The organism is Bacillus sp. SYZHCR11, from assembly GCF_057196865.1.
The window spans coordinates 1,140,297-1,196,419 of record NZ_JBXUND010000001.1 but is presented as its reverse complement, the minus strand read 5'-3'; the positions used below and the strand labels follow the sequence as shown (position 1 = coordinate 1,196,419).

Annotated in this window: 63 protein-coding genes, 1 riboswitch and 1 other annotated feature (1 of these 65 only partly in view); of the genes, 48 read left to right on the top strand and 15 right to left on the bottom strand. The window is 46.6% G+C overall.

From position 1 onward, the window contains the following. The 7 genes from argJ to AC2CGA_RS05385 all read left to right on the top strand — a co-directional run. On the top strand, positions 1-444 hold the end of the coding sequence (gene argJ, locus AC2CGA_RS05415; RefSeq protein ID WP_139885205.1) for a bifunctional ornithine acetyltransferase/N-acetylglutamate synthase. Its footprint begins 774 nt before the window's first position; 444 of the gene's 1,218 nt are visible here — the last part of the coding sequence; the start codon falls outside the window, past its left edge; the stop codon is at positions 442-444. A gap of 14 nt (positions 445-458) precedes the next feature. Then, on the top strand, positions 459-1,235 hold the full coding sequence (gene argB, locus AC2CGA_RS05410; protein WP_139885206.1) for an acetylglutamate kinase: 777 nt from the start codon (positions 459-461) through the stop codon (positions 1,233-1,235). Then, positions 1,232-2,389: an acetylornithine transaminase gene (argD, locus tag AC2CGA_RS05405; RefSeq protein WP_139885207.1), complete on the top strand. Its 1,158-nt coding sequence runs from the start codon at positions 1,232-1,234 to the stop codon at positions 2,387-2,389. The genes argB and argD overlap by 4 nt, the downstream gene beginning before the upstream one ends. A 68-nt stretch (positions 2,390-2,457) precedes the next feature. Then, on the top strand, positions 2,458-3,516 hold the full coding sequence (locus AC2CGA_RS05400; RefSeq protein ID WP_139885208.1) for a carbamoyl phosphate synthase small subunit: 1,059 nt from the start codon (positions 2,458-2,460) through the stop codon (positions 3,514-3,516). Further along, positions 3,509-6,604, top strand: a complete 3,096-nt coding sequence (gene carB / locus AC2CGA_RS05395; RefSeq protein ID WP_171463467.1) for a carbamoyl-phosphate synthase (glutamine-hydrolyzing) large subunit — start codon at positions 3,509-3,511, stop codon at positions 6,602-6,604. Before AC2CGA_RS05400 ends, carB begins: the two co-directional genes overlap by 8 nt. Beyond that, complete coding sequence (argF, locus tag AC2CGA_RS05390; RefSeq protein WP_015388451.1) at positions 6,592-7,563, top strand: ornithine carbamoyltransferase; 972 nt, start codon at positions 6,592-6,594, stop codon at positions 7,561-7,563. The genes carB and argF overlap by 13 nt, the downstream gene beginning before the upstream one ends. Positions 7,564-7,638: 75 nt before the next feature. Further along, positions 7,639-7,818, top strand: coding sequence for a YjzC family protein (locus tag AC2CGA_RS05385; RefSeq protein WP_003155070.1), 180 nt, complete (start codon positions 7,639-7,641; stop codon positions 7,816-7,818). A gap of 36 nt (positions 7,819-7,854) precedes the next feature. Here the strand turns inward: AC2CGA_RS05385 and AC2CGA_RS05380 are convergent, their stop codons facing one another. Beyond that, positions 7,855-8,040: a YjzD family protein gene (locus AC2CGA_RS05380; protein ID WP_003155069.1), complete on the bottom strand. Its 186-nt coding sequence runs from the start codon at positions 8,038-8,040 to the stop codon at positions 7,855-7,857. Positions 8,041-8,300: 260 nt separating this feature from the next. Here AC2CGA_RS05380 and AC2CGA_RS05375 point away from each other — a divergent pair, with 260 nt between their 5' ends. From AC2CGA_RS05375 to AC2CGA_RS05360, 4 genes are all read left to right on the top strand, one after another. Beyond that, positions 8,301-9,035 (top strand): lipase family protein, encoded by a 735-nt coding sequence (locus AC2CGA_RS05375; protein ID WP_003155067.1) that lies wholly within the window; start codon positions 8,301-8,303, stop codon positions 9,033-9,035. An 82-nt stretch (positions 9,036-9,117) separates the two neighbouring features. After that, positions 9,118-9,684 (top strand): Rossmann-fold NAD(P)-binding domain-containing protein, encoded by a 567-nt coding sequence (locus AC2CGA_RS05370; RefSeq protein WP_003155065.1) that lies wholly within the window; start codon positions 9,118-9,120, stop codon positions 9,682-9,684. A gap of 89 nt (positions 9,685-9,773) precedes the next feature. Further along, the gene (locus AC2CGA_RS05365) at positions 9,774-10,727 is read left to right on the top strand and encodes a BMP family ABC transporter substrate-binding protein (protein ID WP_003155063.1); all 954 of its coding nucleotides are present in this window, start codon (positions 9,774-9,776) and stop codon (positions 10,725-10,727) included. Positions 10,728-10,739: 12 nt separating this feature from the next. After that, entirely contained in the window at positions 10,740-10,931 is a 192-nt protein-coding gene (locus AC2CGA_RS05360) for a ComZ family protein (protein WP_003155061.1), read from the top strand. A gap of 29 nt (positions 10,932-10,960) precedes the next feature. Here AC2CGA_RS05360 and AC2CGA_RS05355 read toward each other — a convergent pair whose 3' ends face one another. Beyond that, positions 10,961-11,179, bottom strand: coding sequence for a hypothetical protein (locus AC2CGA_RS05355; RefSeq protein ID WP_003155059.1), 219 nt, complete (start codon positions 11,177-11,179; stop codon positions 10,961-10,963). A 167-nt stretch (positions 11,180-11,346) separates the two neighbouring features. On the opposite strand from AC2CGA_RS05355, the gene AC2CGA_RS05350 reads away from it, so the two are divergent. The 9 genes from AC2CGA_RS05350 (at position 11,347) to AC2CGA_RS05310 (ending at position 21,119) form a co-directional block, all read left to right on the top strand. Further along, positions 11,347-12,285, top strand: coding sequence for a beta-ketoacyl-ACP synthase III (locus AC2CGA_RS05350; protein ID WP_003155057.1), 939 nt, complete (start codon positions 11,347-11,349; stop codon positions 12,283-12,285). Positions 12,286-12,307: 22 nt separating this feature from the next. Beyond that, positions 12,308-13,546, top strand: coding sequence for a beta-ketoacyl-ACP synthase II (gene fabF / locus AC2CGA_RS05345; protein WP_003155056.1), 1,239 nt, complete (start codon positions 12,308-12,310; stop codon positions 13,544-13,546). A gap of 83 nt (positions 13,547-13,629) precedes the next feature. Beyond that, complete coding sequence (locus AC2CGA_RS05340; RefSeq protein WP_012117278.1) at positions 13,630-14,415, top strand: DUF2268 domain-containing putative Zn-dependent protease; 786 nt, start codon at positions 13,630-13,632, stop codon at positions 14,413-14,415. Between the two features lie 173 nt (positions 14,416-14,588). Beyond that, entirely contained in the window at positions 14,589-15,575 is a 987-nt protein-coding gene (locus AC2CGA_RS05335; RefSeq protein ID WP_048367994.1) for an ABC transporter ATP-binding protein, read from the top strand. Next, complete coding sequence (locus AC2CGA_RS05330) at positions 15,572-16,561, top strand: ABC transporter ATP-binding protein (RefSeq protein WP_003155053.1); 990 nt, start codon at positions 15,572-15,574, stop codon at positions 16,559-16,561. Before AC2CGA_RS05335 ends, AC2CGA_RS05330 begins: the two co-directional genes overlap by 4 nt. A 77-nt stretch (positions 16,562-16,638) precedes the next feature. Next, positions 16,639-18,267 carry a peptide-binding protein gene (locus tag AC2CGA_RS05325; protein WP_003155052.1) on the top strand — a complete coding sequence of 543 codons (1,629 nt, stop codon included), beginning with the start codon at positions 16,639-16,641 and terminating at the stop codon, positions 18,265-18,267. A 66-nt stretch (positions 18,268-18,333) separates the two neighbouring features. After that, positions 18,334-19,284 carry an ABC transporter permease gene (locus tag AC2CGA_RS05320; RefSeq protein ID WP_003155051.1) on the top strand — a complete coding sequence of 317 codons (951 nt, stop codon included), beginning with the start codon at positions 18,334-18,336 and terminating at the stop codon, positions 19,282-19,284. A 21-nt stretch (positions 19,285-19,305) separates the two neighbouring features. Further along, positions 19,306-20,220: an oligopeptide ABC transporter permease gene (gene opp4C / locus AC2CGA_RS05315; protein WP_003155049.1), complete on the top strand. Its 915-nt coding sequence runs from the start codon at positions 19,306-19,308 to the stop codon at positions 20,218-20,220. A 146-nt stretch (positions 20,221-20,366) separates the two neighbouring features. Beyond that, entirely contained in the window at positions 20,367-21,119 is a 753-nt protein-coding gene (locus tag AC2CGA_RS05310; protein WP_014304784.1) for a YjbA family protein, read from the top strand. Positions 21,120-21,153: 34 nt separating this feature from the next. Here AC2CGA_RS05310 and trpS read toward each other — a convergent pair whose 3' ends face one another. Beyond that, the gene (gene trpS / locus AC2CGA_RS05305) at positions 21,154-22,146 is read right to left on the bottom strand and encodes a tryptophan--tRNA ligase (protein WP_014304785.1); all 993 of its coding nucleotides are present in this window, start codon (positions 22,144-22,146) and stop codon (positions 21,154-21,156) included. 55 nt (positions 22,147-22,201) lie between these two features. Continuing rightward, positions 22,202-22,413 (bottom strand) — a binding site (T-box leader). A gap of 476 nt (positions 22,414-22,889) precedes the next feature. Between trpS and AC2CGA_RS05300 the strand changes: the two genes are divergently transcribed. The 8 genes from AC2CGA_RS05300 to spx all read left to right on the top strand — a co-directional run bounded on the left by AC2CGA_RS05300 (position 22,890) and on the right by spx (position 31,050). Further along, complete coding sequence (locus AC2CGA_RS05300) at positions 22,890-24,524, top strand: peptide ABC transporter substrate-binding protein (RefSeq protein WP_012117282.1); 1,635 nt, start codon at positions 22,890-22,892, stop codon at positions 24,522-24,524. A 106-nt stretch (positions 24,525-24,630) separates the two neighbouring features. After that, positions 24,631-25,566: an ABC transporter permease gene (locus AC2CGA_RS05295; RefSeq protein ID WP_003155043.1), complete on the top strand. Its 936-nt coding sequence runs from the start codon at positions 24,631-24,633 to the stop codon at positions 25,564-25,566. 3 nt (positions 25,567-25,569) lie between these two features. Continuing rightward, positions 25,570-26,487 carry an oligopeptide ABC transporter permease OppC gene (gene oppC / locus AC2CGA_RS05290; RefSeq protein ID WP_003155041.1) on the top strand — a complete coding sequence of 306 codons (918 nt, stop codon included), beginning with the start codon at positions 25,570-25,572 and terminating at the stop codon, positions 26,485-26,487. A gap of 12 nt (positions 26,488-26,499) precedes the next feature. Further along, a complete protein-coding gene (locus AC2CGA_RS05285) occupies positions 26,500-27,576 on the top strand; it encodes an ABC transporter ATP-binding protein (RefSeq protein ID WP_003155039.1) in 1,077 nt (358 codons plus the stop codon). Then, positions 27,569-28,486: an oligopeptide ABC transporter ATP-binding protein OppF gene (oppF, locus tag AC2CGA_RS05280; RefSeq protein ID WP_003155037.1), complete on the top strand. Its 918-nt coding sequence runs from the start codon at positions 27,569-27,571 to the stop codon at positions 28,484-28,486. The genes AC2CGA_RS05285 and oppF overlap by 8 nt, the downstream gene beginning before the upstream one ends. A 106-nt stretch (positions 28,487-28,592) precedes the next feature. Continuing rightward, a complete protein-coding gene (locus tag AC2CGA_RS05275) occupies positions 28,593-29,780 on the top strand; it encodes a putative glycoside hydrolase (RefSeq protein ID WP_003155036.1) in 1,188 nt (395 codons plus the stop codon). Between the two features lie 117 nt (positions 29,781-29,897). Further along, a complete protein-coding gene (locus tag AC2CGA_RS05270) occupies positions 29,898-30,476 on the top strand; it encodes a GNAT family N-acetyltransferase (protein ID WP_003155035.1) in 579 nt (192 codons plus the stop codon). Positions 30,477-30,654: 178 nt separating this feature from the next. After that, positions 30,655-31,050: a transcriptional regulator Spx gene (gene spx, locus AC2CGA_RS05265; protein ID WP_003155034.1), complete on the top strand. Its 396-nt coding sequence runs from the start codon at positions 30,655-30,657 to the stop codon at positions 31,048-31,050. A gap of 57 nt (positions 31,051-31,107) precedes the next feature. On the opposite strand, the gene AC2CGA_RS05260 is transcribed toward spx, so the two are convergent. Next, positions 31,108-31,764 carry a TerC family protein gene (locus tag AC2CGA_RS05260; RefSeq protein WP_003155033.1) on the bottom strand — a complete coding sequence of 219 codons (657 nt, stop codon included), beginning with the start codon at positions 31,762-31,764 and terminating at the stop codon, positions 31,108-31,110. A gap of 275 nt (positions 31,765-32,039) precedes the next feature. On the opposite strand from AC2CGA_RS05260, the gene mecA reads away from it, so the two are divergent. The 3 genes from mecA to pepF all read left to right on the top strand — a co-directional run bounded on the left by mecA (position 32,040) and on the right by pepF (position 36,064). Further along, positions 32,040-32,696 (top strand): adaptor protein MecA, encoded by a 657-nt coding sequence (mecA, locus tag AC2CGA_RS05255; RefSeq protein WP_003155032.1) that lies wholly within the window; start codon positions 32,040-32,042, stop codon positions 32,694-32,696. 150 nt (positions 32,697-32,846) lie between these two features. Further along, entirely contained in the window at positions 32,847-34,007 is a 1,161-nt protein-coding gene (locus tag AC2CGA_RS05250; protein ID WP_060386867.1) for a competence protein CoiA family protein, read from the top strand. 227 nt (positions 34,008-34,234) lie between these two features. Beyond that, positions 34,235-36,064 carry an oligoendopeptidase F gene (gene pepF / locus AC2CGA_RS05245; RefSeq protein ID WP_003155028.1) on the top strand — a complete coding sequence of 610 codons (1,830 nt, stop codon included), beginning with the start codon at positions 34,235-34,237 and terminating at the stop codon, positions 36,062-36,064. 37 nt (positions 36,065-36,101) lie between these two features. Here the strand turns inward: pepF and AC2CGA_RS05240 are convergent, their stop codons facing one another. The 5 genes from AC2CGA_RS05240 to AC2CGA_RS05220 all read right to left on the bottom strand — a co-directional run bounded on the left by AC2CGA_RS05240 (position 36,102) and on the right by AC2CGA_RS05220 (position 39,347). Continuing rightward, entirely contained in the window at positions 36,102-36,269 is a 168-nt protein-coding gene (locus tag AC2CGA_RS05240) for a hypothetical protein (protein WP_003155026.1), read from the bottom strand. Positions 36,270-36,554: 285 nt separating this feature from the next. Beyond that, positions 36,555-37,457: a protease adaptor protein SpxH gene (gene spxH, locus AC2CGA_RS05235; protein ID WP_003155024.1), complete on the bottom strand. Its 903-nt coding sequence runs from the start codon at positions 37,455-37,457 to the stop codon at positions 36,555-36,557. Beyond that, on the bottom strand, positions 37,454-37,852 hold the full coding sequence (locus AC2CGA_RS05230; RefSeq protein ID WP_003155023.1) for a globin domain-containing protein: 399 nt from the start codon (positions 37,850-37,852) through the stop codon (positions 37,454-37,456). The genes spxH and AC2CGA_RS05230 overlap by 4 nt, the downstream gene beginning before the upstream one ends. Positions 37,853-38,080: 228 nt before the next feature. Beyond that, positions 38,081-38,767: a lytic transglycosylase domain-containing protein gene (locus tag AC2CGA_RS05225; protein ID WP_003155022.1), complete on the bottom strand. Its 687-nt coding sequence runs from the start codon at positions 38,765-38,767 to the stop codon at positions 38,081-38,083. A gap of 4 nt (positions 38,768-38,771) precedes the next feature. After that, positions 38,772-39,347 carry a CYTH domain-containing protein gene (locus AC2CGA_RS05220; RefSeq protein WP_015388447.1) on the bottom strand — a complete coding sequence of 192 codons (576 nt, stop codon included), beginning with the start codon at positions 39,345-39,347 and terminating at the stop codon, positions 38,772-38,774. Between the two features lie 124 nt (positions 39,348-39,471). On the opposite strand from AC2CGA_RS05220, the gene AC2CGA_RS05215 reads away from it, so the two are divergent. From AC2CGA_RS05215 to AC2CGA_RS05200, 4 genes are read left to right on the top strand one after another with little or no spacing between them, the layout of a single operon-like run. Then, entirely contained in the window at positions 39,472-39,837 is a 366-nt protein-coding gene (locus AC2CGA_RS05215) for a UPF0738 family protein (RefSeq protein ID WP_003155020.1), read from the top strand. 27 nt (positions 39,838-39,864) lie between these two features. Further along, entirely contained in the window at positions 39,865-40,500 is a 636-nt protein-coding gene (gene yjbM / locus AC2CGA_RS05210; protein ID WP_003155019.1) for a GTP diphosphokinase, read from the top strand. Between the two features lie 21 nt (positions 40,501-40,521). Further along, the gene (locus tag AC2CGA_RS05205) at positions 40,522-41,322 is read left to right on the top strand and encodes an NAD kinase (RefSeq protein WP_003155018.1); all 801 of its coding nucleotides are present in this window, start codon (positions 40,522-40,524) and stop codon (positions 41,320-41,322) included. Between the two features lie 14 nt (positions 41,323-41,336). Continuing rightward, entirely contained in the window at positions 41,337-42,230 is an 894-nt protein-coding gene (locus tag AC2CGA_RS05200) for an RluA family pseudouridine synthase (RefSeq protein ID WP_349686133.1), read from the top strand. A gap of 33 nt (positions 42,231-42,263) precedes the next feature. On the opposite strand, the gene prpE is transcribed toward AC2CGA_RS05200, so the two are convergent. After that, a complete protein-coding gene (gene prpE / locus AC2CGA_RS05195; RefSeq protein ID WP_349686134.1) occupies positions 42,264-43,013 on the bottom strand; it encodes a bis(5'-nucleosyl)-tetraphosphatase PrpE in 750 nt (249 codons plus the stop codon). 227 nt (positions 43,014-43,240) lie between these two features. Between prpE and AC2CGA_RS05190 the strand changes: the two genes are divergently transcribed. From AC2CGA_RS05190 to AC2CGA_RS05145, 10 genes are all read left to right on the top strand, one after another. Further along, complete coding sequence (locus AC2CGA_RS05190; protein ID WP_046559491.1) at positions 43,241-45,085, top strand: monovalent cation:proton antiporter family protein; 1,845 nt, start codon at positions 43,241-43,243, stop codon at positions 45,083-45,085. Positions 45,086-45,138: 53 nt separating this feature from the next. After that, a riboswitch (TPP riboswitch) is annotated at positions 45,139-45,247 on the top strand. Between the two features lie 87 nt (positions 45,248-45,334). Next, positions 45,335-46,042 carry a thiaminase II gene (gene tenA, locus AC2CGA_RS05185; RefSeq protein WP_003155011.1) on the top strand — a complete coding sequence of 236 codons (708 nt, stop codon included), beginning with the start codon at positions 45,335-45,337 and terminating at the stop codon, positions 46,040-46,042. Next, on the top strand, positions 46,020-46,637 hold the full coding sequence (gene tenI / locus AC2CGA_RS05180) for a thiazole tautomerase TenI (protein WP_003155010.1): 618 nt from the start codon (positions 46,020-46,022) through the stop codon (positions 46,635-46,637). Before tenA ends, tenI begins: the two co-directional genes overlap by 23 nt. Then, a complete protein-coding gene (thiO, locus tag AC2CGA_RS05175; protein WP_139885210.1) occupies positions 46,621-47,730 on the top strand; it encodes a glycine oxidase ThiO in 1,110 nt (369 codons plus the stop codon). The genes tenI and thiO overlap by 17 nt, the downstream gene beginning before the upstream one ends. Beyond that, the gene (gene thiS, locus AC2CGA_RS05170; RefSeq protein ID WP_003155008.1) at positions 47,727-47,930 is read left to right on the top strand and encodes a sulfur carrier protein ThiS; all 204 of its coding nucleotides are present in this window, start codon (positions 47,727-47,729) and stop codon (positions 47,928-47,930) included. Before thiO ends, thiS begins: the two co-directional genes overlap by 4 nt. Then, positions 47,927-48,697: a thiazole synthase gene (gene thiG, locus AC2CGA_RS05165; RefSeq protein WP_088005363.1), complete on the top strand. Its 771-nt coding sequence runs from the start codon at positions 47,927-47,929 to the stop codon at positions 48,695-48,697. The genes thiS and thiG overlap by 4 nt, the downstream gene beginning before the upstream one ends. Then, positions 48,694-49,704, top strand: coding sequence for a thiazole biosynthesis adenylyltransferase ThiF (thiF, locus tag AC2CGA_RS05160; RefSeq protein WP_139885211.1), 1,011 nt, complete (start codon positions 48,694-48,696; stop codon positions 49,702-49,704). The genes thiG and thiF overlap by 4 nt, the downstream gene beginning before the upstream one ends. 22 nt (positions 49,705-49,726) lie before the next feature. After that, positions 49,727-50,539 (top strand): bifunctional hydroxymethylpyrimidine kinase/phosphomethylpyrimidine kinase, encoded by an 813-nt coding sequence (thiD, locus tag AC2CGA_RS05155; RefSeq protein ID WP_003155003.1) that lies wholly within the window; start codon positions 49,727-49,729, stop codon positions 50,537-50,539. Between the two features lie 130 nt (positions 50,540-50,669). Further along, positions 50,670-51,446 (top strand): enoyl-ACP reductase FabI, encoded by a 777-nt coding sequence (gene fabI / locus AC2CGA_RS05150; protein WP_139885212.1) that lies wholly within the window; start codon positions 50,670-50,672, stop codon positions 51,444-51,446. Between the two features lie 97 nt (positions 51,447-51,543). Beyond that, positions 51,544-52,152 (top strand): CotO family spore coat protein, encoded by a 609-nt coding sequence (locus tag AC2CGA_RS05145; RefSeq protein ID WP_070081637.1) that lies wholly within the window; start codon positions 51,544-51,546, stop codon positions 52,150-52,152. Positions 52,153-52,210: 58 nt separating this feature from the next. Here the strand turns inward: AC2CGA_RS05145 and cotZ are convergent, their stop codons facing one another. The 5 genes from cotZ to AC2CGA_RS05120 all read right to left on the bottom strand — a co-directional run bounded on the left by cotZ (position 52,211) and on the right by AC2CGA_RS05120 (position 54,764). Further along, positions 52,211-52,654 (bottom strand): spore coat protein CotZ, encoded by a 444-nt coding sequence (cotZ, locus tag AC2CGA_RS05140; protein WP_003154997.1) that lies wholly within the window; start codon positions 52,652-52,654, stop codon positions 52,211-52,213. A 145-nt stretch (positions 52,655-52,799) separates the two neighbouring features. Then, the gene (locus tag AC2CGA_RS05135) at positions 52,800-53,282 is read right to left on the bottom strand and encodes a CotY/CotZ family spore coat protein (protein WP_003154995.1); all 483 of its coding nucleotides are present in this window, start codon (positions 53,280-53,282) and stop codon (positions 52,800-52,802) included. A 150-nt stretch (positions 53,283-53,432) separates the two neighbouring features. Beyond that, entirely contained in the window at positions 53,433-53,933 is a 501-nt protein-coding gene (locus AC2CGA_RS05130) for a spore coat protein (RefSeq protein WP_003154994.1), read from the bottom strand. Between the two features lie 92 nt (positions 53,934-54,025). Beyond that, positions 54,026-54,340: a hypothetical protein gene (locus AC2CGA_RS05125; protein WP_003154993.1), complete on the bottom strand. Its 315-nt coding sequence runs from the start codon at positions 54,338-54,340 to the stop codon at positions 54,026-54,028. 37 nt (positions 54,341-54,377) lie between these two features. Next, positions 54,378-54,764 carry a spore coat protein gene (locus AC2CGA_RS05120; RefSeq protein WP_003154992.1) on the bottom strand — a complete coding sequence of 129 codons (387 nt, stop codon included), beginning with the start codon at positions 54,762-54,764 and terminating at the stop codon, positions 54,378-54,380. A 170-nt stretch (positions 54,765-54,934) separates the two neighbouring features. Here AC2CGA_RS05120 and AC2CGA_RS05115 point away from each other — a divergent pair, with 170 nt between their 5' ends. The 3 genes from AC2CGA_RS05115 to AC2CGA_RS05105 all read left to right on the top strand — a co-directional run bounded on the left by AC2CGA_RS05115 (position 54,935) and on the right by AC2CGA_RS05105 (position 56,037). After that, positions 54,935-55,291 carry a DUF1360 domain-containing protein gene (locus AC2CGA_RS05115; RefSeq protein WP_015388440.1) on the top strand — a complete coding sequence of 119 codons (357 nt, stop codon included), beginning with the start codon at positions 54,935-54,937 and terminating at the stop codon, positions 55,289-55,291. A 288-nt stretch (positions 55,292-55,579) separates the two neighbouring features. Further along, positions 55,580-55,777 carry a hypothetical protein gene (locus AC2CGA_RS05110; protein WP_003154990.1) on the top strand — a complete coding sequence of 66 codons (198 nt, stop codon included), beginning with the start codon at positions 55,580-55,582 and terminating at the stop codon, positions 55,775-55,777. A gap of 92 nt (positions 55,778-55,869) precedes the next feature. Beyond that, a complete protein-coding gene (locus AC2CGA_RS05105) occupies positions 55,870-56,037 on the top strand; it encodes a YjcZ family sporulation protein (protein WP_003154988.1) in 168 nt (55 codons plus the stop codon). Positions 56,038-56,123: the final 86 nt, after the last annotated feature.

Below are 56,123 nucleotides of genomic sequence, written 5' to 3'. Positions count from 1 at the left end.
AAAAAGGGGTTAAAGCTTGTATGCGAAGACCTTGCCAAAGATATTGCCAGAGACGGTGAAGGAGCGACGAAATTAATTGAAGCCAGAGTCGAAGGCGCGAAAAATAACCTTGAGGCGAATATTATCGCTAAAAAAATCGTCGGCTCAAGCCTTGTGAAGACCGCTGTTTACGGCACAGACGCCAACTGGGGGCGCATCATCGGCGCCATCGGGCACAGTGCGGCAAGCGTAACGGCCGAACAAGTGGAAGTTTTCCTCGGCGGTCAGTGTCTGTTTAAACACAACGAACCTCAGCCGTTTTCGGAAACTGATGCCAAGGAGTACTTATCAGGTGATGAAATTACGATTGCAGTCCGCCTGCAGGAAGGCTCCGGCAGCGGCCGGGCATGGGGCTGTGACTTAACCTATGATTATATCAAAATCAATGCGAGCTATCGCACATAGCAAAGGGGAGCGGCATGAAGAAAACCATCGTTTTTAAGTGCGGCGGCAGTGTAATCCGCGAGTTATCCGCCGATTTTTTTCAAAGTGTAAAAGAGCTTATGCAATCGGGCTGGAACCTTGCCGTCGTGCATGGAGGCGGCCCGGACATTTCAAGAATGCTGAAAACATTGCAGATTGAAACGGAATTTGTCGATGGACAGCGGAAAACGACCAAACCGGTGCTGGAAACAGCGGAAATGGTCTTGTCAGGGACGATCAATAAATTTTTCGTAACCGAACTCGCGAAAAACGGGCTGAAAGCCGCGGGAATATCAGGAAAGGACGGCGGTCTCCTTCAAGCATCTTACCTTAACCAAGACAAATATGGAGAAGTTGGCGAAATACAAAAAACCGATCCGTCAATCATCCACGCATTAATGAAAGAAGGCATCATTCCCGTTATTGCTCCGCTTTCCATGACAAGTGATTTCGAAACGCTGAACGTCAATGCAGACGCCGCAGCATCGGCCGTCGCTTCAGTCTTACACGCCGATAAACTTTTATTTGTCACGGATGTCGAAGGAATTATGGACGGAGAGAACAGGCTGGATACTTTGTCGCCGCAAGAAATTCAGGCTCTCATCGATGACGGCGTGATTTCAGGGGGGATGATTCCGAAGGTAAACTCGGCATTATCGGCACTGAGTGAAGATGTCGCGGAAGTGATGATCGTAAACGGAAAAGGAGCGTTTTTCACCAATCAAGCCTTCCGAGGAACAAAAATCGTCAAAGAAAAGGAGAGCGTGTCATGAGCAGCCTATTTCAAACCTACAGCCGCTGGCCTATCGATATTAAAAAAGCGAAAGGGACAATCGCAGAGGATGGAAACGGAAAAACGTATCTCGATTTTATTCAGGGCATCGCCGTTTCCAATCTCGGCCATTGTCATGATGCGGTGACAGAAGCGGTGAAAGAACAGCTTGGCAGCGTATGGCACGTTTCCAATCTGTTTGAAAATGATCTTCAGGAAAAAGCCGCGGCAAAGCTTGCCGGACATAGCGCGGGGGATCTCGTTTTCTTCTGCAACAGCGGAGCCGAAGCGAATGAAGGCGCCATTAAGCTTGCCCGTAAAGCAACGGGAAAGACAAAAATCGTAACATTTCATCAATCCTTTCACGGACGGACCTATGCGGGGATGGCCGCCACCGGACAAGACAAAATCAAGACCGGTTTCGGACCGATGCTCCAAGGCTTTCACTATCTTCCGTTCAATGATCCGTCGGCATTCAGCACGCTTTCAAAAGAGGATGATATCGCCGCCGTCATGCTTGAGACGGTGCAGGGAGAAGGGGGAGTCAATCCCGCCGATCCGGAATTCATCGAAGCCTTACAGACATTTTGCAAAGACAAACAGGCGCTGCTTATCGCAGACGAGATTCAAACCGGAATCGGCCGGACGGGCAAGGCATTCGGCTATGAGCACTTCGGCATCTCTCCGGACATCATCACTGCTGCGAAAGGGCTTGGAAACGGTTTTCCCGTCGGAGCCGTGATCGGCAAAAAGAAGCTTGCCGACGCCTTTACGCCGGGTACGCATGGTACGACTTTCGGCGGTAATAAGCTCGCCATGGCAGCTGTGAAAGCAACCTTGGACATTGTGTTTCAGCCGGACTTTCTCCAGGCGGCGGCAGACAAAGGCTCTTTTTTAAAAGCGCAGCTGAACCGTGAACTGACAGGGCCTTTTGTAAAAGAAATCCGCGGAAAAGGGTTATTAATCGGCATTGAATGCGCAGGTCCCGTGTCCGGCATCATCAGAGATCTGCAGGAACGCGGGCTTCTCGTGCTTCCGGCCGGACCGAATGTCATCAGGCTGCTTCCGCCGCTTACGGTTTCTGAAGAAGAAATGCTGTCGGCCGTCAGTATGCTGAAAGCAGCGATCGAAGCGCATTCGGCAGTGAAACGGTAATTTTTTTCGATATAAAAGTATAAAAATTCATATTTTTAATTAATTATTCATCAAGAGGTGGGCTTTAGATGAAAGGCTATTTAGTATTGGAAGACGGAACATCATTCGGCGGTGAACTTGAAAAAGAGGCCCGCTGTGTTGGCGAAGCTGTTTTTTTCACCGGAATGACGGGCTATCAGGAAGTGCTTACAGACCCGTCATATAAGGGGCAGATCATCGTCTTTACGTATCCGCTGATCGGAAACTACGGAATTAATGAAAAAGACCTTGAAAGTAAAATTCCTCAAGTCAAGGCTGTTGCCGTCTATGAAGCGTGTGAACATTTTTCTCACCATGAAGCAGTCTCAAGCTTGAGAGAGTATTTAAATAAATGGAACATCCCGCTCTTAACCGAAGTGGACACACGGGCCGTCGTCAAAGCCATCCGTTCCGGCGGCACGATGAACGCTGCCGTGTCAACAGCAGGAGAAATTCCCGCAACATCCGGAACACAAAACCCGGCGGAGCTGGCGCAGTCTGAAGACATCACTTCAATGGGGAACGGAGACCGGCATATTGCGCTGATTGATTTCGGATATAAAAAATCAATCGCCTCGTCACTTGTAAAGCGCGGCTGTAAAGTAACGGTCATTCCGTATCAGCAGATGGACGCCGTTTATGACATTCAGCCTGACGGAATCGTGCTCTCAAACGGCCCGGGCGACCCGAAAGCGATTGCGCCGTACATGAACCGGATTACATCTTTACTCAGTGATTTCCCTGCACTCGGCATTTGCCTCGGGCATCAGCTGATTGCCCTGGCTTTCGGAGGAAATACGTATAAGCTGCCGTTCGGCCACAGGGGTGCCAACCATCCCGTCATTGACCGGAAAACGAAACGGGTGTTTATGACAAGCCAGAACCACAGCTATGTCGTCGATGAAGCGTCAATTGACGAAAACGAGCTGTCCATCAGATTTCACCATGTCAATGATACATCAGTGGAAGGGCTCATTCATAAACGCCTTCCCGTATTAAGCGTCCAGTTCCACCCTGAAGCTCATCCCGGTCCGGCTGAGAGCGAGTGGATATTTGATGAATTTCTAGAAAAAGTGATACCAGCAAGGAGAGAAATCGCTCATGCCTAAAGATACAACCATTTCCAGCATATTAGTCATCGGCTCCGGCCCCATCATCATCGGCCAGGCGGCTGAATTTGATTATTCAGGAACGCAGGGCTGCATGGCTCTGAAAGAAGAAGGATACCGCGTTATTCTAGTCAATAACAACCCGGCAACGATTATGACGGATGAGGCGTTTGCCGATGAAATATATTTTGAACCGCTCACAACCGACAGCATTGAGGCCATTATTGAAAAAGAAAAGCCCGACGGTCTGCTTGCCAATTTGGGCGGCCAGACGGCATTGAATTTAGCCGTTAAACTTGAAGAAGCAGGCGTGCTGAAGAAGCATCACGTCAAGCTCTTAGGAACATCGGTGGAAACCATTCAAAAAGGCGAAGACCGGGAGCAGTTCCGCGCCCTGATGAAAGAGCTCGACCAGCCCGTTCCGGAAAGCGAAATCGTCGACAACGAAGAAGACGCCCTCCGCTTCGCTGAGTCTATCGGATTTCCGGTTATTCTGAGACCGGCGTACACGTTAGGCGGAAAGGGAGGCGGAATCGCGAAAACGAAAGAAGCGTTTCAGACGCTTATTAAACAGGCGCTGTTAGCAAGTCCGATCAGCCAATGCCTCGTCGAGAAAAGCATCGCCGGATTTAAAGAAATCGAATATGAGGTCATGCGCGACAGCAATCATACATGCATCACCGTCTGCAATATGGAAAACATCGATCCCGTCGGCGTGCATACAGGAGACTCTATCGTCGTCGCACCGTCCCAGACGTTAACGGATGAAGAATATCAGATGCTGCGTTCAGCAAGCCTGGCGATTATTTCGGCGCTGGATGTGGTCGGCGGCTGCAACATTCAATTTGCGCTGGATCCGTTCAGCAAACAGTACTATGTCATTGAAGTAAACCCGCGTGTCAGCCGTTCATCGGCCCTCGCGTCAAAAGCGACCGGCTACCCGATTGCCAAAATGGCGGCGAAACTTGCCGTCGGCTATACGCTCGACGAACTGAAAAATCCGCTGACGGGCTCTACTTATGCAAGCTTTGAACCGGCGCTTGATTATGTCATCGTCAAATTCCCGCGCTGGCCGTTTGATAAATTTAAACATGCCGACCGCACGCTCGGAACGAAGATGAAAGCGACGGGAGAGGTCATGGCGATCGAAAGAAATATGGAAGCGGCCATTCAAAAAGCGGCGGCCTCCCTTGAGCTGAAAACGATCGGCACCCGCCTGCCTGAACTCGGCGGCTGTACGATCAATCAGCTGTGGGAATTAGCGGTAACGCCGGATGACCGGAGATTTTTCGTCGTCATGGAACTGTTAAGCCGCGGTGAAACGATAGAAGATATCCATGCCAAAACGAAAATTGACCCGTTTTTTCTCCATGTATTCCGAAATATCATCACATTAGAAAACAGGCTGATGGAAGAAGGGGATCATCTGTCTGTCCCGCTTTTAAAGCAGGCGAAGGTAAAAGGCTTCACGGATGTCATGATCGCATCTCTCACGGGAAAAACGGAAGAAGACATCCGTGCTCTCAGAAAGAAATCAGGCATCGTCCCGTCGTTTAAAATCGTAGATACATGCGCCGCTGAATTTGATGCCAAGACGAATTATTTCTACTCCACCTACCTTGGGGAAAGCGACGGAGATGTCAGCCGAAAAGAGAAAAAACGCGCTCTCATCATCGGCTCAGGCCCGATCCGCATCGGTCAGGGAGTGGAATTTGATTACAGCGCCGTCCACGGCGTTCTGACCCTGCAAAAGCTGGGATATGAAACGATTATGATCAATAACAATCCGGAAACAGTAAGCACGGATTATGAAATCGCCGACCGGCTTTATTTTGAACCGCTGACGACAGAACATATTTTAAACGTGGCGGAACATGAAAACATTGATTTTGCCATCGTCCAGTTTGGGGGACAGACCGCGATCAATGCCGCTGAACCGCTTGAAAAAGCGGGCATTCCGCTGCTCGGAACATCCTTTGAAACCCTTGATGCCCTGGAGGATCGGGATCTGTTTTATCAGCTGCTTGACGATCTTGACCTCAAACATGCCAAAGGCGAAACGGCTTATTCAAAAGAAGAAGCAACGGAAAAAGCAAGCCGAATCGGCTACCCCGTGCTGATCCGTCCGTCTTATGTCATCGGGGGGATGGGCATGATCATCGTTCATTCAGAAGCGCAAATGTCAGAGCTGCTGGAAAAAGAAGCGGGCATGCCGTACCCGATTTTGATCGATCAGTACATTACAGGAAAAGAATTGGAGATCGATCTGATTTCCGACGGACATGAAGTATTCGTGCCGACTTACACAGAGCACATTGAACGGGCCGGCGTCCATTCGGGCGACAGTTTTGCGATTCTTCCGGGTCCGTCTGTCACACCTGATATGCAGCGGAATATAAAAGAGGCCGCCGAAAAAATCGCGGTGAAACTGGCTTTTAAAGGCATTATGAACATTCAGTTTGTCATTGATGACAAAGGGGATATTCTCGTTCTTGAAGTGAATCCCCGGGCAAGCCGCACGGTTCCTGTCGTGTCTAAGGTGATGGGGGTGCCGATGATCCCGCTTGCCGCCAGATTGCTGGCCGGCGCTTCCCTTAAAGACATCAAGCCCGAGGTTCAAAATCAGCACGGAACGGCAGTGAAATTCCCGGTTTTTTCTTCTCACGCCATTCAGGATGTGGACGTAAAGCCCGGGCCGGAAATGAAGTCGACCGGAGAAGGCATGTGTGTCGCGTTTGACGCAGAAAGCGCACTGAAAAAAATCTACGCGCACGTCTGGGAGAAAAAAGGCAGCATCTATCTGGAAGGCTGTGATGCGGAATTGGAACGTCAGGCTCAAGAGGCGGGATTTACCGTATGCAAAGATGCGTTCCCGGCATGGGCAGAGCGAAAGGATAAAGCGGTCCATATTAATTTCAATCACTCTGAAGAAGCGCGTAAACAACGGATCGAAGCCATGACGCACGGTGTGACGGTCTTTACTGAACCGGAAACCGTAAAGGCATTTTTAGCAAGCGGCTCCGGCAAACCTCAGCCTGTATCGCTCAAAGATCTTTATCAAAAGGAAGTGGCATCATGCACACAATAAAAGCGGAACACACATTAACCCATTTGTACGGCAAAGATTTTCTTTCATTAAAAGATGTCAGCCCGTCAGACATCAATGCGCTTCTGACAGAAGCTTCATTATTAAAACAACATCCGATACAGCCGATTTTCCAAGGGAAAACATTGGCGATGATTTTTGAAAAATCTTCAACCCGCACACGTGTGTCTTTTGAAGCGGGAATGGCCCAGCTCGGGGGAACGGGACTATTTCTTTCAAGCAGCGACCTGCAGCTTGGGCGGGGGGAGACGGTCGCGGATACGGCCAAGGTGCTGTCCGGCTTCGTTGATGCCATTATGATCCGCACCTTTGAGCATGAAAAAGTCGAAGAGCTTGCCGAGCATGCTGATATTCCCGTCATAAACGGGCTGACCGACCGGTATCACCCGTGTCAGGCACTCGCGGATCTGTTAACAATACAAGAAATAAAAGGAAAATTAAAAGGGGTAAAAGTCGCCTATATCGGTGACGGAAATAATGTCGCGCATTCACTTATGATCGGCTGCGCAAAAATGGGCTGTGACATTGCGGTTGCTTCGCCGAAAGGCTATGAAGCAGAGGAAGAGGCGGTGAATGCCGCGAAAGAAGCGGCGGCTGTTTCCGGAGCGAAAATCACCCTTACCGAAAATCCGCAGGAAGCGGTGCGGGATGCAGACGTGATTTACTCCGACGTCTTCACGAGCATGGGGCAGGAGGAAGAGACGCAGCAGCGGCTGAATGTGTTTGCTCCGTATCAAGTCAACGCCTCACTCGTCAGTCTCGCCAAACCCGACTATACATTTTTGCATTGCCTGCCGGCGCATCGGGAAGAAGAGGTCACGTCCGAGATTATCGACGGCCCGAACTCTGCGGTATTCCAGCAGGCGGAAAACCGGCTTCACGCGCAAAAAGCGCTCCTGAAAGCTCTTCTATACAAACAGGATGAACAAAAAAACCGCTGAATCTCATTCAGCGGTTTTTGATATTTCTCCGCATACAAGCGCATACTACATAAAAAAGAAAAAGGAGGAAATGACGTGGGACAGCAGCATCAATTCCGCCCGGGACAAAAAGCGCCGAATAACGGTGTGTACGTTGAAATCGGCGAAACGGGAAGCATGGTCAAAAATCCGCAAAAAATCAAGCTTACGGTGGGAGAAATGTTCCCTGAAACTTCAAACCACAACAGATTGTGGACGTACCAACGAAAACCGTGAACACAAAAAAACCTGCTGAATAGCAGGTTTTTTTATTTAATGCTGGTTTGCATCCTGTTTGACAGGCATGATCTCCGCAAGAACAAAGACTAGCACCGCAATAACCACGGCAATAACGGATGATTGCTTGAAATTGTACGCCGCGCTGTTCATGGAGGCGACCAAATAACAGGCCATATGTGTTAAAAGGAACGTCCAAATAAAACCGATAATAAACCGCACGTTTCCACCTCGTCCTTCATTTTATTCTACGTTGTATCATACCATACATAAAGCGCGGGCGGAAGGTCATTTTCTCATCAAAAAGCGCGCCTGAAACTGACATGTGCCCGCCTGTCTTGCCGTCTGACGGAAAATTCGGTTCCCGTGCTTGGGATAATAGCCAAAACATAGCAGCAAATAGGAGTTTATCCGATCCGTTTTCATTCTTTTTACATATGATAGCCAATAGAGAGATTAGGAGTAAAAGGAGGCGGGCAGGCATGGGGATAACGGAAAGATTTTTCCAATTCGGATCTGAGCTGAACGTCATCCATCTGCCGTATCGGCCGAACGGCTTCTGTATCTTTATTCTGGGGGACAGAACTCACTTTGTCAGCCGGGACTCAAGCTTTTGGCTCGAACATGAAGGGAGAAACCAGCTGTTAAATACGCTGCTTGACAAAGGATACACCATTTTCAACAGCAATTTATACGGACGGCATTGGGGTTCGGAAAAAGCCGCCCTTTACGCCAGACAGCTGATTCATTATGTGCTGAAACAAGAAACCCTCAATCCGAAAATACACTTGCTCGCAGAAGGCATGGGCGCCCTCATCGCCGATCAATTGCTGCAGTCTTCACCGGAGCATATCCGTTCAGCCGCAATGTTAGATCCTTGTCTTGACCTTCAAGCCCATTTTGAATCAGAGAAAGAAAATAAGTTTTTTTATAAGCAGTTTCTGAGGGAAACGGCACAAAGCTTCGGTGTTTCTGAAAAAGAGGCAAGCTCACTGAGCTATCAGACCATTACCGGCTGCCGCACCCGCGTGCCGGTACATATATGGCAAAGAACGACCGGAGCGCCGTACCCGTACACCCTGCACGCGAACGCGTATAAAGAAGCCCGGGAAAAGACCGGAAGCAAGATTGATATCACGTATCACCTGCTTGAGAACCCTGCTCGTATGTACAGAGCCATCTGCCGGTTTTTCCGCAGTCATGAAAAAGACCTGTAATGAATAGAATACAACAGCCATCTCTTTTCAGAGGGCTGTTTGGCTTGTGTGTGTATGAAAAACCGGAAAGGCGGCAGATGTGATGAAAACAGCGCTGATCATTGGAGCAGATGAATTTCTCGGCCTTTCATTGTGCGAACGGTTGATGGATGAAGGTGTGCACGTTGATGTCATTTTGGCAGAACCGGAGGACAAAACGAGGCAGCTGTATTTAGAAGAACGTTTAATGTGGCTCGCGAGAAACGGGCTTTTTCAAATAATAGAGGAAATCGGTGAAAAGGAATACGATCGTATCTGCGTTCAATACGGGAGCGGGTGTCTGCCTGAAAAAAGGGCTGAGCCTTTATATTGGATTGTTTACAGTGAGGATCACGGAGACTGGGAAAAAAACGGTCAGCGGGATACGGCAAAAGCGATTATCCTTCCTCCCCTTTACGGTCCGTGGACGGAAGCAAAAGAAGATGGAGAAAGCAGGATCTTTTTAGAAGACGCGGTCTGCGGGCTGATGAATAAGCTTGAGGCTGACGGCACAGAAGACGAAAATCAGATTATTACCCTGGAAATAAAAGAAAAAACGCAAAAAACGGAAGCGGAAGAAAAAATTAAAGAATGGAAAAGACAATTTTCATCAATATTCGACATTTTTTAAGAAATACCTTCCATGTTATGTGCATTACCGCTACAATAAACGTATATCAATTATACATGTTATGAGTTTGAAAAGGGGTTGAACATGGCTTGATCACCAGGCTTGTCATGATCTTTTCTGTCCTCCTTTTATTGAGCGGATGCACACAAACTCCGTTTAAAGGAAAAATTGAGAAGGTCGGAATGCTTTTCCCCGATACCATCAGTGACTTGGTATGGGGCACAAAAGGTTACAAAGGTTTATTAGCGATACAATCTGAATTTAACGTTGACGTTTATTATAAAGAAAATATCAGATCCGATGAAGATATTTTAAAAGCGATAGATGATTTTCATAAAAAAGGAGTCAATCTTTTATACGGGCACGGAAATGAATACGAGGAAATCTTCAATATGATCAGCAAGGATTATCCCGACATGGAATTCGTCGTCGCAAACGGAACGGCGAAAAGCGATAATGTCACAAGCGTTCACCTTATGGGAGAAGCAATGGGTTTTTTCGGGGGAATGACGGCCGCCCATATGTCAAAAACCAATGAGGTCGGTGTCATCGCCTCTTTTCTGTGGCAGCCTGAAGTAGACGGCTTTATCAAAGGGGCGAAATATGAAAAGCCTGATATCACCGTCAATACTGAATTTACGGACCACTGGGATAACGGCAATGAAGCGCTGCATCTTTACGAGAAGTTAAAAGCGGAAGGCACGGATGTTGTATATCCGGCCGGAGACGGGTATAATGTTCCTGTCATTCAGCAAATCAAAAAAGACGGGCTTTACGCCATCGGCTATGTCGCCGAGCAATCGAATCTCGGCAAAAACACGGTGCTGACAAGCACGGTGCAAAACGTAGATAAAGCCTATACATTAATTGCCGAGCAATATAATAAAGGTACGCTCAAGAGCGGAGATCACGACTTTGATTTCAGGGAAGGAGTCGTTGAAATGGGGACGTTCAGCCCGCTGGTGGACAAAGCGTTTCAAGACAAAATCTCAGACCTTGTCAAAACGTATAATCAAACAAATGAACTGCCGTCAAATGAATAGAGGTGGATACACATGCAGCATGAAAAGTCTCTTGAATTTATGCAGATCGCGATGAAATACCTGCCGGAAGCAAAGGCGGAGCTTGAGAAATCCGGCATAGATCTGTCTATGGAAATGATTCAGCCGTTTATGGACCTGTTTACATCGGTCATGGCGGAAGCGTATGAGCTTGGCAGATCTGATGCCGGGGAGCTGAATAAATAAAGAGAGCCACTTTTTCATGAAGTGGCTTTTCACATGATTTTTTTCTTTATGGCGGACACCATCGGCGCAAAGTCTTTAAATACGGGCTTTAATTGATCCAGGGAGTTCATGATGGACCCCAGCTGATTCAACACGTGGTTGTAATCGATCTCTTCTTCGTTTTCAGCCTGAGGCTGCTCCGGGTTTTCTTCCGGTTCTTTATCCCGGTCTCTGGAATCGCCGAACATCATTTTGGAGAAAATATCCATAGTGAAGCCTCCTTTCGTCTTCCTTTTATTCTATGAGGAGCAGCGTCCGATAGTTTAGACGAATATATTGCCAACAGAAAAAAAATAGGGTAGAATTAGTACCTGATACTAATAATTGATCATAACTAATTAGTTTTAAATTCATTATAAAAAAGGAGTCTTTTCCAATGAAAGCTGGAATTCTTGGCGTCGGCCGTTACATCCCGGAAAAAGTGCTGACAAATCATGATCTTGAACAAATGGTAGATACATCGGACGAGTGGATTCGTACGAGAACAGGTATAGAAGAAAGAAGAATCGCCGCTGAAGATATGTATTCATCCGGCATGGCCGCTGAGGCTGCGCAAAAAGCGCTTGATCAGGCCGGCATTTCCGCTGAGGAGCTTGATATGATCCTTGTGGCGACGGTTACTCCTGACCAGTCTTTCCCGACCGTTTCCTGTATGATACAAGAGAAGCTCGGGGCCAAAAAAGCGTGCGCGATGGATATCAGCGCCGCATGTGCGGGTTTTATGTACGGTATCGTAACCGCCAAACAATTCATTGAATCGCAAACATATAAACATGTCCTCGTGGTCGGCGTGGAAAAGCTCTCAAGCATTACCGACTGGGACGACCGTAATACGGCTGTGCTGTTCGGAGACGGAGCCGGAGCGGCGGTCATCGGACCGGTCAGCGACGACAGAGGCATACTGTCATTTGAGCTCGGAGCAGACGGTACAGGCGGTCAGCACTTGTACTTAGATGAAAAAGGGCATACAATCATGCATGGAAGAGAAGTATTCAAATTCGCCGTCCGGCAAATGGGTGAATCGAGTGTAAATGTTATTGAAAAAGCCGGCCTCTCCAAAGAGGACGTAGACTTTTTGATTCCGCATCAGGCAAACATCCGCATCATGGAAGCGGCACGGGAACGTTTGGAGCTTCCGGTTGAAAAGATGTCTAAAACAGTCCATAAATATGGAAACACATCCGCAGCATCCATTCCGATTTCATTAGTAGAGGAACTGGAAGCAGGCAAAATTAAAGACGGCGACGTCATCGTCATGGTCGGTTTCGGCGGAGGATTGACATGGGGCGCCATAGCATTACGCTGGGGACGATAAAAAAAGGTGAGGTGCACACAAGATGAGTAAAAAAAGAGTAGTCGTTACAGGGCTTGGAGCCCTGTCTCCGCTTGGAAACGACGCCGAAACAAGCTGGAAAAATGCAATCGGCGGCGTATCCGGAATCGGACCGATCACACGTGTGGAATCGGACGAGTATCCGGCGAAAGTAGCTGCTGAATTGAAAGATTTCAATATTGAAAATCACATGGATAAAAAAGAAGCGCGAAAAATGGACCGCTTCACGCAATACGCTGTCGTAGCCGCGAAAATGGCCGTTCAAGATGCCGGTCTGAACATCACAGACGAGATCGCGCCGAGAGTCGGCGTTTGGGTCGGGTCCGGAATCGGCGGTCTTGAAACGCTTGAATCCCAATTCGAAATCTTCCTGACAAAAGGGCCGAGAAGGGTCAGCCCGTTCTTTGTTCCGATGATGATTCCGGATATGGCGACAGGCCAAATCTCAATCGCTCTCGGAGCAAAAGGAGTCAACTCCTGTACGGTGACGGCATGTGCGACGGGAACGAACTCTATCGGTGACGCGTTTAAAGTCATTCAGCGCGGCGATGCCGATGCGATGATTACGGGCGGAACGGAAGCGCCGCTGACAAGAATGTCATTTGCGGGCTTCAGCGCAAACAAAGCCCTTTCTACAAATCCTGATCCGAAAACGGCAAGCCGCCCGTTTGATAAAAACCGTGACGGCTTTGTCATGGGAGAAGGCGCGGGGATCGTCGTGCTTGAAGAGCTTGAGCATGCCCTTGCCCGCGGTGCGAAAATCTACGGGGAAATTGTCGGCTACGGCTCAACGGGTGACGCCTACCACATTACCGCGCCTGCCCAAGACGGGGAAGGCGGTGCGAGAGCGATGCAGGAAGCAATCAAAGATGCGGGCATCAAGCCTGAAGAAATTGATTACATCAACGCTCACGGCACAAGCACGTACTACAATGATAAATACGAGACAAAAGCCATTAAGACCGTTTTCGGTGATCATGCGTACAAGCTTGCCGTCAGTTCGACAAAATCAATGACGGGTCATTTGTTAGGCGCTGCCGGAGGAATTGAAGCAATCTTCTCCGTCATGGCAATTAAAGACGGCATTATCCCGCCGACGATTAACATCGAAACACCTGATGAAGAGTGTGATTTAGATTATGTACCGGATAAAGCGCGCGAGCAGGATGTCAACATCGTTCTCAGCAACTCGCTCGGCTTCGGCGGACATAATGCCACTTTGATCTTTAAAAAATATCAATAATACAGTTTTTGACCGGCTGCCTGAAAAAGGTGGCCGGTTTTTTTGTGCGTGCATATGATAACAACAAGAGGAGGCGAACCGGTATGAGCGTCAAGCAGACATATCAATGGATGGAAAAGGCGGCATCCGTAAATGACCTGGCCCCGCATCTTTTGCCGCTTTTTTCAGGGGCCGATAAGAAAGAGTGGAAGCCGATACTCGGGATGCTGCAAAACCACGGCATGTTCCGCCATCTGAAGGACGGCGTTAGGACCAGTAAACGGCTGAAAGAAAAAGGATGCTACAGCCATATACAAAAGGAGGAAGCCTATTTAAAGGAGAAGTGGAACGGGCCGGACGTGCCGATCGTAGTTTTGCCCGTTGATGAACGAAACCGGAAAATCCGTCAGGAATTCGGATCAAAATCCGGTCTGGCCTTTCGGGACAAAATGTTCCTCTTTCTATCGTCGGATAGTTCCAATTCAGCTGTATCCGCCCTTATGACACATGAATATAATCACGTCTGCCGGTTAGAACATGTGACAAAGGACGAAAAAGATGAGACATTTCTTGATACAATCATGATGGAGGGGCTGGCAGAATATGCTGTATATGAGCGGTTCGGCTCAAGTCTTACGGCGGAATGGACGTCCTACTATACGCCTGAGCAGCTTGATTTTTTGTTTGAAAAAAGAGTCAAGCCGAACCTCCGCTTAACGAGAGACAGCAGAATGTTTTCCCAGCTGTTATACGGAAAAGGATACTTCCCCTCAATGCTTGGCTATGCCGTCGGATTCAATATAGTAAAAAAATATTTAACCGACCATCAAAAAACAGTAAAAGAAGCATTGGCCATCCCTTCAAAAACCTTTCTGGAAGCAACGCTTTAATAGATTAAAAGAATGGAAATTATTTAAGGATATTACATTTATCCTAAAAAATTCTTGCTTTTGTAATAATGATGTAATAATATACAACTATAAAATTTTTCGACTATTCTATATTTTGTGATAGCGAAACGTATGTTTCCCTCTGCTTCAGCGGAATGAGAAAGGGGCGTATCATGAGCACACTATTAGAAGTGAATAATTTAAAGACCTATTTTTTCAGAAAGAAACAGCCGATCCCTGCAGTCGACGGGGTTGATTTTCACATTAACAAAGGCGAAACCGTCGCTCTTGTAGGAGAATCCGGCTCGGGCAAAAGCATCACCTCGCTTTCTATTATGGGACTTGTCCAAAGCTCGGGCGGAAAAATTATGGACGGCTCGATTAAGCTGGAAGGCAGGGACCTGGCCTCCTTCACCGAAAACGAATATTGCAAAATCCGCGGAAATGACGTCTCTATGATCTTTCAGGAGCCCATGACTTCCCTGAATCCGGTGCTGACCATCGGCGAACAGATTACCGAAGTGCTTGAATACCATAAAAAAATGAATAAAAAAGAAGCGGCTAAAAAAGCCGTTGAGCTTCTGGAACTCGTCGGATTCTCCAGAGCGGAACAAGTGATGAAAGAATATCCGCACCGTCTTTCCGGAGGGATGAGACAGAGGGTGATGATCGCTATTGCGCTCAGCTGCAATCCGAAGCTTCTGATCGCTGATGAGCCGACGACGGCGCTTGATGTGACGATACAAGCCCAAGTATTGGAGCTGATGAAAGACCTCTGCAAAAAATTCGATACTTCCATTCTGCTGATCACTCACGATTTAGGTGTGGTTTCCGAAGCCGCCGACAGGGTGATCGTTATGTATTGCGGACAAGTCGTAGAGAGTGCGAATGTGGAGGACTTATTTTTAAACCCTCTTCATCCGTATACCGAAGGGCTGTTAAACTCCATACCGGTGATAGATGGAGAGATTGATACATTAAAAGCGATCAAAGGCAGTGTCCCGACACCGGATAATCTTCCGGAAGGCTGCCGATTCGCCCCGAGGTGTTCAAAAGCGATGGACAAATGCAAAACAGGGCAGCCGGAGCTGATAACGCATGAAAGCGGCCGTTCTGTAAGATGTTTTTTATATGAGGAAGAGGGTGCCCAATCAAAATGACAGCTGCAGGCCAAGAAACGATTTTAGAGCTGAAAGACGTAAAAAAATATTTCCCGATCCGCTCCGGTTTTTTTCAAAGGAAAGTCGGTGATATAAAGGCTGTTGACGGCGTTTCTTTTTCACTGAAGCGCGGGGAGACGCTCGGCATCGTCGGTGAATCAGGATGCGGCAAATCAACGGCGGGAAGGACGATGATCCGTTTATACAAGCCGACAGACGGCCGGATTCTCTTTAAGGGGCAGGATATCTCCGGCTTATCTGAAGAAAAGCTGAGAAAAAGCGTCCGCAAAAACATCCAGATGGTATTCCAAGATCCCTTCGCATCCCTTAACCCGAGGAAAACGCTGCGTTCCATTATTAAAGAGCCGTTCCAGACTCACCATATGTACAGCATGAGCGAGCGGAACGAGCGAGTGGAGGAGCTGCTGGCGAAAGTCGGCCTTCACCCGAGCTTTGCAAACCGCTATCCGCACGAATTTTCCGGGGGGCAGCGCCAGCGGATCGGGATTGCGCGGGCTCTGACGTTGAATCCCGAGCTGATTATTGCGGATGAACCCGTTTCCGCACTCGATGTCTCCATTCAGGCCCAAGTCATCAATCTGATGGAAGAACTGCAGGATGAATTCAACCTGACCTATTTGTTTATTTCTCATGATTTGAGTGTTGTCCGCCATATCAGCGACAGAGTCGGCGTCATGTATCTGGGAAAAATGATGGAGCTGACCGATAAACACGAGCTGTACGGCAATCCGCTTCACCCTTATACGCAAGCGCTTTTGTCTTCAGTGCCCGTCACGAGAAAAAAAGACGCCGTCAAGCGGGAACGAATCATCCTGAAAGGAGAACTGCCAAGCCCGGCAAACCCGCCGAAAGGCTGCGTGTTCCACACGCGGTGCCCGATGGCCAAACCGATCTGCAAGGAACAAATCCCGGCATTTGAAGAAGCCGCTCCCGGCCATTACGTCGCCTGCCATTTATATGCCTGAAATGACAAGCATCGAGAGGGGGTATGCCGGATTACATAACCAGTTTGCTGCATATATATCACAAAGGGGGAATTGATATGAAATTACGTAAAAGCGCACTGATGATGCTAAGTGTTTTTATGGCGCTCGCCATCTTCCTGTCAGCCTGCTCCGGCTCAAAATCCACAAGCACCGAATCCAAACCGGCAGGAAAACCGCAAAAAGGCGGAGATTTGGTTGTCGGGTCAACCGGGGAACCCACACTTTTTAATCCACTTTATTCTACCGATGTTGCAAGTTCTGATATTGAAGGCATGATTTACAGCACATTATTGGAAACGGATGAGAAATTAAACGTCAAGCCGTCGCTGGCTGAAAAAGTAACAGAAGCTGACGGGGGATTAACGTATGATGTAAAACTGAAAAAAGGCGTTAAATTCCATGATGGAAAAGAGCTGACGGCCGATGATGTTGTTTTCACCTACAGCATCCCTCTTAACAAGGATTACAACGGTGAGCGTGGCTCGGGTTTTGAGTCCCTTAAATCCGTAACGAAAAAAGGAAAATATGAAATTCAGTTTAAAATGAAGAAAAAAGATGCCTATTTCTATAATGTCGTTCTCGACAGTTACGGTATTTTGCCAAAACATATATTGGGTAAGGTGCCGGTTGCAGATCTGGGAGAGAATGAATTTAACCGTAAAAATCCAATCGGCTCCGGTCCGTTTAAGTTTGTTGAGTGGAAAAAAGGTGAGTATGTCAAACTGGAAGCAAATGATGATTACTTTGGCGGCAGACCTTACCTTGATACAGTGACAGTCAAAACAATTCCTGATTCTAACGCGGCCGTGGCCCAGTTAAAAGCGGGAGATATTGATTTCTTCGTTGTGCCGGGCACAGATTTTGATACGGTTAAAACGTTTGGAAACGTGAAGGTCAAATCTGATCTTGGCTTAAACTACAGCTATATCGGCTGGAATGAGAAAAAAGAGCTTTTTAAGGACAAAAAAGTGCGTCAGGCATTGACTTACGCTCTTGACAGGCAGGCAATGGTGGATCAAGTGCTGAACGGAGACGGTAAGGTAGCGGATGTTCCTGAGAGTCCGCTGTCATGGAATTATCCGAAGTCTAAAGTGCCGACATTTGATTATAATCCGAAAAAAGCAAAGCAGCTGCTAAAAGAAGCCGGATGGGAAGACCATGACGGTGACGGCTACCTTGATAAAGACGGAAAAAAATTCTCATTTGAAATTAAAACGAATCAAGGCAATAAAATTCGTGAAGATTTAGCTGTTGTCGTTCAGCAGCAATTAAAAGAAGTGGGAATCGAGGCTAAACCGCGAATTGTTGAATTCAGTGCGTTAATCGAACAGACAAGTGCCCCTAATTGGGATTATGACGCTCTTCTTCTCGGATGGAGTCTTGCAACGTTCCCGGATCAATTCTCTATCTTCCATTCAAGCCAATCGAAAAACGGGCTGAATAATATCTGGTATAAAAACCCGAAAGTCGATAAGCTGCTTGAAGAAGCGAAGACAATTACAGACAGAAAAGAATACCAAAAGAAGTATGAAGAGATATACAAATTGATAGCTGAAGATCAGCCGTACAGCTTCTTATTCTATTACAATTACCACAGAGCGATGCCGAATAATTTACAAGGCTATGTATTCCACCCTAAAAATGACTTGTACAATATTGAAAAATGGTGGCTGGATCAAAAATAGCAAAAGCCCTGGAGAGGGAAGGAGGTTCCTTTCCTCTCTTATCCTATTTAAAAAGGGGACAAGAATATGGTTACATATATTTTACGGCGAACATTAATGTCCTTGCCGATTCTCTTAGGCATTACAATTTTGTCGTTTGCCATCATGAAAGCAGCGCCGGGAGACCCGATGTCACTTATGATGGACCCTACAATCAGTCAAGCGGACAGGGCGAAATTCATTGAAAAATACGGGTTGAATGATCCGGAACCTGTTCAATATGTGAAATGGCTGGGGAATATGCTGCAAGGGGATTTTGGGACTTCTATCGTCAAGAAAGGCACTCCGGTTTCTGAACTTATCTTATCCCGCTTACCGAATACGATTGTGCTTATGCTTTTCTCAACCCTTGTCGCTCTTCTGATTTCTATTCCATTTGGTGTTCTGTCAGCGAAACGTCCTTATTCAAAATTGGATTACGGGATAACTGTTACTTCATTTTTAGGGCTTGCCATTCCGAATTTTTGGTTCGGTTTGATTTTAATCATGGTTTTATCTGTAAATCTGGGGTGGTTTCCCACTGGCGGAGTAAGCACTTTGAATGCTGACTTTAACATATTTGACCGATTGCATCACTTGATTCTGCCTGCTTTTGTGCTCGCCACGGCAGACATGGCAGGGATAACGAGATACACAAGATCCAGTATGCTTGATGTGTTAAAACAGGATTATATACGAACGGCGCGTGCGAAAGGATTCCGAGATAATAAAGTGATTTTTAAACACGGTTTGAGAAACGGACTTCTTCCTGTCATCACTATTTTTGGTTTGATGATACCGTCATTTATCGGGGGAGCGGTAGTGGTAGAACAGATTTTTACTTGGCCGGGTCTCGGCAAATTGTTTATTGATTCAGCCTTTTCGCGGGATTATCCGGTTATCATGGCCATGACGGTCATTTCAGCTGTTTTGGTTGTAGTGGGGAATTTAATTGCGGACATCTTATATGCGCTGGTTGATCCCCGCATTGAATATTAACAAAGAGAGGTGAGAGGTCAAATGTTACAGCCAAATACCGGCACACCCCCCAGCGAAGTGAAATTAAAGGAAAATATTCAATCCAAACCGGAAACAATGACGAAGATTTTTTTCGAAAAGTTCTTTCAAAATAAACTAGCTGTAATCGGAGCCGTTATATTAACCATCATTATCTTGTCAGCTTTATTCGCTTCGGTAATCGCTCCTTACTCTCCGGAGAGTCAATCTCTCATCAATCGTTTGAAGCCGCCGAGCTTAAAACATCTAATGGGAACTGATAAATTCGGAAGAGACATCTTTACGAGGGTTCTGTACGGGGCGCGCGTCTCCTTGCTTGTCGGATTCGCTTCTGTGATCGGCGCGATTACAATCGGGACAGTTGTCGGAGCCGTTGCCGGATATTTTAAAGGGTTTGTCGATGCCGTTCTCATGAGAACCGTTGATATCGTATTATCCATACCTGATATATTTTTGTTAATTACACTTGTTACGATTTTTCAGCCCGGAATGGATAAATTAATTTTAATTTTCTCCCTTACAGGCTGGACAACAACGGCACGCCTTGTCCGAGGAGAGTTTTTATCGCTTCGTTCCAGAGAGTTTGTATTAGCTGCAAAGACGATCGGTACAAAAAACCATCACATCATCTTTTCTCATATACTGCCGAATGCGCTCGGACCGATTATCGTCTCAGCCACATTAAAGGTGGGAACGGTTATTTTGGCGGAATCTACATTAAGTTATCTCGGTTTCGGGATTCAGCCGCCGATCGCAAGCTGGGGCAATATGCTTCAGGATGCACAGAACTTTACGCTTATGATACAGGCTTGGTGGTACCCGTTATTCCCGGGTTTGTTGATCCTTCTTACCGTATTGTGCTTCAACTTTGTCGGAGACGGGCTGCGTGATGCGCTTGATCCGAAAAATGTGAAATGATCTCCCGGACGAACGGGAGATTTTTTTGTTGCAATGCAGTCGGAAATCCAGCTCCGTAAAACGGAAATCTCATATTGAAATGGAATAATTTATCTATCCCTTGCCTATACTGTGGACAACAGTTTTTATAAAGTGAGGGGTCGAATATGTTATTTCTTCATGATGTATGGGTTAATTGGTTTGAAGGGGAAGAAAACGGCTACAATGTATGCCATTTTCACGAATGGCGGAAGGAAGACACGGTTGAGCTTTTGGATCAGACGCCGCTGCTCAGAGTGCCGTCAGTATTATTTCATTACATAGAAAACGACTTATCAGAGCTTCCGAAAGAGCTGCTTGACCAAGTCCACCAGAAGTCATACGTGCGAAAAAATCATGAGCGGACAAAGCTGGAGTACTGTTTTGTCGTGACAGACGGGATCGGCATCATTGCCGTGGATACGATCGGGTATACCATTCCGGTCAGAAAGAGCCGCCTGATTCCGAGACAGGAGCAGCTTGTTTATGAAATGGTAAAGGATGTAGAACCGGAATCGTTTCAATTTGAGCCGTCGCAATTGGAGTCTTCAAAGGAATATCACATTTTGTCATTGGCGCCGGAGCATGTCAGAGGTCTGACGAGAAAAGAGCGGCAGATCAAGCAGCTGATGTTTATGGCGCTCGACCAGCTGAAAGGGCTGAAAAACCGTGCGGAAATTGTGTATTGGTACACGGAATGGAATCCGCATATGTATGAGCAGATCAAACGGATGAGTTTTGAAGAGATCTGGGACATGCTTTACAATGAAACAATTGAAGGCTGGTCGGATAAACATCTTGCGTTCTGTGAAAATTTGATTAAAGGGCAGCCGTTTTTCGAAAAGCTTTGGGAAATGGAACAGGAATCAAAAGTGAACTAAAAAAAGAGGCGGGGATTCTCCCGCCTCTTTTTTTTTATCTTCTTTTCCGTCCGAGACCCATGGCGTTTTCCATTTTCTTCACCATTTTGCCGGCCGTTTTGTTTGCGCGCGCCGCCCCTTCGTCGAGAATGCGGTCAAGCTCGTCGCTCTCAATTAATTCACGGTAGCGCTCTTGGATCGGTGTCAATGCGCCGATAACGACTTCGGCTAAATCGCTTTTGAATTCACCGTACCCTTTGCCTTCATATTTAGCTTCTAATTCTTCAATTGATGTGTTTCCTAAAATAGAATAAATCGTCAAAAGATTAGAAACGCCCGGTTTGTTTTCTTTATCATACTTTACAATGCCTTCAGAATCAGTCACGGCGCTCTTGATTTTCTTCTCGAGCTGCTTCGGCTCATCAAGCAGTGTGATGAATGCCTTTTGGTTCGGATCTGATTTGCTCATTTTTTTGAGCGGATCAGCCAGTGACATGATGCGCGCGCCTGATTCAGGAATTTTCACCTCAGGAATCGTGAAGATGTCATTGTATTTTTTATTAAAGCGTTCCGCCAGGTTGCGGGTCAGTTCAAGATGCTGTTTTTGGTCTTCTCCGACCGGAACAAGATCCGTTCCGTACAGTAAAATATCGCCGGCCATCAGCGGCGGATAGGTTAACAGTCCGGACACGACGGCTTCTTTGCCCTTTGACTTATCCTTAAATTGAGTCATCCGCTCAAGCTCGCCGATATATGCGACGCATTGGAGCATCCACCCCGCCTGGGCATGAGCGGGAACCTCCGACTGGATAAAGAGGGTCGCTTTCTCGGGATCAAGTCCGACGGCCAGATAAAGAGCCGCGAGATTGCGGATGTTCTTCCGCAGCTCAAGCCGATCCTGCGGAACCGTAATCGCATGCTGATCGACAATACAGAAGTAGCCGTTGTAGTCATGCTGCAAATCAACAAATTGCTTCATTGCGCCGATGTAGTTGCCGAGGGTAACGGAACCGCTCGGCTGAATGCCTGAAAAAATCGTTTTCTTCATAGTTCTTACCTCATTTCTTAAAACATAATAAAAAAAGCCCATTCTTCCCGTAGAAAAAAGGGACGAATGAACCGTGGTGCCACCCTGATTATTCCATTACAATGGAATCGCTCGAGACGTTGGTAACGGAGGCTGCTCCGGCTGGGCCTACTAACGTTCGGTCAGCTGCTCAGAAGTCCATTCCACATCGCCCGTTACCTGCTCCCAGCACCGCAGACTCTCTTCAAACGGATGAAAATGTGTACTACTCTTCATCATCGCAATCACAACAAATGTATTTGATTGATCTATTATAAATCAATTATAGCCAAATGTCATCAGAGGAATACAAGCTTATTTCCAGTTTACTTTAGGGGTGGAAATCCTCAAAAAGAACTGAAAATGCTTAAATGATAACGTATATCAACATTTCGTATAACGAATATTATATGTAAAAAGCAATATGAACTGGAAATTACATTAAAAAAATTTAGTTAGGTCATGCTTTAAACTATAGAAGTGTATCACCTTTTTGACAGAAAAACTGACCAAATTTAAATATTTTAAATTGAGAAAATAGTATTGCAATAAATTATTCATTTCATTATAATGAACTTGTTCACTCTATTGTTACAGCTTCTTTACATAAAATAATCAGAAAAGACGGAACACAATTAAAGTTTAGAAAAATATTAAGTTATTTTGTCTGATATTTCTGAGTATTTAGTAGTAAAGGCTGAAAAATTTGATTAGGGGGTTAGTGCATGAAAAAGCGTTGGTCTATTGTAGGTTTGATGCTTATCTTCTCGCTTGTATTAAGTGCGTGCGGCGGATTCAGCGGCGGATCAGGCGGCGGCAAAAAAGACACCAAAGGACAGACTTCACTTAATATCAATATTAAAACCGAGCCGTTCTCATTGCATCCGGGTTTAGCGAATGATTCCGTTTCAGGAGGCGTAATCCGACAGACTTTTGAAGGATTGACACGCGTAAACTCCAAAGGTGAGCCTGAAGAAGGAATGGCATCTAAAATTGAAACAAGCAAAGACGGAAAGACCTATACATTTACGATTCGTGACGGTGCGAAATGGTCTAACGGCGACCCTGTGACGGCGCAGGATTTTGAATATGCATGGAAATGGGCGCTTGACCCGAACAACGAATCACAATACGCTTATCAGCTCTACTACATCAAAGGCGCTGAAGCTGCCAATACAGGAAAAGGCAAGATTGATGATGTAGGCGTAAAAGCCGTAAATGACAAAACATTAAAGGTTGAACTGAATAACCCGACACCTTATTTCACGCAATTAACTTCATTCTATACGTATATGCCGATCAACAAGAAAATCGCCGAAAAACATAAAAACTGGAACACAAACGCGGGCGAAAATTATGTGTCAAACGGCCCGTTCAAAATGACGGCCTGGAAACACAGCGGTTCCATCACGCTCGAAAAGAACGATCAATATTGGGATAAAGACGCTGTGAAATTGAAGAAAATCAACATGGTGATGATTAACAATAACAACACCGAACTGAAAAAATTCCAGGCCGGTGAGCTTGACTGGGCAGGAATGCCGCTCGGCCAGCTTCCGACTGAATCTCTGCCGACATTGAAAAAAGACGGATCTCTTCACGTTGAACCGATCGCAGGCGTGTATTGGTACAAATTCAACACAGAAGCGAAACCGCTGAACAATGTTAACATCCGTAAAGCCCTTGCTTATGCGATCGACCGCTCGTCCATCGTGAAAAATGTAACGCAGGGCGAACAAATCCCGGCCATGGCTGCGGTGCCGCCGTCAATGAAGGGATTCAAGGATAACACAAAAGGTTACTTCAAAGACAATGACGTCAAATCAGCTAAAGAATTCTTAAATAAAGGACTGAAGGAATTAGGCGTTAAGAATGCCTCTGACCTTCCGGCGATCAAGCTGTCCTACAATACGGATGACGCACATGCGAAAATCGCGCAGGCCGTACAGGAAATGTGGAAAAAGAACTTGGGCGTCAAAGTTGAACTTGATAACTCCGAATGGAATGTTTACATCGACAAGCTGCACAGCCAAAACTACCAAATCGGGCGTATGGGCTGGCTCGGCGATTTCAACGATCCGATCAACTTCCTTGAATTGTTCCGTGATAAAGAAGGCGGAAACAATGATACCGGGTGGGAAGATCCTGAGTTTAAAAAGCTGCTGAACCAATCTCAGCTTGAAACGGATCCGGATAAACGTATCGAAGAGCTGAAAAAAGCAGAAAAGATCTTTATCGACGCAATGCCGGTCGCGCCAGTTTATTTCTATACGGATCCTTGGGTGCAGGATAAAAACCTCAAAAATGTGATCTTGACAGGAACAGGCGAAGTTTACTTCAGAAACGCTTCTTTTGAATAAAAGCCGGTTCTGAAAACAAAAGACCCAAGGTATATGGGGAGGATGTCCCCATATACCTTTCTTACTGATTACGTATAAAATTGTAAAAAACATGGAGGTGTTCACCTTGCTGAAATATATCGGTAAACGATTCATTTACATGATCATCACATTGTTTGTGATTGTGACCGCCACGTTCTTCTTAATGCAGGCAGCGCCGGGCGGACCATTTTCCGGCGAAAGAAAGCTGCCGCCTGAAATTGAGGCAAACTTAAACGAACACTATGGTTTGGACAAGCCTCTTTTCGTTCAATATGTCAGCTACTTAAAATCTGTGGCGATGTGGGACTTCGGGCCTTCTTTTAAATATAAAGGCCAAAGTGTTAATGATTTAATCAATTCAGGCTTCCCCGTCTCATTCACTCTCGGTGCAGAAGCTATTCTCCTCGCTTTAGCGTTCGGTGTGCTTTTCGGGGTGCTTGCTGCCCTGTACCATAATAAATGGCAGGATTATACCATTGCGATTTTAACGATCTTTGGGATCTCAGTTCCGAGCTTTATATTGGCGACGATTTTGCAATATATTTTCTCAATTAAATTAGAACTGTTCCCGGTCGCAGGGTGGGAATCCTGGGCATACACCTTTCTGCCCTCCATTGCGCTCGCTTCCATGCCGATGGCGTTCATTGCCAGACTCTCCCGTTCAAGCATGATTGAAGTGTTAAACAGCGATTACATACGGACTGCAAAAGCTAAAGGACTTTCCCGTCCGTCAGTCACCGTGCGCCATGCGCTGCGAAATGCGCTTTTGCCGGTCGTGACATATATGGGGCCGATGGCGGCATCTATTTTAACGGGAAGTTTCATCATTGAATCCATTTTCGGAATTCCCGGTTTAGGCGCGCATTTTGTAAACAGCATTACAAACCGTGATTATACGGTCATTATGGGAGTTACCGTGTTCTTCAGCGTGCTCCTGCTTCTATGCGTATTAATTGTAGACGTGCTGTACGGATTAATCGATCCGAGAATCAAGCTTTCCAAAGCAAAGAAAGGAGCCTAGACCATGCAGAACATTCCTAAAAATATGTTTGAACCAGCTTCAGCTAATGCCGGCGATGCCGAAAAAATAAATAAAAAAAGCCTTTCCCTCTGGAAAGACGCCATGCTCCGCTTCCGCAGCAATAAGCTTGCGATGGTCGGGTTCGTACTGATCGTTCTTATTATTCTGATGGCGATTTTTGCGCCTATCTTTTCAAGGTATGATTATGCCACTACCAATCTATTAAATGCGGATAAAGCGCCGTCGAAAGATCATTGGTTCGGCACGGATGACCTTGGAAGGGATATATTCGTCCGGACATGGGTGGGCGCGCGGATTTCCATCTTTATCGGTGTCGCAGCTGCCGTGCTTGATTTATTGATCGGCGTAATCTGGGGCAGCATTTCCGGATTCCGCGGCGGACGCACAGATGAAGTGATGATGCGCATCGCCGACATTCTGTGGGCTGTTCCTTCATTATTAATGGTTATTTTGCTGATGGTTGTCCTGCCGAAAGGATTGCTCACCATTATCGTCGCCATGACGATCACGGGCTGGATCAATATGGCGAGGATCGTCCGCGGACAGGTGCTGCAATTAAAGAATCAGGAGTATGTGCTTGCTTCACAGACACTCGGTGCCAAAACCGGCCGGCTTTTGTTTAAGCATATCGTCCCGAACGCGATGGGCTCTATACTCGTAACGATGACACTGACGGTTCCGACGGCGATTTTTACAGAAGCGTTTTTAAGTTATTTGGGCCTCGGCGTACCTGCGCCGCTTGCGAGCTGGGGAACGATGGCCTCAGACGGATTGCCTGCATTAACCTATTACCCTTGGCGTCTGTTCTTCCCTGCCGGCTTTATCTGCCTGGCGATGTTCGGCTTTAACGTTGTCGGCGACGGGTTAAGAGACGCGCTGGATCCTAAGTTACGCAAATAAGGAGTGATATGAGTGACACGTTTGCTAGAAGTAAAAGACTTAGCCATTTCATTTAAAACATACGGCGGAGAGGTACAGGCAATCCGCGGCGTCAATTTCCATTTGAATAAAGGAGAGACGCTGGCGATCGTGGGGGAGTCGGGTTCCGGAAAAAGTGTGACCTCCCAAGCGATTATGAAGCTGATTCCGATGCCGCCGGGCTACTTTAAAAGAGGACAGATTCTTTTTGACGGACGCGATATCGTGCCGATGTCCGAAAAAGAAATGCAGGCCATCAGAGGAAAGGACATCGGAATGATTTTCCAAGATCCGATGACCTCTCTGAACCCGACGATGAGAGTCGGCAAACAAATTACGGAAGTGCTTTTCAAACATGAAAAAATCTCAAGTGAAGCGGCGAAAAAGCGCGCCATAGAGCTGCTTGATCTCGTCGGAATTCCGATGCCCGAAAAGCGGATCGGCCAATTCCCCCATGAATTTTCAGGCGGTATGAGACAGCGTGTCGTCATCGCGATGGCGCTTGCGGCAAATCCGAAACTGTTAATTGCCGATGAACCGACAACAGCGCTTGATGTGACGATTCAGGCACAGATCCTTGAGCTGATGAAAGATCTGCAAAAGAAAATTGATACGTCTATCATTTTTATCACGCATGATCTCGGCGTTGTCGCCAATGTCGCCGACCGGGTCGCCGTCATGTACGCGGGTCAGGTCGTCGAATCGGGCACGGTGGATGAAATCTTTTATGATCCGCGCCATCCGTATACGTGGGGGCTGCTTGCCTCAATGCCGAGTCTGGACAGCACCGATCAGGAAAAACTGACGGCCATCCCGGGTACGCCGCCTGATCTGACGAATCCTCCGAAAGGGGATGCATTTGCGCTCCGCAGCTCATATGCGATGAAAATTGACTTTGAACAGGAACCGCCGATGTATAAAGTGTCTGATACGCATTTTGTGAAATCGTGGCTTCTGCATCCTGATGCGCCTAAGGTCGAGCCGCCTGAAGCGGTGAAGGCTAAAATCCGTCAGCTTCCGAATACGTATCAGCATCCTGTTTTAATGAAGGAAGGTGAAAAAAATGACTGAGAAACTTCTCGAAATCAAACACTTAAAACAGCATTTTTTCACGCAGAAAGGAACGGTAAAAGCCGTAGATGATTTGTCATTTGATATTTATAAAGGCGAAACGCTAGGCCTTGTCGGAGAATCGGGCTGCGGTAAATCAACGACGGGCCGCAGTATTATCCGGCTGTATGAGGCAACCGGCGGGGAAGTTCTCTTTAACGGGGAAAATGTCCACGGGAAAAAATCCCGCAAGAAGCTGCTGGAGTTTAACCGGAAAATGCAGATGATTTTCCAGGATCCGTACGCATCTTTAAATCCGAGAATGACAGTCGCCGACATTATTGCCGAGGGAATAGATATTCACCGCCTGGCAAAAACGAAAAAAGAGCGGATGCAGCGGGTTCACGAACTGCTGGAAACGGTCGGTTTAAATAAAGAGCACGCCAACCGCTACCCGCATGAATTTTCAGGCGGACAGCGCCAGCGTATCGGAATCGCCAGAGCGCTGGCGGTTGATCCGGAGTTTATCATCGCGGACGAACCGATTTCGGCGCTTGATGTCTCCATTCAGGCGCAAGTCGTCAATTTAATGAAAGAATTGCAGAAAGAAAAAGGGCTCACTTACCTGTTTATCGCCCATGATTTATCAATGGTCAAATACATCAGCGACCGCATCGGCGTCATGTATTTCGGAAAATTGGTGGAGCTTGCGCCGGCGGATGAGCTTTACGAAAACCCGCTTCACCCATATACGAAATCATTGCTGTCCGCTATCCCGCTCCCTGATCCGGATTATGAAAGAAATCGCACGCGAAAGAAATACGATCCGGCAGTTCATCAGCTCCAAGAAGGAGAAAAAATGGAATTCAGAGAAGTGAAACCGGGACATTTTGTCATGTGCACAGAAGCTGAATTTAAAACCTATCTATAAACGTATCATCCTCCAAGACTGAGTCTTGGAGGATTTTTTTGCGCACATTCAAGTTTATTAAGCCTGCTCCCGTTTTTCTATAATGGAAAAAAAGGGGGAGATCAGTATGAAAACCATTTTGTGCGCCATTTGTGCGGGACTGTTTATCAGTGCAGCCGCTTATCCGGCCCATGCCGCTGTGAAAGAGGAGCAGCCGCTTGTAAAAGTAGCACTGGCTGAAAAAGAATTGCCGAAATCAAATGCACGGTTCGCTTATCCGTCAGGGCTGCATTTTTCACATCCTGATAAGGTGCGGGGCATTTACGTCACAGGACATTCAGCGGGAGGAAGCAAATTCGGGGAGCTGACAGACTTTGTGGACAAAACGGAGCTCAATACAATGGTGATTGATGTCAAGGACGACAACGGGAACCTCACCTTTAAGCCGGACGGCCATTCTGAGTATGCCAAAATCGCCAAGCCGTACATCAAAGACCCAAAAAAGATGATGAAAAAGCTGGAGGAAAAAAAGATCTATCCGATCGCGCGTATTGTCGTATTTAAAGACAGCGAACTCGCGAATAAAAAGCCCGAGTGGTCCTTTAAAGAAAAAAACGGAAGTGTCTGGAAAAACGGCCGCGGCGAATCGTTCGTCAATCCGTTTATGAAAGAAGTATGGGATTACAATGTAAAGATTGCAAAACAAGCCGTAAAGATGGGTTTTCAAGAAATTCAGTTTGATTATGTCCGTTTTCCTGAAGGGTTTGAAAAACGTGATGACGAACTGACATACGGACACGGCGATTACGGAAAAACAGCAGACAGCAATGTGCAAAAACGCGTTCACGCCGTCACCGATTTTGTCGGTTATGCGAAGAAAAAACTCAAGCCGTACGGCGCGGATGTGTCGGTTGATATTTTCGGCTATTCAGCCACGCTGCCTGAAGCGCCTGGTATCGGCCAGAATTTCAGCAAAATTTCAGACCAGGTCGATGTCATTTCATCCATGATTTATCCGAGCCATTGGACAAGCTATTTCGGCATTGATAAACCGGATCTTGAGCCCTACAATGTCGTCAAAGAATACGCGAAGGTGGAAAATAAAAAGCTGTCCAAGCTGAAACACCCGCCTGTATCGCGTCCGTGGCTTCAGGACTTCACGGCATCATATCTCGGCAGCGGAAATTATCAAAAGTACGGGAAACGCCAGGTGGAGGACCAGGTTAAAGCGCTGCATGATGAAGGAATTGACGAATTTTTATTGTGGGACGCGGCAAACCGTTATACCAAAAACGTCGATTACACACCATTTTAAAAAAATTGAAACCATGTTAAAGGATCACACGTCTTAATAGATGTAAGATTGTTTAAACAATCGGAAATGGGGTATATCTAAAAGTGTGAAGACAACGAACCCATAAGGAGCAAATGAATGAACTGGTACGAAAAGCTGAGTGAATATTTTCCGATTGAAGAAATGAAATCAAAAGCGCATATGGAAGCTCTGTTAAAGGAGCAAAGCGATGTTTATCATAAAGAAGAGGGGCAGTACCACGTGCTGATGTATGCGGAATTTGACTCTTTCATCTTTATTGATTACCTGTTTGTGTCAAAGAAATCCAGAGGACAAGGCCTCGGAAGCAAGCTGATCGGCAGACTGAAAAAGAAGAACAAGCCGATTCTGCTTGAGGTGGAGCCTGTTGACGAGGATGACACGGATACACAGAAACGCTTGCGTTTTTATCAAAGAGAGCATTTCAAGCACGCGCAGTCAATCGGGTATCGGCGCCGGTCATTGGCTACGAATGAAGTGAACAAAATGGAGATTCTGTACTGGTCACCTAAGACGGAATCAGAAGAAGAAATATTTGAAGCGATGAAACAGACATATGAAAACATTCACACTTATAAAGATGAAAAATGGTACGGAGAATCATACGAAAAAACGGATGAAGTTCTCAAAGTCATTGATGAGAAAAAACAAAAAAACATTTTCGATCAGCTGAGCTAATTGAGAATGGGGAAAAATCCTCCAGCCGTAAATTTGCCGGATTGACACATTTTTTTCTCAGGAGACTGTTCACACTTACTTTTTTATAGTATAATACCTATAAAGATTCCTTTATTAAAGTCATTTCAATTTGAGAATACAAACATGTTCATCCTACTAATTAGAGGAGTGAAGGTTAATGGTTACATTATACACATCACCTAGCTGTACGTCATGCAGAAAAGCAAGAGCTTGGCTTGAAGAGCACGAGATTCCGTTTGTAGAAAGAAACATTTTCTCCGAGCCGTTATCAATTGATGAGATCAAGCAGATTCTGCGTATGACTGAAGACGGTACGGATGAAATTATCTCTACCCGTTCTAAAGTATTCCAGAAACTGAACGTAAATGTTGAATCTATGCCGCTTCAAGACTTATATACTTTGATCAATGAGCATCCGGGACTGCTCCGCCGTCCGATCATCATTGATGAAAAACGTCTGCAAGTCGGCTATAACGAAGATGAAATCAGACGATTCCTGCCAAGAAAAGTGCGTTCTTTCCAATTAAGAGAAGCACAGCGTCTTGCCAACTGATATAAGCTTACGATAAGCATGAAAAAAGCCCAAAACCATCGCGGTTTGGGCTTTTTGTTATTTTTCAGTCTGCTGGTAAATCATACTGGCGAGGATAACAAAAACGACGGTCAAAATCGGCAGCATCATCTGTATCATGCCGTGTTCTGCCATGAAAAATGACAGCTTGCTGTCTCCGGCAATCATTTCACCGCCGGTAAATGCGAGAAGACCGCTCCCGGCATACATCAATAAAGGCATTTTTTCCATGGCGGCATGAACGAGCTTGCTGCCCCAAATAATAATCGGCACCGAGATGAAGAGACCGATCACTACTAGTGTCAGCTCACCGTGAGAAGCGCCGGCTACTGCGATGACATTGTCAAGCGACATAAAGATATCAGCCAGAACGATTGTGCGGATGGCTTTCCAAAGAGAAGAACTGCTTTTCACATGCTGCGCATCTTTCTTCTCAATCAGAAGCTGATAGCCGAGATACAATAAAAATACCCCGCCTGCGCATTGTAAAAAAGGAACATTCAATAAATAGACCGCAGCGCTCGTCAGAACGATTCTCAAGACGACTGCGATAAATGTTCCGAAGATGATCGCTTGCTGTCTTTGTTTATGGGCCAGATTCCGGCTGGCCATCGCGATGACGACGGCATTGTCACCGCCGAGAATAAGGTCAATCCCGATAATAAGCAGAAGGGACAGCAGATAATCGTGCGGCATGGTAACACCTCGCTTATAGATCGATTGCTTGTACAGCTAATATATGAAGCAATGCGCTATTTATGATGGGAACCGGGAGAAAGCCTGTTTTTCGGTGTGAAAATGCTTTTTTATTTCTTTTATAACTGTTTTATCATAAAATAGAAATATAAAGAATTTGCGCTGTCTTCTATAAGGTTAAGATGTGGACGGAATGGGTAAAGTGTAGTAAAGTACTATTCATCGGGAGCTTAGATGTCCCTTCAACATCTTATAAAGAAGGGAAGGTTGGCAAAATGGAAATAGAAAGAATTAATGAGCATACTGTAAAATTTTATATGTCTTATGGTGATATTGAAGATCGCGGTTTTGACAGAGAAGAAATCTGGTACAATCGCGAGCGCAGTGAAGAACTGTTCTGGGAAGTCATGGATGAAGTGCATGATGAAGAGGAATTCGCTGTCGAGGGTCCTCTTTGGATTCAGGTTCAGGCATTGGACAAAGGACTGGAAATAATCGTAACAAAAGCCCAGCTTTCCAAGGACGGACAAAAACTCGAACTGCCGATCCCGGAAGATAAAAAACAAGAGCCGGCAGATGAAAATCTCGATGCTTTACTTGATGATTTCCAGAAAGAAGAGCAGGCCGAGAGCCGGGAAGATAAGGAGCAAAAGCTTCAGTTCACTTTGCGGTTCGATGATTTTGAGGATCTCATCTCGCTATCAAAATTGAATCTTAACGGAATCAAAACGACCCTGTATTCGTTTGAAGACCGATATTATTTATATGCAGATTTTTATGAGCAAACTGATGAAGAGGTTGAAAATCAGCTAAGCATCCTGTTGGAGTACGCGCACGAATCATCAGTCAGCATTCACCGTCTTGAAGAATACGGCAAATTGGTGATCGCTGATCATGCGTTATATACAATAAAAAAACACTTTGCATCATAACAAACCGATTTCTCTCAGCAGAAATCGGTTTTTTTTGTTCTGAATGACAGGATGAACGGCTGAAAACCGTATAACGGCTCTCATCCGCAAACAGGATTATGCCTTCTTTCTGCTGAATACAACAAGATTCAGGAAAGGAGAAGATGCAACATGTTCAGTGCAGTGACTGCCGGCGGACGGCTCATTCAGCTGGCCGGAAGCTATTCAAAGGAAAAAGCGGCGGAGCTGAGAAAGAAACGCTGGTTCTGCCCCGTTTGCAAAAGTGAGCTTGATATCAAACTGGGACGCGAAAAACTGCCGCACTTCGCTCATAAAAAAAGCAGGCTGTGTCCCGGGGAATCCGAACCTGAAAGCGAATACCATCTGGAAGGAAAAAGACAGCTTTTTCTCTGGCTGAAGACACAAGGGTGCAGTGTCAGCCTGGAACCGTATCTGACTTCCGCTGGACAGCGGCCTGACTTGACGGCAGAAAGCGGAGAAGAAAGGCTGGCTTTTGAATTTCAATGTGCGAACCTTTCGGCGGACTCTTTAAAGAGCCGGACGGCAGGCCTGAAAAACGCCGGGTACCGGCCGGTCTGGATCATTGGGGCAAAACGGTTAAAACGGATGGCCGCGCAATTTTTCCGGCTTTCTGCTTTTCACTGGCAGTTCTTTGAAGTCAATTCATTTTCCTCCTTAATGTTTTACTGCCCCGACGCCCGCTCCTTTTACAGGCTGCATTCCATCACTCCGTTTTACACCGGCTATTCTTATGCCGGCTTAACCGCAATCCCTCTTCACAAAGCAAACCTGAAAGACATTTGTCATCCGGAAGGGCGGCACAGCGTCAGACTTTCCTCGTGGGGGCGTGCCGTTGCCGGCTTCCGCAACAAAGGCGGGCGGTTTTTATCTGAAGATGCCGGTCTTATCCGGCGTCTTTTTTACGAAAGACATCAGGTTGCATTTCCATTTCTCCCCTCTGAAGTGTTTATTCCCGTTTCAGCAGGCTTTGTGTTTGCAAGTCCCGTTTTTGTGTGGCAGGGCCATTTATACTTGCGGCTTGCGGAACTTTCTAAAAAAGGCGCGCCGATCCGATTATCCGGCATGGTTCATGATTTACGGCAAAAAATCAGGCATAAGGAGATCCGGATGCGGTATGGTTCACAAGACAGCCTTATCGGAATGGCGGTAAAACAATATGCTGATTTCTTATGCTTGCAGGATTTTTTAAGGGAAATTGAGAATGAAGTATATATGCTCTCATCTCAACAGAAGCGCCCTCAAACGGCAGAAGAGCTGCGCCGGCGGGACCTGCTCTTTTTTGGGGAATGAGAATGCTTCATTTCGTTCACCCTAACGTCAAGGTGGTGGCGAATGTGAGGGGCATACAAGCATTTTGTTTTCGTTTTTTCACTGTATTATTGGTATGCTCGGTCTTATATGCCGCATATGATTTGACAAAAGGCAGTGAAAAGCCGGAAGATAATCACAACACAAGTTTTTGGAGAAACAATCGTTTTTTCAATTGGCTTGAAGTAAAGAAAACGAGGGGGATCACCATGACTGAGGAAAATAAAGCAGCACAGCTGCCTGACAGAAGTGAAGTAAAGGCAGAGCATACATGGAGATTAGAGGATATTTTTCCTAGTGATGAGGCCTGGAATAAAGAATTTCAAGCAGTTAAAGAATTAATTCCGAATTTATCTTCATTTAAAGGCACGCTTGCTCATTCGGCTGATAATTTATACGCGGCGCTTACGGCACAGGATGAAGTGACGAACCGCCTTGGGAAACTTTATGCATACGCGCATATGCGCTCAGACCAGGATACGGGAAATTCTTTCTACCAAGGGCTGAACGACAAAGCCGCAAGCCTGTATTCTCAGGCTGCCAGCGCGACTGCTTACATTGAACCGGAAATTCTGGCGATTCAGGAGGACAAGCTGCACCAGTTTATTCTGGAAAAAGAGGAGCTTAAGCTTTACTCCCATGCAATTGAAGAAATTACAAAACAGCGTCCGCACGTGCTGAGCGAACAAGAAGAGGCCCTGCTTGCGGAAGCCTCTGAAGCGCTGTCTTCGCCTTCCAATACATTCAGTGTTTTAAATAACGCCGATATTACGTTTCCGTCGATTAAAGATGAAAACGGCAAGGAAACTCAAATCACACACGGCAACTTTATTAATTTCCTGGAAAGCAGCAATCGTGAAGTCCGCAAAAACGCATTTGAAGCCGTATATAAAACATACGGACAGTATAAAAACACGATGGCGACTACACTCAGCGGCACTGTAAAAAAAGATAATTTTTACGCCCGTGTGAAAAAGTATAAATCAGCACGGGAAGCGGCTTTATCCAATAACAGCATTCCTGAAGAGGTTTACGATAACCTTATCAAAACGATCAATAAACATCTTCCGTTATTACACCGTTACATTGACCTGCGGAAAAAGGTGCTCGGCCTTGATGAAGTCCATATTTATGACCTGTACACACCGCTTGTAAAAGATTCGGGAATGAAGGTCACATATGAGGAAGCGAAAGATTATATGCTCAAAGGACTTGCTCCGCTGGGCGAGGAATACGCGTCTATTTTAAAAGAAGGACTTGAAAACCGCTGGGTCGATGTATACGAAAACAAAGGAAAACGCAGCGGTGCTTATTCGTCCGGTACATACGGCACGAATCCGTACATCTTGATGAACTGGCATGATAATGTCAATAATCTGTTTACGCTCGTTCACGAGTTCGGCCATTCCGTGCACAGCTACTATACGAGAAAATATCAGCCGTATCCGTACGGTAACTACAGCATTTTTGTCGCTGAAGTCGCTTCAACGACTAATGAAGCGCTGCTCGGTGAATATATGCTGAACAGCTTAAAGGATGAAAAACAGCGTCTGTACCTGCTCAACCACATGCTTGAAGGATTCAGAGGCACAGTGTTCAGACAGACGATGTTCGCTGAATTTGAGCATCTGATTCATACGAAAGCGCAGGAAGGCGAGCCGCTAACGCCTGAACTGCTGAACGAACTTTATTATGATCTGAATAAAAAGTATTTCGGTGACAACATGGTGATTGATAAAGAAATCAGTCTGGAATGGTCAAGAATTCCGCATTTCTATTACAATTACTATGTGTATCAATATGCGACAGGCTACAGTGCGGCCCAAGCGCTGAGCAGCCAGATCTTAAAAGAAGGCAAGCCTGCGGTGGAGCGCTATACCGAATTCTTAAAAGCGGGAAGCTCGGAATATCCGATCGACATACTGAAAAAAGCGGGGGTCGATATGACATCGCCTGAACCGATCGAGGCGGCCTGCAAAATGTTTGAAGAGAAACTGAATGAAATGGAAGAGCTTCTTTCGAAAGTGAACCCTTCGTAATTCAAAAAAGCCTGTGCATTAAATGCGCAGGCTTTTTCTAAAACCCCTTAAACGTTTTTCGGTGATTCAGCCGGTACAGGGCAAACAATATGGACAGAAACAGCAGTGGAGATGTAATGTAAATCGGCAGCATGTGCATCATGGCCAGCAGGTTTAAAAAGAAGAAAAACACAATCATTCCGATGATCAATACGGTGCGGAGCATTGATTTCCCTCCTTGTTTATGATTGATATATTCTATGAAAACAAGCAGTCAGTTATGTTTTGTGACAAAAATATGAACATTAATCTTATGGCTTGTCAAAACTCGACAAGATTTGATATGATAAGGATGTGAAATTGATCACAAACAAACATTACCCCTTTGTTTGACCGTGAAAAATTTCTCCCATCCCCTTTGTTGTCGTTAAGACATATGAAACCGCGCTTATCCCGGCGCGGTTTCTTTATTTGCACAAAAAAAGCCGGCTCCGTAAGGAATCAGCTTTTTTTAATGGTCACAACAGGTGACATCCTCCTGGGTGCCGGCCAGAGATTTCCAAAACAGACCGTGCTTTGCTTCCACTCTGGCGACCTTTTTGGCGAATGCCAGTTTTTTCATTTCTTTTTCAACTTCTTCTAGACTCAAATCATAAACGAGTGCGATTTCTTTCGATGCGACAAACCGGAAATATTCAATGAAACATTCCAAAGGCGGCGTTTCAGAAGGCTTCGGTTCATCCCCGAGCATTTCGAATAAGATCTCTTCGTATACGTCATAAGAATAGTTGCCGGGAACCTTCAGCCCTTCATCATCATGCAGGCTGTTAAAGAACGTCAATGTCGGATTGACGGTGACGTCCATTTCCGCCGCGATTTTCATATCGCACTGAAGCGCTTTTACCGCGCTTTGCGAATGGAGGTCGCGCTTGAATTCTTCAACATCCAATTTCGTCTTTTCAGCAATTTCTAAAAGAACGTCTTCATCCGTAATATTCTGCTTGGAGACAAACAGGCTTTCCTGCATGCTGCGGAGAAACAGAATGCCCGCTTTTCTTCCCTGCAGTTCGGCCGCTTTTAAAGCGAGTGCGGCAAGGTAGGGCGATGAAAGAGGCTGATCCTGCTCAAGCCAAAGGCTTCCGTCACAGGGCATCCCGGAACGGTTCGCAATTTTTTCCCAAGCTTCGGCAAGAAGGTGTTTTTTCCGCTTTTGCTTATTCAGCGATGTAATGCTCGCGGAAACAATGATCCGCAGGGTGAAAAAACGTCCGTATTTGATTTTTAATTTTTTTATGGCGGGCTCCAGCGACCAGCATTCAGGACATAAAGGGTCGACAAACATGTAAATTTCGAGCGGTTTTTTTGGATGTCCGTGGCAATGGGCGAAGTATTGCTCATGCTGATAATTCGTCAATATGATCGATCCTCCGCTTCTGACTGGTTTACCATATGCCTGGCCGTCAGTTCCAGACGCCCGTACAGAAATTCACGAATATCGCCCTCCAGCCCGACCTGATCCATCGCTTTGCTCATACAGCTTAGCCACGCATCAGCCCTCTCGTCCGTAATCGGAAAGGGGAGATGCCTTGCCCTGAGCATGGGATGTCCGTGCTCTTCAGTATAAAGAGGAGGTCCGCCCAAATACTGGGTTAAAAATTGCTTTTGTTTTCTGGCCGTTTCAGTCAAATCACTTGGAAATATCGGCTTCAGCAAGGGATGAGACGAGACACGCTCATAAAAAGTATCAACAAGTTGCGATAGAAGTTCCTCTCCAATCGCTTCATATGGTGCGTTAAACGATTGTCCCATGTTGACTACTCCTTTATATGGCTAATAGGAATCATAATTCCCATTGCGAATTTATCTTTCAGTTTTACTATCTTCAGTTACTGTATATTTTAGCAATAACATTTTATTTCTACAAACAAAGTGCCTTTCTGTCAGGCGCTTGTATTTCATATCATATCACATCGTCTTCATTCATGTGTAAGATTTCACTCCGCAAAAAAACCAGAGGGCGAAGGAAGCCTCTCTGGTTTACGCGTAATACTGCCGGGTTATGTTTTTGACATATTGCTGTGTTTCCTTAAACGGCGGAATGCCTCCGTACCGATCTACGTTGCCGGGGCCTGCGTTGTAGGCGGCTAACGCGAGAGATACATTTCCGTCGTATTTCGTGAGCATCTGCTTTAAGTACTTTGTGCCGCCCTCAGCGTTCTGGACGGGATCAAGCGGGTTTGACACCCCGAGTGATTCTGCCGTAGAAGGCATGAGCTGCATCAGCCCCATTGCCCCCGCACCGCTGACCGCTTTCGGATTAAAGCCTGATTCCTGTTTAATAACCGCGCGGATCAGTTTTTCGTCCACTCCGTATTTTTCGGCTGCTTTCTGAATGGCGCTGTCTATTGAAAAGTTTCCGGTGCTGATGTCAGAAGCCGCATTCGGAGACTTTATGCTCGGGGAAACGGTCTGTGAAGCTGCCGCGGAACCGGATGAAACCGGAATTCTCGGTGAATATGAAGCGTGAGCGGTCCGCACACCGTTTAAAATCCCTGATTCCGGCTGCTGCCGGACGGCTGTGTCCGTATACTGGCTGAGCAGCGCGCTGAAATTGGCAAGCGGGCTTTCTGAAGATTGTCCGCCTGAATCCGTGCTTGTATGAGAGATTGATTGCAGCGCCATTGACTGCAGCTGGAGGAGGGCCGCCCAATTCGTTATATTCACTGTGTCATTCCACCTTTTTTTGTTTCTGTTCATAAAAACGCTGGATTTTATTTTTCGTGATCCGCTCTGGGATGCCGAATTGCTTGAGCAATTGTTCAAACGCCCGTTTTCCTTCATCCCAGTCAGCAGCCTCGAATTCCAATTCAAAGTCTTCTTTCTCTAAATATCGGCTGTGATCTAAAATGATTAAGCCTTTTTCTGATTCTTTTTCCGCGCGTGCGGTCGACAGTGTTCCGAAGCAGCAAATGTGTTCTGAACGGATACCTAGACCGTCCAGCTGCCGTTTGACGGGGCCATCCGGAATCTTGAAGACGTCAAGATCCGGTGCCGCCGCAAGCTGTTGGTGCGTTTCCAGCAGACCGACCGCGGCAGGTTCTTTTAAAGTCAGAACGAACGAGCCGTCTTTTTCTCGGATGCGGAGTGCTGATTTTTTTTGTTTCAGGGAAAAATCTTTCGTGTCGAAATAATGATTGACCTGCTGTTTAAAATCATATTCTTTCATGCAGAGTGCTTCACTCAGCTTCAGAAATTCTGATTTTGTCAGCAGGTTTTTGAATTCAATTTCTATTTCTTGGGTCATGACAGTCTTCCTTTCAGGACGAAAAATTGTATAATTCCCATTATCTCTTTAGAGGTTACGTTTATCAATATCGACCTTGATATGATAAAATAAATGCTGTACTTTGTTAAAAAAGGAGAACATTATGCAAAAGAGAATTGAAATCCAGAATGCATCATTAACAGAAGACGCGCTCCGCTTGAAGTGCGGAGAAGACTTAAGCGGAGCGGAACGCAAAGCCTCAGGTCAAATGCTTGTTGATTCCGATCACTTTGCTTTTGTATACATACTTGAATCAGCTGACTCTTTTGAATATGTCATTATAAAAGAACATATCTGGCCGGATCTGAAAGAAGCCTTAGACCAAAGAAAACCGGCGGTCCTTGAGGCCGGCGGAAAAACGGTTGAACTTTCAGGGCTGCATGAAGAACTCGATTATCTTCTTGAAAATATTAAAGATAATGCAAACTACGGAGATATGGAAGAAAAAGTGAAAAGCGTATTTCTTTAGAACAGGTTCGGAATTGGGGGATGTACGATGGATGACAAACAATGGGAGCAATTTCTAGCGCCATACCGCCAGGCTGTTGAAGAATTAAAGGTGAAGCTGAAAGGCGTCAGAACCCTTTATGAGTATGAAGATGACCACTCACCGATTGAGTTTGTGACAGGCCGCGTGAAGCCGGTGGCGAGCATACTTGAAAAAGCGAGACGAAAAAGCATACCGCTTCATCAGATTGAAACGATGCAGGATATCGCGGGGCTGCGTATTATGTGCCAATTTGTCGATGATATCCAGATCGTCAAAAATATGCTGTTTGCCAGAAAAGATTTTACCGTTGTCGATAAGCGGGATTACATAGCAGAGCATAAGGAAAGCGGATATCGGTCTTACCACCTTGTCGTTTTATATCCTTTACAAACAACGTCCGGTGAAAAGCACGTTCTTGTGGAGATACAGATTCGGACGCTTGCCATGAACTTTTGGGCAACCATTGAGCATTCACTGAATTACAAATACAGCGGGAACATTCCCGAAAAAGTAAAGCTGAGGCTGCAGCGGGCCTCAGAAGCCGCATCCCGGCTCGATGAAGAAATGTCAGAAATCCGCGGAGAAATCCAGGAAGCCCAAGCCGCGTTCTCGCGAAAGAAAAAAGCGGGAGACCGCCAGTAGGAAGGAAAGGAGGGGAATGGCATGAAATTTGCCGTTTCTTCAAAAGGAGACGAGGTTTCAGATACACTGAAAAGCAAAATACAGGCGTATTTACTCGATTTTGATATGACCTTGGATGAAAAAGAGCCGGAAATCGTTATTTCCGTCGGCGGTGACGGAACGCTTCTTTACGCATTTCACAGGTACAGCGACCGTCTTGATAAAACGGCTTTTGTCGGAGTTCACACGGGGCATTTGGGTTTTTATGCCGATTGGGTTCCGCAGGAGATAGAAAAGCTCGTTCTGGCCATTGCCAAAACGCCGTATCATACCGTGGAGTATCCCCTTCTTGAGGTGATTGTCACTTATCATGATGAAGAGCGTGAGGAGCGGTATCTGGCTTTGAACGAATGTACGATCAAAAGCATAGAAGGCAGTCTCGTCGCTGACGTGGAAATTAAAGGCCAGCTGTTTGAAACGTTCAGGGGAGACGGTTTATGTCTGTCCACGCCTTCCGGAAGCACGGCTTATAATAAGGCGTTAGGCGGTGCAATCATCCACCCTTCCATCAGGGCGATTCAGCTTGCCGAAATGGCATCTATCAACAACAGAGTGTTCAGGACTGTCGGCTCGCCGCTTTTGCTTCCCGATCATCATAACTGTGTCATCAAACCGAGAAACGACGTCGACTTTCAAGTCACAATTGATCATTTAACCTTGCTGCATAAGGATGTCAAGTCCATTCTATGCCGTGTGGCAAATGAAAAAGTCAGATTTGCAAGATTCCGCCCTTTTCCGTTTTGGAAAAGGGTGCAGGATTCCTTTATCGGAAAAGGCGAATAGAAAGAGGAAACGGATTGGACAACTTTTTTATCCAAAAGAACATGACTGCCCAGGATGCCGGCATGACGGTAAAAGAATATACGGCGCAGCTCGGCATTTCAAAGCGGCTTCTCGCTGATATTAAATTCGGCGGGGGAGACCTGCTTGTGAACGGAGAGCATGTAACCGTCCGCACCGTGTTAGCGGAGGGAGACGTGCTTAAGATTGAATTTCCGAAGGAGCATGTGAGTGAAACGCTTTTGCCTGAGCCGGTTCCGCTTGATATTCTTTATGAAGATGACCATGTGCTTGTGGTCAATAAACAGCCGTATGTCTCCTCAATTCCATCAAGAGAACACCCGTCGGAAAGCATCGCTAACGGAGTGATCAGCCACTACCGAAAAAGCGGCGTGCAATCAACGGTTCATCTTGTCACCCGCCTTGACAGGGATACATCGGGGGCGATGCTCATCGCCAAACATCGGCTTTCCCATTCTCTTTTGTCGGCAGCACAAAAAAAGGGGCTTGTCAGCAGGCGATATCTCGCTGTCGTACACGGGATCATGCTGCAGAAGGAAGGAACGGTGGACGCGCCCATCGGAAGAAAACACGACAGTATTATTGAGCGGATGGTAACGCCGGATGGACAACGAGCGGTGACGCATTTTCAAACGGAAAAAGCGGGACATGCGTTTACGCTTGCAGCCCTGCGGCTGGAAACGGGGCGGACGCATCAAATCCGGGTGCACATGAGCTACCTCGGCCATCCGTTAGTCGGTGATACATTGTACGGCGGAAAAAATGAGGGAATTGCCCGGCAGGCTCTTCACAGTGAGCGGCTTTCATTCGTACACCCCATGACCGGAGAAACGCTCGTTTTTCACGCTCCGGTGCCTGACGATATGAAAACATTAATTGAACACATGTAAAGCCCGAACCGTTTGCCGGTTTCGGGCTTTTTTTCATGCCTGCCTGCCGTGATCCTCGCGAAATCGTGAAGCATCATACGGCATAGAGCTTTCCACAGAGACGGTTTCATGCTCGGGAAAACGAAAGCCTGTCAGCTGATTGCCGAAGACACAGCCTGTATCAATGTTGACCGTACGGTTGACGATCCGGGGGCGTTTTACCGGGGTATGGCCGTACACAACCCACGCCTTGCCTTCATAGTCGGCAGCCCAGTCTCTTCTGACGGGTCTGCCGTCGGGATGCGTTTCACCCGTAATATCGCCGTACAGAACAAATTCTTTTACCTTACGCGAGTATTTACCGATATCGTCAGCTTTTATGCCGGCGTGGGCGACAACGAGATCGCCATTATGTAAAATGTCATAAAGCGGCGCTGACTCATATAATCGGATAAATTGTCCGGAGACTTCCGTTCTGTCGGCAGGAGACAGCTTTTTCAGTTCGGCTGCCGTCGTTTCCAGTCCGTGCATCACTTTTACGGGGTTTCCTTTTAAGTAACGATACAGTTTGTTGCAATGATTTCCCGGGACATAACGGACGGTTCCTTTTTCATATGCTTTTGCCACAAAACGCATCACTTCTACGGATTTTGGGCCTCTGTCCGTTAAATCCCCCGCAAAGACAAGCGTTCTGCCTTCAGAATGGACGGGCGTTCCGTCTTTCACTTCATATCCGAGCTTTTGCATTAAGGCGATCATTTCGTCATAACATCCGTGTATATCGCTGATGATGTCATAAGCCATTCGTTTCAGCCTCCTTATTAACGGTTTTTTATTTATTATGGGGCTAATTCCTATACCTAATTACGCTGTTTTGGTACAAATTAAAAAAAGAATTGAAGAAATAAAGCCTTATCACTTTTTTTTCGCGTTCAGCCTTGTTAGAATATGCGTTATGTTTTTAAAAAAAGTAAGGTTTCGTCCGCTTAAAGCGGGCTTTTATAACCCTTGTTTTAAGGAGGTATTTACAAATGGAACACACATCAGTCGCATCTTTAGTCGTCGTTCTGATCGTCGCTTTTTTGACGCCGCTCCTTTTACATCGGTTTAAGCTCAGCATCCCCGTCGTCGTCGCGGAGATCATCATGGGGCTTATTATCGGAAAAAGCGGCCTGAATCTTGTCGTTCAGGGAGACACGTGGCTGGAGACGCTGTCTGTTCTCGGCTTTATCTTTTTAATGTTTTTAAGCGGCTTGGAAATTGATTTTTCTTCATTTGAGAAAGGGAAGAAAAAACAATTCCTTCCGAACGGCAAGGAAGCGCCCAACACGTTTTCTGCCGCGCTGATTATCTTTTTCGGCATCTTTATTTTATCATTGCTGCTGTCCTATGCCTTTGTATTAGCCGGTTTTATTCAAAACGCATTTTTAATGACGCTTATTATTTCAACAATATCACTCGGTGTGGTGGTTCCGACTTTAAAGGAAGAACGGATCATGAACTCCAATATCGGCCAGATCATCCTGCTTGTCGCCGTTATCGCAGACTTGGCTACAATGATTCTGCTCGCTTTCTTCTCTTCTCTTTACGGAGAAGACAGCGGAAATATGTGGCTTCTGTTGATTCTCTTTGCAGCGGGGGTCGTGCTGTATTTCTTCGGCAGGATCTTTAAACACCGTTCATTTGTGCAGTCGATGTCTAAAGGCACTGTGCAGATCGGCACGAGAGCCATTTTCACACTGATTATCGTGCTTGTCGCTTTATCGGAATCTCTCGGGGCGGAAAATATTCTCGGCGCGTTTTTGGCAGGCGTTCTGGTATCGCTTCTGTCTCCGAATAAAGAAATGGTGGAACAGCTGGATTCCTTCGGCTACGGGTTTTTAATTCCGATCTTTTTCGTCATGGTCGGGGTGAAATTGGATATTTGGACGCTTTTCCAAGATCCGAAAACATTAACGATGATTCCGCTGCTTCTGCTTGCGCTGTTTATCAGCAAAATGTTCCCGGTGTTTTATTTAAAGAAATGGTACGACAAAAGAACCGTGTTTGCTTCGGGCTTTTTGCTGACGTCGACGCTGTCGCTTGTTATCGCGGCGGCTACGATCGGAGAAAGGCTCCACATTATCAGCGCCAATATGTCCGGCGCGCTGACTTTAGTTGCGGTTATTGCCAGCATCATCACGCCGATCGGCTTTAAGAAATTATTCAAACGGCATAGCGCGCCGCAGGAAAAAAAGCGCATTACATTTATCGGCGCCAACCAAATGACGCTCCCGGTTACGCTGGAATTGCCTGAGGAGGAATATGAAGTACGGGTCGTCCATGTGTATCAGGAAAATGCCGGGGAAACGCTTGCGGAATCCGTTTTTTCGGTTGACACGATTTCTGATTACGAGCCCGGCACGCTTGAGTCGCACGGTATTTTCAAAACGGATATTCTTGTCGTGGCGACGGGAAATGAAGATGTGAACGCTGAAATCGCCTTACTGGCGAAAGAGAAAGGGACTGAGCGTATCATCGCAAGCGTCGGCTCGGTTGAGCATGAAACAAAACTGAAAGAAGAGGGCATCAGTATTTTTTCTATCCTTCTGTCTACAAAAACGCTGCTGCGCGCGTTAATTGAGGCGCCGGGCGTGATGAGCCTCCTGACGAATGAGGAGTCTTCGTTATATCAGATCAATCTGGAAAACCCGGCGTATAACGGCATCATTCTGCGGGAATTTCCGCTGATGGGCGATGTGATTTTCGTCCGGATTTTCAGAGGTGTGGACAGCATCGTTCCGCACGGAGACACACGGCTGAAAACAGGAGACCGTCTCATCGTCACAGGCTCGCGCAACTACGTGTCAGAACTGAGAAAAATCCTTGAAGCTTGACCAAATTGCAATTCGTGATAATATAGAAGGCATAACAAATAAATCATTAATCGTATGACCACTAGGGGTGTCCTTCATAAGGGCTGAGATAAAAGTGAGACTTTTAGACCCTCATAACTTGAACAGGTTCAGACCTGCGTAGGGAAGTGGAGCGGTATTTTTTTGGGGTTCCTTTTATCCATTTAAATTCCAAACCACTTTTCCGATGCGGGAAAGTGGTTTTTTTATTTTATCAGGGGGGAAGACATGATGACATTTTCTGAAGAATGCAGACAGGCGGCTGCCGAATGGTGGGACGGAAGTTTTGTTCATCCGTTTGTAACGGGAATCGGTGACGGAAGCCTGCCGATAGACCGTTTCAGCTATTACGTGCTGCAAGATTCCTACTATTTGACGCATTTTGCAAAAGTTCAGGCGTTCGGCGCCGCATATGCCGAAGACTTGTTTACGACGGGCAGGATGGCGGGCCACGCTCAAGGGACATATGAAGCGGAAATGGCGCTGCACCGCGAGTTTACGGAGCTTTTAGGAATTACGGAAGAAGAGCGTGCAGCATTTAAACCGGCACCGACCGCCTATTCTTATACGTCTCATATGTACAGATCGGTGATGAGCGGCAATTTTGGAGAAATATTAGCTGCGCTTCTGCCTTGTTATTGGCTTTATTATGAAGTCGGCGAACACCTAAAAGAGTGCAAACCGGAGCATCCGATTTATGAAAAATGGATCGGTACATACGGCGGAGACTGGTTCAGACAGCAGGTCGAAGAACAGATCAGCCGTTTTGACGAGATTGCTGAAAACAGCACAGAGGAAATCCGCGCGAAAATGAAAGAGAATTTTGTGATTTCAAGCTATTATGAATATCAATTTTGGGGAATGGCTTATCAAAAAGAAGGCTGGTCCGAGAAGGACGGAAAAGAGGTGGAATCCTTTGGAGCTGCACGCGGTAACTGATAATCGCAAACCCGTTGCCGAGCTGGCCGAGGATATTCTATCGATTCAGCGCGAAGTGAGCTTTATCCATATCCGTGAGCGGGATAAAACAGCGGGAGAGATCATGCAGCTTTTGTCCCTTTTGAAAAAGGGCGGTGCGGATAAGGACAAATTGATCATCAATGACAGGGCGGATATCGCGCTTTTTGCCAACATACACCGTGTTCAGCTTCCGTCCCGCAGCTTTTCCGTAAAGCAGGTGCGAAGCAGATTTCCCCATCTTCATATCGGACGTTCGGTTCATTCGCTGGAAGAAGCCATCCAAGCTGAAAAGGAAGATGCGGATTATGTGGTGTTCGGCCATATATTTGAAACCGAATGTAAACAAGGACTTGAAGCAAGAGGCATCAGCCTGCTTTCAGAGATCAAACGCACGCTTTCCATCCCCGTTATCGCAATCGGCGGAATGACACTGCAGACGATCGGACACACAAAGCAGGCGAAGCCGGACGGAATTGCCGTCATGTCAGGCATTTTCTCAGCTGAAAATCCCGAGGAGGCGGCAAAACGGTATGCACGCGCGGTAAGGGAGGCCGATTATGAAGAAGCACTATGATACGGCGGTGATCGGCGGCGGAATTATCGGGTGCGCCATTTCTTATGAGCTGGCGAAGACGCAGCAGAACGTTGTCTTGTTTGAAGCTGGAGAAGTCGGCCGAAAAACGACAAGCGCTGCCGTGGGAATGCTGGGCGCTCATGCGGAATGTGAAAACCGGGATGCGTTTTTTAATTTTGCCATGCACAGTCAAAGGCTGTATGAAGCGGCGGGGCAAGAGCTTGAGGAAGCTAGCGGCATTGACATCAGGCGCCATAACGGCGGAATGCTTAAACTGGCGTATACCGAAGAAGATATCGCCCGTTTACGGAAGATGGATGATCTGCCTTCCGTCACTTGGCTTTCAGCGGAAGATGCCCTTGAAAAAGAGCCTTACGCTTCAAAAGACATTCTCGGCGCAAGTCTTATAAAAGACGATGTCCATGTCGAACCGTACTATGTTTGCAAAGCGTATGCAAAAGGAGCGCGGCGCTATGGCGCTGACATATGTGAGCACACACAAGTCACCTCCGTAAAACGGGTGAACGGAGAATATTGCATCACAACGTCCGGCGGGGATGTTTATGCTGACAAAGTCGCAGTTGCAAGCGGTGTATGGAGCGGCCGGTTTTTCAGCCGGCTCGGCTTGGGACAGCCTTTTTTTCCTGTGAAAGGAGAATGCCTTTCCGTGTGGAATGACGATACCCCGCTGACCAAAACCCTTTACCATGATCATTGTTATGTCGTCCCGAGAAAAAGCGGCCGGCTTGTCATCGGCGCCACGATGAAACAGGGCGACTGGAGCGATACGCCTGACATCGGAGGAATTGAGGCCGTCATTGCAAAAGCGAAAACCATGCTTCCCGCCATCGAACATATGAAAATAGACCGGTTTTGGGCGGGGCTCAGGCCGGGAACAAGAGACGGAAAGCCGTTTATCGGGCAACACCCTGAAGACAGCGGCATCATCTTCGCCGCCGGCCATTTTCGGAACGGCATCCTGTTGGCGCCGGCAACGGCTGAAATGGTGCGGGATATGATCATGGAAAGACAGATTAAACAGGAATGGGAAGAAGCGTTTCGAATCGATCGCAAGGAGGCTGTTCATATATGATCCTTCAGCTGAACGGAAAACAAATTGATTGGAATCGAAAAGAGGGGACGGTTCAGGATTTGCTTGAATCGTACCAGCTTGACCAAAGAATCGTAGTTGTGGAGAGAAATAAAGAAATCATTGAAAAAAAGAATTATGAAAATACAAGTTTGTGTGACCGCGATGTCATAGAAATTGTCCATTTTGTAGGAGGCGGATGAGGATGTTAACAATAGGCGGAAAACAGTTTCGGTCAAGATTGCTGTTAGGAACGGGAAAATATCCGAGTTTTGAGATTCAGAAAGAGGCGGTGGCCGTCTCGGAATCAGATATTTTAACCTTTGCGGTGCGGCGGATGAACATCTTTGAAGAGTCTCAGCCTAACTTTCTCGAACAGCTTGATTTGTCTAAATACACGCTTCTGCCGAATACGGCCGGCGCCGCAACGGCTGAAGAGGCGGTCCGAATCGCAAGGCTTGCCAAAGCTTCAGGGCTTTGTGACATGATAAAAGTAGAAGTCATCGGATGCAGCCGGTCACTTTTGCCTGATCCGGTTGAAACGCTGAAAGCATCAGAACAGCTGCTCGAAGAGGGATTTATCGTGCTTCCGTATACGTCGGACGATGTCGTGCTCGCAAGACGTCTTGAGGAGCTCGGAGTGCATGCCATTATGCCGGGCGCTTCGCCGATCGGTTCCGGTCAGGGAATTTTAAATCCGCTGAATCTTTCCTTTATCATTGAACAGGCGAAGGTGCCGGTCATTGTCGATGCCGGCGTCGGATCTTCAAAAGACGCCGCCTACGCGATGGAGCTCGGGGCTGACGGCGTGCTGTTAAATACCGCTGTGTCAGGCGCAGATGATCCGGTCAAAATGGCCAGGGCGATGAAGCTTGCCGTAGAAGCGGGCCGTCTTTCTTATGAAGCCGGGAGAATTCCGGTGAAAGATTACGGAACTGCAAGCAGTCCGCGAGACGGTCTTCCGGTATGACGGACAGATATTCCAGACAGGAGCTGTTTCAGCCGATCGGTCCCACCGGCCAAGAGAAGCTCCGGTCGTCTCATGCCGTGATTATCGGCGCGGGTGCGCTTGGGACGGCAAGTGCGGAGATGCTTGTCAGAGCAGGGGTCGGGAAGGTAACGATCGCTGACAGAGATTATGTGGAGTGGAGTAATCTCCAGCGCCAGCAGCTTTATACCGAAGACGATGTCAGACAGGAAATGCCGAAAGCCGCGGCGGCTGAAAAACGGCTTCGGTCTATAAATAGCGATGTAGAGGTCGAGGGATTTGTCATGGATGTCACTGCGGAAAACGCACCCGGATTGATTCGTGACGCCTCCCTCATCGTGGATGCCGCCGACAACTTTGAAACGAGGCTGATTGTGAACGATGCGGCTGTGCAGAAAGGGATTCCCTTTCTGTACGGCGCCTGTGTCGGCAGCTACGGGCTCTCTTTTACCGTCATTCCCGGTGTCACGCCGTGCCTTCACTGTCTGCTTGAGACATTGCCTTTAGGCGGTATGACATGCGATACGGCGGGAATCATCAGCCCGGCTGTATTGCAGACGGCCGTTTTTCAGGCAGCAGATGCGCTGAAGCTGTTAACGGGCGGATCTATCGAGCATGTTCTCCGTTCCTTTGATTTATGGAAAAATGAACGGTCAGAAATAAACGTCGCCCGTCTTAAGTCGGCTGATTGCCCAAGCTGCGGCACAAATGATTTTCCGTTTTTATCCTTTGAAAATCAGACAAAAGCGGCGGTTCTGTGCGGGCGGAACACGGTGCAGATCAGAACGGGGATTTCCGAACAGTTTGATCTGCAAAATCTTGCTGGGCAGCTCAGACGGGCAGGGCTTGATGTTTCAGCCAACCCGTATTTAATTTCGTTTTGCACAGACAATTTCAAGATGGTACTGTTTCGTGACGGCAGAGCATTAATACACGGCACAAGTGATATCAGCAGAGCGAAATCTTTTTATCATAAATGGATCGGATAATGTGAAAGGAGCGAAAAACATCATGAGCATATGCAAAGCATTGACGATTGCCGGATCAGATTCAGGAGGCGGCGCCGGTATACAGGCGGATCTCAAAACCTTTCAGGAGCTCGGCGTTTTCGGGATGTCAGCCCTTACAGCGGTAACCGCCCAGAACACGTTGGGCGTTCACGGCATTTATCCGCTCACCCGGGAGGCGCTGGGCAGCCAGATTGACGCGGTGGCGGAAGATTTGCGGCCTGATGCTGTAAAAACAGGAATGCTGTGGAGCGCGGAAATGATTGCGGAAATTGCGGAAAAAACGGATCAGTACGGGCTTGATCATCTCATCACCGATCCCGTCATGATTGCCAAAGGAGGCGCTTCCCTGCTGCGTGAGGAATCTCAGGCCGCGTTAAAAGAGCTGTTAATTCCGCGCAGCTATGCGGTGACGCCGAATGTTCCGGAAGCTGAGGTATTGACGGGGATGGAAATCCGCACGTTTGAGGACCGGAAAAAAGCGGCCGAACGCCTTTGCAAGCTTGGGGCAAAGCATGTCATCATAAAAGGCGGACATCAGCCTGAACAGGGGAGAATCGTTGATTTATTATTTGACGGTTCGTCTTTTACCCAAATCAGCCACGCTTATATTGACACGAAACACACCCACGGAACAGGCTGCACGTTCGCAGCCGCGCTGACGGCAGAAACGGCAAAGGGGAAAAACATTCAGACCGCGTTTGAGACAGCTGTCAATTTTGTGCGGGAAGCCGTGGAACATACACTCGGCATCGGAGCGGGACACGGCCCGACCAATCATTTTGCCTTTAAAAGGAACAGTCTGCAGACGAGATAAAAAAGAGACCGCTTCAACATCCGCGGTCTTTTTCCCATGCTTTCAATCTGGACAAGGTTATGATATGATAAAAATTAAGATCAGGTACTAAAACTATGTCTTTAAGACGATTACAGGAGGCTTTATACATATGAATTTCTCACTTGAAGGCCGCAACATCGTTGTGATGGGCGTTGCCAATAAACGCAGTATCGCATGGGGAATCGCCCGTTCGCTGCATGAAGCCGGAGCGCGCCTCATTTTCACTTACGCGGGAGAGCGCTTGGAAAAATCAGTTCATGACCTTGCGGCTACATTAGAAAGAAATGATTCCATCATCCTTCCGTGTGATGTGACAAATGACGCTGAGGTCGAAACTTGCTTTGCAAGCATTAAAGAGCAGGTCGGCGTGATTCACGGCATCGCGCACTGCATCGCGTTCGCAAACAAAGAAGAGCTTGTCGGCGAATATTTAAATACGAACCGCGAAGGATTCCTGCTTGCGCATAACATCAGTTCTTACTCTCTGACAGCGGTCGCAAAAGCGGCGCGTCCGATTATGACTGAAGGCGGAAGCATCGTTACACTCACTTACCTCGGCGGAGAGCGCGTCGTTTCAAACTATAACGTAATGGGTGTGGCAAAAGCGTCTCTTGATGCGAGCGTGAGATATTTAGCCGCTGACTTAGGAAAAGAAAACATCCGCGTCAACAGCATTTCAGCAGGGCCGATCCGTACGCTGTCTGCAAAAGGAATCAGTGATTTCAACTCTATCCTGAAAGAAATTGAAGAGCGCGCGCCGCTGCGCCGCACGACAACACCTGAAGAAGTGGGCGACACGGCTGCATTCTTGTTCAGTGACCTGTCAAGAGGCATCACGGGCGAAAATCTTCATGTGGATTCAGGATTCCATATTACCGCACGTTAAATAACAAGCAGTCCCTTTCAGGGATTGCTTTTTTCTTTCTTCTGATTTTAATCATTCCGTCATATAAATAAAACATGACAGAATCGGAGGGATGAAGATGTCAAAACAAAACAGAAACGCGGAAAAAAAACCGCTCATGTATATTGTTCAGGCGGATTATTCAGACACGCAATCATCAATGCAGGACATATTAATCAAAAAAAGGAAAGCGCCGCAGCCGCCGGAAGAAGAGCCGATGCATGGAAAGCGGGAGGAAGAATGTAAAACTCAGCCTGAAGGAGCAGTGGCTGTCGAACCAGAAAAGCAAGTACCTGAACAGCACAGCCGCTCAGAAGAAGCCGTTCAAGAAGTTCCGGCGCAAGCGGAGCAGGACACTGCCAAGCCTGACGCCGCTAAAAAAGAGCCTGACGCCGCTGAAAAAGAGCCTGAAGCGGTTCACAATGCCGCCCCAGAGGAAAAGGTTCCGCCAAAGCGCGTGAAAAAGCCGATGAGCAGAATGTCCATTCTTGAAAAAATTGATTTCTTAACGAAGCTGCCGCATAATATGCCGCGGACCCTTTGTCTGATAGAAGCCAACGGGAAAACCTACAGAGGCGTAATCGTCGGAAGAAAAAATAATGCGATCTTCCTGCGGACGACAAGCAACGGAGCGCCGGCAGAACTCGCAATAGACGATATTACCTCGCTGCATCCGCTTGGATTTTAACCATACAAAAAGCTGCCTGAATTCTTTAATCCGGCAGCTTATTTTTATGCTTTTTGATTTAAGAATGTGTGCGGTTGATCAGTCTCGGGTTCAGGCAATTGATGGCGCAGAAGCTATGGAGATCGACTTCAACGCAATAGTTCGTTTTTTCTAAACGGAATACATCGCAGAGAGAGTCTTTATCTGTAAAATCAAGAATGTGCTTATGCTCGTCAAAAGCAATAAGCAGGCTTAATGTGGCACAGCCGTCACAGACCCTTTCAACTCTGAAAAAAACGGTGTTAAAACACGGACCGTTATCCAGCTCGCCGACATTTCCGAATGCGGTAAACGGTGATGATTTAGAAGTGAAAAGTACAAACGGCACTGTATCGCCTAATGAAAAACCCGGCGATAAAAGGTTGGAATAGCATCCGGCCGGGCAATCTTCCTCGACCGCATTTTGCAGGTCTTCAATATTTTCTACCGCTTCACGCACACAGTATGTTGTATGCTTGCTCATAATATCCCTCCTGACTTCACGTTTTATATACCGGATTAAACGATATCGGAGAGTCAGCCGCCCGGAAGTCCGGGCGGGCTGATGATTGCATCTGTAATAGAAGGTTGGAAGGGGATTCTTCTTTAGGAAAGATGCGAATCAATGACTATCCGTGATGCTTTTTCTCTTTGTGCGGCTCAGGCCGGTCAACAAGCTCCGGTGAAAGGCATTGAATGGCGCTGAAGCAGCTCAGATCAACTTCAATGCAAAAATCTGTTTTTTCTAAACCGAAGAAATCCGGGTCACAAGGATGGCAGACGCTGAGGGTGTCGCCGTGCACATCTACGGGGCGCAATACTGAAAGCGTTGCGCAGCAATCACAAACTCTTTCTGCCCGGAAGAAAATAGACTCGAAGCACTGGCTGTCATCCGCAAATCCTCCGACGTTCCCGAATGTGGAGAACAAACCGCCTTTTTTATCAAACAAGAGAAACGGGATGGTATCTTTACCGGTAACCGTCGGGCTTAACAGATTGGTATAGCATCCAGTCGGGCATTGTTCTTCAACAGCCTCTTGTTCTGCTAAAATCTTCTCGACTGCATCGCATACACAACTTTCATCTCGGCCATGGTGTTTTCCGCAGCTCATGGATTTCAGCTCCTTCTTTTAGGGTATTTGACTTTTGTCTTTAACAACATATGTACGCGAGCCTCACTTGGTGTGGGTGAACGTCTATATATTCATCATATGCGGAGAAAATAAGAAAAAGCAGAGCATTTTTAGCTCTGCTTTTTCTTTTTAGAGGACAAGGGTGATGACTAAGACGGCAATCAGTAAATTTGTCGCTGTTGAGATCAACACTGCGATATCGGCATCTACTGTTGTCACGTTTACGCCGCGGGAGTTTTCGATGAGCAATTTTTGACGGTTGATTTGTTTGTTAGCTGTTAGCTGCAATAAGTCTTGTGCGACCAATTCAGCGATGACTCCGTCAGCAATTGAAGTGAGAGTGGCCGTTACGACTGCTGCATTAATCGCTGTCATGACTGAAGCGACTGCTTGAACGTCTGTTGACGTTACGTTAATATCACAAGAGTCTCTGATAATAATCGCTTCTTCAGAAACTTGTTTGTTGATATTCGCCTGAGCCAGGTCTTGGTCAAGGAAGGCATTATCTTCGCCAAATCCATGTCCGTTACAGCAAACACTGCATCTTCTTCCTTCTTTTTCTTCTTTTTCTTCTCGCGGATGTTCGCATTCAGGATCAAGTGCAACCCAAGAGTATGGTCTGCTTTCCATATCTATTCCTCCTTTTCTTTTACTATTATTAAATGAGCCGGCCCCTTATTTTGACTCAGGCATCTATCCTGATAAAAATCACTATTTTTTAGTTATTGACCGGGATTTTGGCGTCTTTGCCGGAGCTGTTCGATTAATTGTTCTCTGCGGGTTTGCGGATTTGTCTGCTGTTCTTGCGCTTTTTCCTGCTCTTTTTTCTGTTTCTGGCTTTCAAGAAAAGCTTCTGTTTTCGCCTGCATGTCTTTGACTAATGCGATCAGCATTTCTTTTTCTTCATCAGGGATTTCCCGCATTTTATCCTTTGTCACGCCGTGTTTTTTGAAGACATTGCTGACAAGCACCTTTAAAAGCGGATCCACTTCTGGTAGATTTTCGAGTTCTTTTTTTAATTTTTCGTTATCTGCCATTTGTTCTCACCTCTATTTAAATATTTGAAAAGAAAGGTTAAAGGATGTCTAGTTCAGCAAAAAGTATATTTAATAATTGAAACAAAATTTGTACAAAGGCCATGATATCGTCTGCTGTCAGTGTGATTTTAATATTGCGGCTGTTCAGGACTTGAATGACGGTCCTCTTTTTTATTTGGCAATCATCCAGGATCAGCAGTTCGGTTGCGATTTGGTCGGCTGTGTCTTCATCTGCGATCGCGAGCTGTGTCGCGAGGATAATCGCCGTAGTAACTGAGGCTTGTATAGAAAGAGCGGCCGTTATATGTGTTGTATCTATTGTGACATTTTCGCAATCAATCACTTCGATCGTCTGCTCGAATTCGTTGGATAATTGTTCGTATATTTGCGGTTGCAGTGTTTCGACTTTTTCTTCAAACGACATAACCTTCACTCCTTTCTCATTCATACTCTATATAATGCAAATGAAACGCCGAGCGGAATAAGAAAAACAACTAAACCGCACCTATTTTTTTACCGGACAAGGTGCGATTCATGAAGATCAGGGTTTTCGCATATGTATAAAGAGGTCAAGTTTTGAAAAGGAGTGAACAGGTGGTTATCAATTGGCTTTCATTTATTCTGTTATCGTTTGCCGTTTTCCGGCTGGCCAGGCTTTTCGTATTTGACACCATTATGGCGCCGCTTCGGAGCCTTTTTCACGAGGAAAAAACAGAAACCGCACCCGACGGCACGACAGAAACCTACATTGTCATAAAAGGAAAAGGCATCAGGGCATTTATCGGTGAACTTCTCAGCTGCTATTGGTGTACGGGCGTATGGTGCGCCGCCTTTTTAATTGCGGCGCAGATTGTGATCCCCGAGGCTGCGCAATGGCTGATTTTGCTGTTAGCCATAGCCGGCGCGGCCGGGATCATTGAAGCTGCGGTTTCTCGTCTTCTGCAGGAATAAGGCGGTTCCACCAGCAACTTACCGTCACTTTCGGCATAAACTGGCATATATGACATAAGGAAAGGAAGGATCACCATGAATCAATCAAGCAAACCTTCCCAACACTCTCCATACAAATCAACTGTGCATCAGCCTTACGAAAAAAAAATTAAGAAAAAAGGCTGCGGCTGCGGCCAAAAGAAAAAACCGAAATAGCCGTTTTCAAAAAAAAACCGGAGCTTCCGGTTTTTTTGTTTTTTGCCGAACGCCGGCCTCTGTCCGGCATAGATCATAGGAGGAGGGGATGTTATGAATATATTTGAATCATTCATAAACGGTAAATACCGCCGGCACAATCAAAATCAGCGGGAGCATGACAACTATATCTTATCTATTGAAAAACAGCTGTCTGAGTTTGATGAAGCGGGATCGCGCTTTGAGGAATGGATAGATGTGTTTGCCGCCGAAACAGAAGCGAAACTGAAGAAAAATGAGCATTCTCAATAAAATGAAATGAAATCCGCACCGGCCCTATGCATTTATCCAAGCCAAACAAGTCGGCTCACATAGAGTATAGAGAGTAAAGGAGGTGCTTAAATATGGGATTCGGATATGGCGGATTCGGCGGCGGCTACGGCGGTTACGGCTGCGGCGGCGGCTGCGGATACGGAGGCGGCTATGTCGGAGGCGGATACGGATCAACATTTGTTCTTGTTGTCGTATTGTTCATCCTTCTGATCATTGTCGGTGCATCCTTTTTTGGCTAAACCTTAGCAAGACTTTGGATAAGCGCGGGACCGTTCAGTCCCGTGCTTCCCTAATGTATGAAGGATAGAGAAGGAGATGCGGAATT

Excerpts from the sequence above, each read along its gene's own strand:
- thiS (WP_003155008.1), top strand. The coding sequence starts at position 47,727 with ATGATCCTTCAGCTGAACGGAAAACAAATTGATTGGAATCGAAAAGAG.
- oppC (WP_003155041.1), top strand. The coding sequence starts at position 25,570 with ATGCAGAACATTCCTAAAAATATGTTTGAACCAGCTTCAGCTAATGCC.
- pepF (WP_003155028.1), top strand. The coding sequence starts at position 34,235 with ATGACTGAGGAAAATAAAGCAGCACAGCTGCCTGACAGAAGTGAAGTA.
- trpS (WP_014304785.1), bottom strand. The coding sequence starts at position 22,146 with ATGAAGAAAACGATTTTTTCAGGCATTCAGCCGAGCGGTTCCGTTACC.
- opp4C (WP_003155049.1), top strand. The coding sequence starts at position 19,306 with ATGTTACAGCCAAATACCGGCACACCCCCCAGCGAAGTGAAATTAAAG.
- AC2CGA_RS05120 (WP_003154992.1), bottom strand. The coding sequence starts at position 54,764 with ATGTCGTTTGAAGAAAAAGTCGAAACACTGCAACCGCAAATATACGAA.
- AC2CGA_RS05125 (WP_003154993.1), bottom strand. The coding sequence starts at position 54,340 with ATGGCAGATAACGAAAAATTAAAAAAAGAACTCGAAAATCTACCAGAA.
- thiG (WP_088005363.1), top strand. The coding sequence starts at position 47,927 with ATGAGGATGTTAACAATAGGCGGAAAACAGTTTCGGTCAAGATTGCTG.
- carB (WP_171463467.1), top strand. The coding sequence starts at position 3,509 with ATGCCTAAAGATACAACCATTTCCAGCATATTAGTCATCGGCTCCGGC.
- AC2CGA_RS05215 (WP_003155020.1), top strand. The coding sequence starts at position 39,472 with ATGCAAAAGAGAATTGAAATCCAGAATGCATCATTAACAGAAGACGCG.
- AC2CGA_RS05340 (WP_012117278.1), top strand. The coding sequence starts at position 13,630 with ATGAGCGTCAAGCAGACATATCAATGGATGGAAAAGGCGGCATCCGTA.
- yjbM (WP_003155019.1), top strand. The coding sequence starts at position 39,865 with ATGGATGACAAACAATGGGAGCAATTTCTAGCGCCATACCGCCAGGCT.
- prpE (WP_349686134.1), bottom strand. The coding sequence starts at position 43,013 with ATGGCTTATGACATCATCAGCGATATACACGGATGTTATGACGAAATG.
- AC2CGA_RS05250 (WP_060386867.1), top strand. The coding sequence starts at position 32,847 with ATGTTCAGTGCAGTGACTGCCGGCGGACGGCTCATTCAGCTGGCCGGA.
- AC2CGA_RS05190 (WP_046559491.1), top strand. The coding sequence starts at position 43,241 with ATGGAACACACATCAGTCGCATCTTTAGTCGTCGTTCTGATCGTCGCT.
- thiD (WP_003155003.1), top strand. The coding sequence starts at position 49,727 with ATGAGCATATGCAAAGCATTGACGATTGCCGGATCAGATTCAGGAGGC.
- argB (WP_139885206.1), top strand. The coding sequence starts at position 459 with ATGAAGAAAACCATCGTTTTTAAGTGCGGCGGCAGTGTAATCCGCGAG.
- AC2CGA_RS05370 (WP_003155065.1), top strand. The coding sequence starts at position 9,118 with ATGAAAACAGCGCTGATCATTGGAGCAGATGAATTTCTCGGCCTTTCA.
- thiF (WP_139885211.1), top strand. The coding sequence starts at position 48,694 with ATGACGGACAGATATTCCAGACAGGAGCTGTTTCAGCCGATCGGTCCC.
- AC2CGA_RS05205 (WP_003155018.1), top strand. The coding sequence starts at position 40,522 with ATGAAATTTGCCGTTTCTTCAAAAGGAGACGAGGTTTCAGATACACTG.
- AC2CGA_RS05310 (WP_014304784.1), top strand. The coding sequence starts at position 20,367 with ATGTTATTTCTTCATGATGTATGGGTTAATTGGTTTGAAGGGGAAGAA.
- AC2CGA_RS05330 (WP_003155053.1), top strand. The coding sequence starts at position 15,572 with ATGACAGCTGCAGGCCAAGAAACGATTTTAGAGCTGAAAGACGTAAAA.
- AC2CGA_RS05110 (WP_003154990.1), top strand. The coding sequence starts at position 55,580 with ATGAATATATTTGAATCATTCATAAACGGTAAATACCGCCGGCACAAT.
- AC2CGA_RS05320 (WP_003155051.1), top strand. The coding sequence starts at position 18,334 with ATGGTTACATATATTTTACGGCGAACATTAATGTCCTTGCCGATTCTC.
- AC2CGA_RS05300 (WP_012117282.1), top strand. The coding sequence starts at position 22,890 with ATGAAAAAGCGTTGGTCTATTGTAGGTTTGATGCTTATCTTCTCGCTT.
- thiO (WP_139885210.1), top strand. The coding sequence starts at position 46,621 with ATGAAGAAGCACTATGATACGGCGGTGATCGGCGGCGGAATTATCGGG.
- argF (WP_015388451.1), top strand. The coding sequence starts at position 6,592 with ATGCACACAATAAAAGCGGAACACACATTAACCCATTTGTACGGCAAA.
- tenA (WP_003155011.1), top strand. The coding sequence starts at position 45,335 with ATGACATTTTCTGAAGAATGCAGACAGGCGGCTGCCGAATGGTGGGAC.
- AC2CGA_RS05350 (WP_003155057.1), top strand. The coding sequence starts at position 11,347 with ATGAAAGCTGGAATTCTTGGCGTCGGCCGTTACATCCCGGAAAAAGTG.
- AC2CGA_RS05275 (WP_003155036.1), top strand. The coding sequence starts at position 28,593 with ATGAAAACCATTTTGTGCGCCATTTGTGCGGGACTGTTTATCAGTGCA.
- mecA (WP_003155032.1), top strand. The coding sequence starts at position 32,040 with ATGGAAATAGAAAGAATTAATGAGCATACTGTAAAATTTTATATGTCT.
- spx (WP_003155034.1), top strand. The coding sequence starts at position 30,655 with ATGGTTACATTATACACATCACCTAGCTGTACGTCATGCAGAAAAGCA.
- AC2CGA_RS05335 (WP_048367994.1), top strand. The coding sequence starts at position 14,589 with ATGAGCACACTATTAGAAGTGAATAATTTAAAGACCTATTTTTTCAGA.
- oppF (WP_003155037.1), top strand. The coding sequence starts at position 27,569 with ATGACTGAGAAACTTCTCGAAATCAAACACTTAAAACAGCATTTTTTC.
- AC2CGA_RS05400 (WP_139885208.1), top strand. The coding sequence starts at position 2,458 with ATGAAAGGCTATTTAGTATTGGAAGACGGAACATCATTCGGCGGTGAA.
- cotZ (WP_003154997.1), bottom strand. The coding sequence starts at position 52,654 with ATGAGCAAGCATACAACATACTGTGTGCGTGAAGCGGTAGAAAATATT.
- fabI (WP_139885212.1), top strand. The coding sequence starts at position 50,670 with ATGAATTTCTCACTTGAAGGCCGCAACATCGTTGTGATGGGCGTTGCC.
- argD (WP_139885207.1), top strand. The coding sequence starts at position 1,232 with ATGAGCAGCCTATTTCAAACCTACAGCCGCTGGCCTATCGATATTAAA.
- fabF (WP_003155056.1), top strand. The coding sequence starts at position 12,308 with ATGAGTAAAAAAAGAGTAGTCGTTACAGGGCTTGGAGCCCTGTCTCCG.
- AC2CGA_RS05360 (WP_003155061.1), top strand. The coding sequence starts at position 10,740 with ATGCAGCATGAAAAGTCTCTTGAATTTATGCAGATCGCGATGAAATAC.
- AC2CGA_RS05105 (WP_003154988.1), top strand. The coding sequence starts at position 55,870 with ATGGGATTCGGATATGGCGGATTCGGCGGCGGCTACGGCGGTTACGGC.
- AC2CGA_RS05145 (WP_070081637.1), top strand. The coding sequence starts at position 51,544 with ATGTCAAAACAAAACAGAAACGCGGAAAAAAAACCGCTCATGTATATT.
- AC2CGA_RS05130 (WP_003154994.1), bottom strand. The coding sequence starts at position 53,933 with ATGGAAAGCAGACCATACTCTTGGGTTGCACTTGATCCTGAATGCGAA.
- AC2CGA_RS05375 (WP_003155067.1), top strand. The coding sequence starts at position 8,301 with ATGGGGATAACGGAAAGATTTTTCCAATTCGGATCTGAGCTGAACGTC.
- AC2CGA_RS05260 (WP_003155033.1), bottom strand. The coding sequence starts at position 31,764 with ATGCCGCACGATTATCTGCTGTCCCTTCTGCTTATTATCGGGATTGAC.
- AC2CGA_RS05135 (WP_003154995.1), bottom strand. The coding sequence starts at position 53,282 with ATGAGCTGCGGAAAACACCATGGCCGAGATGAAAGTTGTGTATGCGAT.
- AC2CGA_RS05270 (WP_003155035.1), top strand. The coding sequence starts at position 29,898 with ATGAACTGGTACGAAAAGCTGAGTGAATATTTTCCGATTGAAGAAATG.
- AC2CGA_RS05240 (WP_003155026.1), bottom strand. The coding sequence starts at position 36,269 with ATGCTCCGCACCGTATTGATCATCGGAATGATTGTGTTTTTCTTCTTT.
- AC2CGA_RS05220 (WP_015388447.1), bottom strand. The coding sequence starts at position 39,347 with ATGACCCAAGAAATAGAAATTGAATTCAAAAACCTGCTGACAAAATCA.
- AC2CGA_RS05355 (WP_003155059.1), bottom strand. The coding sequence starts at position 11,179 with ATGGATATTTTCTCCAAAATGATGTTCGGCGATTCCAGAGACCGGGAT.
- AC2CGA_RS05230 (WP_003155023.1), bottom strand. The coding sequence starts at position 37,852 with ATGGGACAATCGTTTAACGCACCATATGAAGCGATTGGAGAGGAACTT.
- AC2CGA_RS05325 (WP_003155052.1), top strand. The coding sequence starts at position 16,639 with ATGAAATTACGTAAAAGCGCACTGATGATGCTAAGTGTTTTTATGGCG.